This window comes from Bacillus sp. sid0103 (genome assembly GCF_019219025.1).
In genome coordinates, this window is record NZ_JAHUWN010000009.1 from 57,672 (window position 1) to 115,342 (window position 57,671).

The 57,671-nt window shown below is 39.6% G+C and carries 57 protein-coding genes, 1 pseudogene and 2 other annotated features (2 of these 60 cut by a window edge); of the genes and pseudogenes, 8 read left to right on the forward strand and 50 right to left on the reverse strand.

The genetic code is table 11. From position 1 onward, the window contains the following. Positions 1-244: the start of a protein translocase subunit SecDF gene (gene secDF / locus KW850_RS11850; RefSeq protein WP_218347784.1), read on the reverse strand. 2,021 nt of this gene lie to the left of the window's left edge; only the first 244 of its 2,265 coding nucleotides appear in the window; its start codon is at positions 242-244; its stop codon lies beyond the left edge, outside the window. Between the two features lie 144 nt (positions 245-388). Next, a complete protein-coding gene (locus tag KW850_RS11855; RefSeq protein WP_218347785.1) occupies positions 389-685 on the reverse strand; it encodes a post-transcriptional regulator in 297 nt (98 codons plus the stop codon). Positions 686-822: 137 nt separating this feature from the next. Here KW850_RS11855 and spoVB point away from each other — a divergent pair, with 137 nt between their 5' ends. Then, on the forward strand, positions 823-2,370 hold the full coding sequence (gene spoVB / locus KW850_RS11860; RefSeq protein WP_218347786.1) for a stage V sporulation protein B: 1,548 nt from the start codon (positions 823-825) through the stop codon (positions 2,368-2,370). Positions 2,371-2,414: 44 nt separating this feature from the next. Here spoVB and KW850_RS11865 read toward each other — a convergent pair whose 3' ends face one another. After that, positions 2,415-3,074 (reverse strand): DUF421 domain-containing protein, encoded by a 660-nt coding sequence (locus KW850_RS11865; protein WP_218347787.1) that lies wholly within the window; start codon positions 3,072-3,074, stop codon positions 2,415-2,417. A 263-nt stretch (positions 3,075-3,337) separates the two neighbouring features. Here KW850_RS11865 and KW850_RS11870 point away from each other — a divergent pair, with 263 nt between their 5' ends. Further along, positions 3,338-3,700 (forward strand): TIGR04086 family membrane protein, encoded by a 363-nt coding sequence (locus KW850_RS11870; RefSeq protein ID WP_218347920.1) that lies wholly within the window; start codon positions 3,338-3,340, stop codon positions 3,698-3,700. A 50-nt stretch (positions 3,701-3,750) separates the two neighbouring features. On the opposite strand, the gene yajC is transcribed toward KW850_RS11870, so the two are convergent. From yajC to nadB, 12 genes and pseudogenes are all read right to left on the reverse strand, one after another. Continuing rightward, the gene (gene yajC / locus KW850_RS11875) at positions 3,751-4,044 is read right to left on the reverse strand and encodes a preprotein translocase subunit YajC (protein ID WP_218347788.1); all 294 of its coding nucleotides are present in this window, start codon (positions 4,042-4,044) and stop codon (positions 3,751-3,753) included. Between the two features lie 29 nt (positions 4,045-4,073). Further along, on the reverse strand, positions 4,074-5,213 hold the full coding sequence (tgt, locus tag KW850_RS11880) for a tRNA guanosine(34) transglycosylase Tgt (protein ID WP_218347789.1): 1,140 nt from the start codon (positions 5,211-5,213) through the stop codon (positions 4,074-4,076). A 207-nt stretch (positions 5,214-5,420) separates the two neighbouring features. Continuing rightward, a complete protein-coding gene (gene queA, locus KW850_RS11885; RefSeq protein WP_218347790.1) occupies positions 5,421-6,449 on the reverse strand; it encodes a tRNA preQ1(34) S-adenosylmethionine ribosyltransferase-isomerase QueA in 1,029 nt (342 codons plus the stop codon). Between the two features lie 158 nt (positions 6,450-6,607). Next, positions 6,608-7,612, reverse strand: a complete 1,005-nt coding sequence (ruvB, locus tag KW850_RS11890; protein ID WP_218347791.1) for a Holliday junction branch migration DNA helicase RuvB — start codon at positions 7,610-7,612, stop codon at positions 6,608-6,610. A gap of 10 nt (positions 7,613-7,622) precedes the next feature. Continuing rightward, on the reverse strand, positions 7,623-8,234 hold the full coding sequence (ruvA, locus tag KW850_RS11895; protein WP_218347792.1) for a Holliday junction branch migration protein RuvA: 612 nt from the start codon (positions 8,232-8,234) through the stop codon (positions 7,623-7,625). A 336-nt stretch (positions 8,235-8,570) separates the two neighbouring features. After that, the gene (locus KW850_RS11900; RefSeq protein WP_218347793.1) at positions 8,571-9,125 is read right to left on the reverse strand and encodes an intercompartmental signaling factor BofC; all 555 of its coding nucleotides are present in this window, start codon (positions 9,123-9,125) and stop codon (positions 8,571-8,573) included. Positions 9,126-9,294: 169 nt separating this feature from the next. After that, positions 9,295-9,981 (reverse strand): YhcN/YlaJ family sporulation lipoprotein, encoded by a 687-nt coding sequence (locus tag KW850_RS11905; protein ID WP_218347794.1) that lies wholly within the window; start codon positions 9,979-9,981, stop codon positions 9,295-9,297. A gap of 104 nt (positions 9,982-10,085) precedes the next feature. Then, positions 10,086-11,075: a phosphotransferase gene (locus KW850_RS11910; RefSeq protein WP_218347795.1), complete on the reverse strand. Its 990-nt coding sequence runs from the start codon at positions 11,073-11,075 to the stop codon at positions 10,086-10,088. 1,825 nt (positions 11,076-12,900) lie between these two features. Further along, positions 12,901-13,035 (reverse strand): annotated as a pseudogene (gene safA, locus KW850_RS34270) (SafA/ExsA family spore coat assembly protein); the annotation flags it as partial. A 172-nt stretch (positions 13,036-13,207) separates the two neighbouring features. Continuing rightward, entirely contained in the window at positions 13,208-14,305 is a 1,098-nt protein-coding gene (gene nadA, locus KW850_RS11920) for a quinolinate synthase NadA (RefSeq protein WP_218347797.1), read from the reverse strand. Position 14,306: 1 nt separating this feature from the next. After that, positions 14,307-15,155, reverse strand: coding sequence for a carboxylating nicotinate-nucleotide diphosphorylase (gene nadC / locus KW850_RS11925; RefSeq protein ID WP_218347798.1), 849 nt, complete (start codon positions 15,153-15,155; stop codon positions 14,307-14,309). After that, entirely contained in the window at positions 15,124-16,716 is a 1,593-nt protein-coding gene (gene nadB / locus KW850_RS11930) for an L-aspartate oxidase (protein ID WP_218347799.1), read from the reverse strand. The genes nadC and nadB overlap by 32 nt, the downstream gene beginning before the upstream one ends. A 166-nt stretch (positions 16,717-16,882) precedes the next feature. Here nadB and KW850_RS11935 point away from each other — a divergent pair, with 166 nt between their 5' ends. Both KW850_RS11935 and KW850_RS11940 read left to right on the forward strand, forming a co-directional pair. Continuing rightward, entirely contained in the window at positions 16,883-18,028 is a 1,146-nt protein-coding gene (locus KW850_RS11935; RefSeq protein WP_218347800.1) for an IscS subfamily cysteine desulfurase, read from the forward strand. Positions 18,029-18,082: 54 nt separating this feature from the next. Next, positions 18,083-18,622: a transcription repressor NadR gene (locus tag KW850_RS11940; RefSeq protein ID WP_218347801.1), complete on the forward strand. Its 540-nt coding sequence runs from the start codon at positions 18,083-18,085 to the stop codon at positions 18,620-18,622. Positions 18,623-18,776: 154 nt separating this feature from the next. Here the strand turns inward: KW850_RS11940 and pheA are convergent, their stop codons facing one another. The 29 genes from pheA to KW850_RS12085 all read right to left on the reverse strand — a co-directional run bounded on the left by pheA (position 18,777) and on the right by KW850_RS12085 (position 44,263). Next, positions 18,777-19,640: a prephenate dehydratase gene (gene pheA / locus KW850_RS11945; protein ID WP_218347802.1), complete on the reverse strand. Its 864-nt coding sequence runs from the start codon at positions 19,638-19,640 to the stop codon at positions 18,777-18,779. Between the two features lie 56 nt (positions 19,641-19,696). Then, positions 19,697-20,137, reverse strand: coding sequence for an ACT domain-containing protein (locus KW850_RS11950; protein WP_218347803.1), 441 nt, complete (start codon positions 20,135-20,137; stop codon positions 19,697-19,699). 42 nt (positions 20,138-20,179) lie between these two features. Continuing rightward, complete coding sequence (gene obgE, locus KW850_RS11955; RefSeq protein ID WP_218347804.1) at positions 20,180-21,472, reverse strand: GTPase ObgE; 1,293 nt, start codon at positions 21,470-21,472, stop codon at positions 20,180-20,182. Between the two features lie 59 nt (positions 21,473-21,531). Continuing rightward, positions 21,532-22,074, reverse strand: a complete 543-nt coding sequence (locus KW850_RS11960) for a sporulation initiation phosphotransferase B (protein ID WP_218347805.1) — start codon at positions 22,072-22,074, stop codon at positions 21,532-21,534. 210 nt (positions 22,075-22,284) lie between these two features. Further along, the gene (gene rpmA / locus KW850_RS11965; RefSeq protein ID WP_191269736.1) at positions 22,285-22,578 is read right to left on the reverse strand and encodes a 50S ribosomal protein L27; all 294 of its coding nucleotides are present in this window, start codon (positions 22,576-22,578) and stop codon (positions 22,285-22,287) included. After that, the gene (locus KW850_RS11970; RefSeq protein ID WP_218347806.1) at positions 22,579-22,920 is read right to left on the reverse strand and encodes a ribosomal-processing cysteine protease Prp; all 342 of its coding nucleotides are present in this window, start codon (positions 22,918-22,920) and stop codon (positions 22,579-22,581) included. It lies immediately after the preceding gene. A 15-nt stretch (positions 22,921-22,935) separates the two neighbouring features. Beyond that, entirely contained in the window at positions 22,936-23,244 is a 309-nt protein-coding gene (rplU, locus tag KW850_RS11975; RefSeq protein ID WP_026563440.1) for a 50S ribosomal protein L21, read from the reverse strand. A gap of 13 nt (positions 23,245-23,257) precedes the next feature. Then, positions 23,258-23,340 (reverse strand) — a sequence feature (ribosomal protein L21 leader region). A 74-nt stretch (positions 23,341-23,414) separates the two neighbouring features. Then, positions 23,415-24,872, reverse strand: a complete 1,458-nt coding sequence (locus KW850_RS11980; protein ID WP_218347807.1) for an Rne/Rng family ribonuclease — start codon at positions 24,870-24,872, stop codon at positions 23,415-23,417. A gap of 39 nt (positions 24,873-24,911) precedes the next feature. Beyond that, entirely contained in the window at positions 24,912-25,778 is an 867-nt protein-coding gene (locus tag KW850_RS11985; protein ID WP_218347808.1) for a M50 family metallopeptidase, read from the reverse strand. Continuing rightward, positions 25,771-26,556, reverse strand: a complete 786-nt coding sequence (locus KW850_RS11990; protein WP_218347809.1) for a M23 family metallopeptidase — start codon at positions 26,554-26,556, stop codon at positions 25,771-25,773. The genes KW850_RS11985 and KW850_RS11990 overlap by 8 nt, the downstream gene beginning before the upstream one ends. A 35-nt stretch (positions 26,557-26,591) precedes the next feature. After that, positions 26,592-26,816 carry a hypothetical protein gene (locus KW850_RS11995; protein ID WP_218347810.1) on the reverse strand — a complete coding sequence of 75 codons (225 nt, stop codon included), beginning with the start codon at positions 26,814-26,816 and terminating at the stop codon, positions 26,592-26,594. A 56-nt stretch (positions 26,817-26,872) separates the two neighbouring features. Continuing rightward, positions 26,873-27,676, reverse strand: coding sequence for a septum site-determining protein MinD (gene minD, locus KW850_RS12000; RefSeq protein WP_218347811.1), 804 nt, complete (start codon positions 27,674-27,676; stop codon positions 26,873-26,875). A gap of 1 nt (position 27,677) precedes the next feature. After that, on the reverse strand, positions 27,678-28,358 hold the full coding sequence (gene minC, locus KW850_RS12005; protein ID WP_218347812.1) for a septum site-determining protein MinC: 681 nt from the start codon (positions 28,356-28,358) through the stop codon (positions 27,678-27,680). A gap of 163 nt (positions 28,359-28,521) precedes the next feature. Continuing rightward, the gene (gene mreD, locus KW850_RS12010) at positions 28,522-29,040 is read right to left on the reverse strand and encodes a rod shape-determining protein MreD (RefSeq protein ID WP_218347813.1); all 519 of its coding nucleotides are present in this window, start codon (positions 29,038-29,040) and stop codon (positions 28,522-28,524) included. Beyond that, complete coding sequence (gene mreC / locus KW850_RS12015) at positions 29,037-29,918, reverse strand: rod shape-determining protein MreC (protein ID WP_218347814.1); 882 nt, start codon at positions 29,916-29,918, stop codon at positions 29,037-29,039. The genes mreD and mreC overlap by 4 nt, the downstream gene beginning before the upstream one ends. Positions 29,919-29,998: 80 nt before the next feature. Then, positions 29,999-31,021 (reverse strand): rod shape-determining protein, encoded by a 1,023-nt coding sequence (locus KW850_RS12020; RefSeq protein WP_218347815.1) that lies wholly within the window; start codon positions 31,019-31,021, stop codon positions 29,999-30,001. A 160-nt stretch (positions 31,022-31,181) separates the two neighbouring features. Further along, positions 31,182-31,871, reverse strand: coding sequence for a RadC family protein (gene radC / locus KW850_RS12025; protein ID WP_308128790.1), 690 nt, complete (start codon positions 31,869-31,871; stop codon positions 31,182-31,184). Between the two features lie 42 nt (positions 31,872-31,913). Continuing rightward, positions 31,914-32,486 carry a Maf family protein gene (locus KW850_RS12030; protein ID WP_218347816.1) on the reverse strand — a complete coding sequence of 191 codons (573 nt, stop codon included), beginning with the start codon at positions 32,484-32,486 and terminating at the stop codon, positions 31,914-31,916. A gap of 204 nt (positions 32,487-32,690) precedes the next feature. Then, positions 32,691-33,770 (reverse strand): SPOR domain-containing protein, encoded by a 1,080-nt coding sequence (locus KW850_RS34045; protein WP_218347817.1) that lies wholly within the window; start codon positions 33,768-33,770, stop codon positions 32,691-32,693. A 135-nt stretch (positions 33,771-33,905) separates the two neighbouring features. After that, positions 33,906-34,691, reverse strand: a complete 786-nt coding sequence (locus KW850_RS12040) for a pilus assembly protein PilO (RefSeq protein ID WP_218347818.1) — start codon at positions 34,689-34,691, stop codon at positions 33,906-33,908. After that, positions 34,688-35,563 carry a PilN domain-containing protein gene (locus KW850_RS12045; RefSeq protein ID WP_218347819.1) on the reverse strand — a complete coding sequence of 292 codons (876 nt, stop codon included), beginning with the start codon at positions 35,561-35,563 and terminating at the stop codon, positions 34,688-34,690. The genes KW850_RS12040 and KW850_RS12045 overlap by 4 nt, the downstream gene beginning before the upstream one ends. Continuing rightward, entirely contained in the window at positions 35,563-36,558 is a 996-nt protein-coding gene (gene pilM, locus KW850_RS12050) for a type IV pilus biogenesis protein PilM (RefSeq protein WP_218347820.1), read from the reverse strand. The genes KW850_RS12045 and pilM overlap by 1 nt, the downstream gene beginning before the upstream one ends. 24 nt (positions 36,559-36,582) lie before the next feature. After that, positions 36,583-37,329: a prepilin peptidase gene (locus KW850_RS12055; RefSeq protein WP_218347821.1), complete on the reverse strand. Its 747-nt coding sequence runs from the start codon at positions 37,327-37,329 to the stop codon at positions 36,583-36,585. After that, positions 37,329-37,811 carry a type II secretion system protein gene (locus KW850_RS33890; protein WP_305730313.1) on the reverse strand — a complete coding sequence of 161 codons (483 nt, stop codon included), beginning with the start codon at positions 37,809-37,811 and terminating at the stop codon, positions 37,329-37,331. Before KW850_RS33890 ends, KW850_RS12055 begins: the two co-directional genes overlap by 1 nt. A 142-nt stretch (positions 37,812-37,953) precedes the next feature. After that, a complete protein-coding gene (locus tag KW850_RS12065; protein ID WP_218347822.1) occupies positions 37,954-39,159 on the reverse strand; it encodes a type II secretion system F family protein in 1,206 nt (401 codons plus the stop codon). Further along, entirely contained in the window at positions 39,152-40,201 is a 1,050-nt protein-coding gene (locus tag KW850_RS12070) for a type IV pilus twitching motility protein PilT (protein WP_218347823.1), read from the reverse strand. The genes KW850_RS12065 and KW850_RS12070 overlap by 8 nt, the downstream gene beginning before the upstream one ends. Before the next feature lie 12 nt (positions 40,202-40,213). Beyond that, complete coding sequence (locus KW850_RS12075) at positions 40,214-41,905, reverse strand: GspE/PulE family protein (protein ID WP_218347824.1); 1,692 nt, start codon at positions 41,903-41,905, stop codon at positions 40,214-40,216. Continuing rightward, positions 41,889-43,208 carry a G5 domain-containing protein gene (locus KW850_RS12080; RefSeq protein ID WP_218347825.1) on the reverse strand — a complete coding sequence of 440 codons (1,320 nt, stop codon included), beginning with the start codon at positions 43,206-43,208 and terminating at the stop codon, positions 41,889-41,891. Before KW850_RS12080 ends, KW850_RS12075 begins: the two co-directional genes overlap by 17 nt. Positions 43,209-43,231: 23 nt before the next feature. After that, on the reverse strand, positions 43,232-44,263 hold the full coding sequence (locus KW850_RS12085; protein WP_218347826.1) for a hypothetical protein: 1,032 nt from the start codon (positions 44,261-44,263) through the stop codon (positions 43,232-43,234). Positions 44,264-44,523: 260 nt separating this feature from the next. Between KW850_RS12085 and KW850_RS12090 the strand changes: the two genes are divergently transcribed. From KW850_RS12090 to KW850_RS12100, 3 genes are read left to right on the forward strand one after another with little or no spacing between them, the layout of a single operon-like run. Beyond that, complete coding sequence (locus KW850_RS12090) at positions 44,524-44,964, forward strand: type IV pilus modification PilV family protein (RefSeq protein WP_218347827.1); 441 nt, start codon at positions 44,524-44,526, stop codon at positions 44,962-44,964. Positions 44,965-44,969: 5 nt separating this feature from the next. Further along, positions 44,970-45,464 carry a prepilin-type N-terminal cleavage/methylation domain-containing protein gene (locus tag KW850_RS12095; protein ID WP_218347828.1) on the forward strand — a complete coding sequence of 165 codons (495 nt, stop codon included), beginning with the start codon at positions 44,970-44,972 and terminating at the stop codon, positions 45,462-45,464. Then, a complete protein-coding gene (locus KW850_RS12100; protein WP_218347829.1) occupies positions 45,464-46,798 on the forward strand; it encodes a hypothetical protein in 1,335 nt (444 codons plus the stop codon). Before KW850_RS12095 ends, KW850_RS12100 begins: the two co-directional genes overlap by 1 nt. A gap of 130 nt (positions 46,799-46,928) precedes the next feature. Here KW850_RS12100 and KW850_RS12105 read toward each other — a convergent pair whose 3' ends face one another. From KW850_RS12105 to KW850_RS12115, 3 genes are all read right to left on the reverse strand, one after another. Next, entirely contained in the window at positions 46,929-48,650 is a 1,722-nt protein-coding gene (locus KW850_RS12105; protein WP_218347830.1) for a sensor domain-containing diguanylate cyclase, read from the reverse strand. A 60-nt stretch (positions 48,651-48,710) separates the two neighbouring features. After that, the gene (locus tag KW850_RS12110; RefSeq protein ID WP_218347831.1) at positions 48,711-50,033 is read right to left on the reverse strand and encodes a bifunctional folylpolyglutamate synthase/dihydrofolate synthase; all 1,323 of its coding nucleotides are present in this window, start codon (positions 50,031-50,033) and stop codon (positions 48,711-48,713) included. Between the two features lie 233 nt (positions 50,034-50,266). After that, positions 50,267-52,909: a valine--tRNA ligase gene (locus KW850_RS12115; RefSeq protein ID WP_218347832.1), complete on the reverse strand. Its 2,643-nt coding sequence runs from the start codon at positions 52,907-52,909 to the stop codon at positions 50,267-50,269. Positions 52,910-53,111: 202 nt separating this feature from the next. Then, positions 53,112-53,349, reverse strand: a binding site (T-box leader). A gap of 151 nt (positions 53,350-53,500) precedes the next feature. On the opposite strand from KW850_RS12115, the gene KW850_RS12120 reads away from it, so the two are divergent. Beyond that, positions 53,501-53,692 (forward strand): hypothetical protein, encoded by a 192-nt coding sequence (locus tag KW850_RS12120; RefSeq protein ID WP_218347833.1) that lies wholly within the window; start codon positions 53,501-53,503, stop codon positions 53,690-53,692. Positions 53,693-53,710: 18 nt separating this feature from the next. On the opposite strand, the gene ysxE is transcribed toward KW850_RS12120, so the two are convergent. The 3 genes from ysxE to hemL all read right to left on the reverse strand — a co-directional run. Then, a complete protein-coding gene (gene ysxE, locus KW850_RS12125) occupies positions 53,711-54,745 on the reverse strand; it encodes a spore coat protein YsxE (RefSeq protein WP_218347834.1) in 1,035 nt (344 codons plus the stop codon). Between the two features lie 103 nt (positions 54,746-54,848). Beyond that, entirely contained in the window at positions 54,849-56,177 is a 1,329-nt protein-coding gene (spoVID, locus tag KW850_RS12130) for a stage VI sporulation protein D (RefSeq protein WP_308128791.1), read from the reverse strand. Positions 56,178-56,520: 343 nt separating this feature from the next. Further along, on the reverse strand, positions 56,521-57,671 hold the 3' portion of the coding sequence (hemL, locus tag KW850_RS12135) for a glutamate-1-semialdehyde 2,1-aminomutase (RefSeq protein ID WP_218347836.1). The gene runs 136 nt beyond the window's last position; the window shows 1,151 of its 1,287 coding nt (coding positions 137-1,287); its start codon lies off the right edge, out of view; it ends in the stop codon at positions 56,521-56,523.

Sequence of the window (57,671 nt, forward strand, 5' to 3'; positions counted from 1 at the left end):
TCGGCTCACTTACACCAAGGACATTTATACGCTTATCAAGCGCCTCGGCTGTGCTTGCCAATACCTCTTTGTCAATTATTTGACCTTTCTTAGCAGGCTTAACATCGTACAAAACCTCAAATCCACCCTGCAGGTCTAACCCTAGTTTAATATTGTTTAAAATATTCTTGGTTGTTGCTCCCATTGTGCTTCCAATTATTAGAACCACAAGAAGGAAAGCAACGATTCTACTGCGCTTTACCATTATGTAATGTTCCTCCTTAATGCATGTGCAATCGCACTGTTCCGTCTAATCCTTATATATGAATAAGAAAAAAGTCACTTCCTTCATTATGAAAGAAGTTGGATTGCCTGTCAATTTACAATAATTATGAATATAAATAGTATTCTATTTTAAAAGCTCTTTCAATTCATCTTCATCTTCCAAGGAGAATTCGGAAGTTTTATATGCCTCAATTGTCGCAAAGTGGATATAATCACTAGCTTTAACAGATAGTATTTCTTGGATCATTTCGTACAGTTTCATTTCTTCTTTCATTTTTCTCCATTTTTTCTTAATTAAAAAATCCCAAAATTCCTGCTCCGATACAGAATCAAGCCCTAGCAGCTGAAACTCCATAAGTTTACTTGCTACGGCTGGTTGGACCTGGGTGCGTAAATGTTCGAATCTGTGACTATCATCCATTATGATTGCCTCCTTGGAAAATCTCCCCTTGAATTGATCCTTGCAAAAAGCTATTACTACTTGTCATGCTTTGTCCACCCTTGTGCATATAGTTAATTGTATATGAATTCTTCTTATTTGAGAAGGTGGGAATCAGTATGTCGAAGTTTTTAAAAGGGACTTTTATCCTATTAATTGCAGGCCTGGTCACAAGAGTCCTGGGTTTCATTAATCGGATTGTTATAGCTCGCAGTATCGGGGAAGAAGGCGTCGGCTTATACATGATGGCGTTTCCTACATTTATCCTTGTAGTAACGTTAACTCAGATGGGGCTGCCAGTAGCTATTTCAAAAAATGTGGCAGAGGCAGAAGCCAAAGGAAATTTCGCAGAGATTAAAAAAATCCTTGTCGTCTCCCTTGCGACAACGATTTCACTGTCCCTAATTTTTACCCCGGCACTACTTTTACTTGCACCACTGCTTTCAAAAACATTGTTTACTGACCCACGGACCTTTTATCCCTTAATTGCAATAGCTCCAGTTGTTCCCGTGATTGCGATTTCTTCGGTGCTAAGAGGTTACTTTCAAGGAAGACAACAGATGCGTCCTTCCGCAATCTCACAGATTTTAGAACAATTTGTTCGGATTTCACTGATTGCTGTCATGACAAAAGCGTTCCTGCCTTATGGAATCGAATATGCAGCGGCAGCGGCCATGGTGTCTTCTGTAATCGGCGAACTTGTATCACTAGTTTACTTAATGACTACCTTTAAATTAAAAAAACGATTTAAATTGCGGAAAAATTTCTTTCAATTTGTTAACAGTGGAAAACAAACATTCAAGGACCTCATGGATATTGCCTTACCAACCATGGGAAGCCGGATGATAGGATCGGTGGCATGGTTTTTTGAACCCATTGTGGTTGTCCATAGCTTAGCCCTTGCAGGTGTTGTTGCCGTCGAAGCCACAAAACAATACGGTGCGTTAACTGGTTTTGCCATGCCGCTGTTGATGTTACCATCTTTCATCACCTTTTCTTTAGCTACTTCACTCGTCCCAGCGATTAGTGAAGCCAATACCCAAAACAACAAAAAGTTAATTGAATACCGATTACAGCAAGCACTGAGGTTTGCGTTTTTATCCGGTGGATTGGCTGTCGTTGTTCTCTATGTGTTAGCTGACCCGTTAATGCAGCTTATGTATGGATCAGCAAAGGGCTCTTATTTCATTCGGTTGATGGCTCCTTTCTTCATCTTCTATTACTATCAAGGACCTTTGCAAGCAGTATTACAGGCATTAAATCTTGCTCGAGCGGCGATGATTAACAGCCTTATCGGCGCTATCGTTAAAACAGCAGTGATCTTTTTACTGGCATCGCAAGCGACATTTGGGATAAATGGGGTTGCATTAGGGATAATCGTTGGCTTTGTCTTAGTTACCGTTCTTCATTTTGCTACCGTATTAAAAAAGATTTCCTTTTCCTTCTATGTCCGCGATTATGTAAAAGGATTTTTGGTTATGGGTGGCACTGCCTGGCTTGGCTATTGGGTATTTGCACATCTTTTCCTTCAAGAACCGTTGTCGATTAGGGTTTTAGTTTCATTACTAGCCATGACCGTTTCCTATATCATTATGGTTCTTTTGTTAGGTTTGATTAAAAGGGATGAGCTAAAACGGATTCCTTGGGTCGGAAACATATTTGCTTAAAACCTGACCATAAAAATAAGACACGCTCTCGCGTGTCTTTTAGTTTATTCATCCTTTAAGTCGATAAAGAATTTTCCATTTTCGAAACTACAAAAAGAAATCTTCTTAACATCTCGATAGCCCTGTTTTTTTAGCTCCTGCCGAAGCCAGAGATTTGTTTTATTAATTCTTTTCAAATTTTCTTCTTCAATATTTCCATCCATTATTAATGGGATCGTAATATCACCTTGCTTAGAGTCTTTGTCATTATTCTTTAATTTTTCAATCACCGACAAACTACCTGATGATTCTAGAATCGCAAACTCTACGTCGGCAATACTACGAATGTCCTTCTCACGGAGCTGGGTCATTAAATCATCAAAATTATATCGCTGTTTCCGCATTGCTGTCTCATCTATTTTCCCCCTATTAATAATGATGCTTGGCTGCCCGTCAATAAGATTACGAAATTTTTTATTTTTCAAAGAAATAAATGCAGACAATATTTGAATTACCATCAATAACACCATAGGGATTATGGTATGGAAAAGTGGTGTTTTTGGTTTTTCAATTGCTACTACGGCCATCTCGCCAATCATTATGAAAACCACAAGATCTAAAATACTTAATTCACCAATTTCCCTTTTCCCCATCACACGAAAAATGATTAAGATTAAGCAATAGAATACTAGCGTTCGTAACATTATCGTTACATAATCCTCCACAACCGTCGCCCCTTTAGTTACATTCAATGATAGTGTTTGCATTTTGGGATAAATAATGAGCGGAATAAACTGCCAAAAACTTCTTCATCGTGAAAAGGAATGATATTTTGATTCTACTTTTCCCCTTCCACGAATACGCTTGTACTAGGAAGAAACTTATCTAGGTTTTGGCAGTACAGAATTTAATCAATAAAAATGCCGACCTAAAGGGTAATTGAAGGGGGAGAGTTAAAATCGAATCGAAAAGCTTAGGTACTTCCATTCTGTACGGATTAATTTTTATCCTTGTTTTTGCTGTAATTAGCAGTATAATATTTGCCTTTATACTTAGGTTTACGTCTACACGTGAAGTATCATTACAATACGTAATTACTGCATTATCCTTTATCGGGCTATTCGGAGGCGGTTTTCTATCTGGTGGAAAAAGAAAAGAAAAGGGCTGGCTAATTGGTGGGTTAACGGGATTAATCTACTCGCTCATTGTCTTTTTGTTCCAATACTTAGGATATGATCGCTTGTTTAACGCCGAACAAGTAATTTATCATACTTGCTACACATTAATTGCGATGATGGGTGGCATTTTAGGGGTAAACATTTCGACAAACAATTCTCGGAGATCTGCTTAATATAATAATAAAAGGAAGCCATGCATTCATGGCCTCCTTTTTTGTTGTTACTATTTTGTTAAGCTAACGCTGCTTTCGCCTGCATCAGCTGTGACTTCACGAATAGCATTACGATCAAATGTAAGACGGCTTCCGTCACCACATTTAATTACGGCTTTATTATCATCAATTGAATCTATAAAACCATGCAGTCCACCAATCGTGACGATTTTATCACCCTTTTTTAAATCGTTTTGCATTTTCTGAACAGCTTTTTGACGCTTTTGCTGCGGGCGAATTAAAAGGAAATAAAATAACACAAACATTAATATTAATGGAATGATTGTACCAATTCCTCCAGACATCCTGTTTCCCTCCTTTCAATAAACATCTATTAGAAATTTTTCGCGTTCGGTTTGTTAAAACCATAACGTTCAAAAAATTCTTCTCTAAAATCACCAAGCCGGTCTTCCATGATGGCTTGTCTGACCTTCTCCATTAATCTTAACAGAAAATAGAGATTATGGTAAGACGTTAAGCGAATTCCAAACGTTTCATCACATTTTATTAAGTGACGAATGTATGCACGGCTGTAATTTCGGCATGTGTAGCAATCACAATCTTCATCTAAAGGACCAAAATCTCGCGCATATTGTGCATTTTTTACAACAAGGCGGCCTGTACTGGTCATCAATGTACCATTTCTAGCAATCCTTGTTGGTAAAACACAGTCAAACATATCAATTCCACGAATGGAGCCGTCGATTAACGAGTCTGGTGAACCCACTCCCATTAAATAGCGTGGCTTATTAGTTGGTAAAAGTGGTGTCGTAAACTCAAGGACACGATTCATGATATCTTTTGGTTCACCTACTGACAACCCGCCTACAGCATAACCTGGGAAATCTAAGGAAACAAGGTCTCGCGCACTTTGTTTGCGAAGTTCCTCATACTCCCCTCCTTGGACAATCCCAAACAAGCCTTGGTCATTTGGACGGCTATGGGCAGTTAAACAACGCTCCGCCCAGCGTGATGTTCGCTCAACAGATTTTTGCATATACTCATAAGTGGCAGGATAAGGCGGACACTCATCAAAAGCCATCATAATATCCGAACCAAGGGCATTTTGAATTTCCATTGCCTTTTCTGGTGATAAAAACAATTTTTCACCACTCATATGGTTACGGAAATGGACACCTTCTTCTTCAATTTTACGGAATTCACTTAAACTAAAAACTTGGAACCCACCTGAATCTGTTAGGATTGCTCGATCCCAATTCATAAATTTATGTAATCCGCCAGCTTCCTTGATAATTTCGTGTCCAGGTCTGAGCCATAAATGATAGGTGTTACTTAGAATGATCCCAGCACCCATTTCCTTTAAATCTTCGGGTGACATTGTTTTAACCGTTGCCAGTGTACCTACAGGCATAAATGCAGGGGTGTCAAACGATCCGTGCGGGGTATGTACTTTGCCTAGCCGGGCCCCTGTTTGTTTACATGTCTTAATTAATTCATAACGAATTGCAGTCAATATTTTTTCTCCTTCCTAATGTATAACCTATATAGTGTGTTTCACGACACCATTTACAATGGAGATTTATTCAGAAAACCATCCTTGCCAATAAAGGCGGTGCGAGCAGAGCTATGCCTCACTACATTCGAGTCGCAAAATGTATATTTTTCACTACAATTGGATATATTAATACACTTTTGCGGCGCTCCGCCCCTTTTCCAAACCTTAGATGATCAACATCGCGTCACCAAAACTAAAGAAACGGTACCGCTCAGTAACAGCAGTTTGATAGGCATGTAAAACATGCTCTCTGCCTGCTAACGCACTAACTAGCATAATTAAGGTTGATTTTGGCAAATGAAAGTTGGTAATCATCCCATCAATCGCTTTAAATTCGTACCCTGGATAAATAAAAATATTCGTCCAGCCACTGCCTTCAACAAAATGTCCATCATTTGCTGAAGCAATGGTTTCAAGGGTTCGTGTGGAGGTAGTCCCAACTGAAATAATTCTGCCCCCATTACTCCGTACTTCGTTAAGCAGCCGTGCTGTCCCCTCTGTAACCATATAAAATTCGGAGTGCATATCGTGCTCTAATACATCATCGACACTTACAGGCCGGAAAGTCCCAAGTCCTACATGAAGGGTAATAAAGGCGATATGTACTCCTTTTTCTTTTATTTCTTCTAATAAGCTGTCTGTAAAATGAAGACCCGCGGTAGGCGCTGCAGCTGATCCAGGTTCACGTGCATATACAGTCTGATACCGATCTCTGTCTTCAAGCTGCTCTTTAATATAAGGCGGCAGCGGCATTTCTCCTAATTGGTCAAGGACCTCATAAAAAATGCCCTCATATTTAAATTCTAGAACTCGCCCACCATGGTCCGAAGTTCCTGTGCAAATGGCTGAAAGCAGGCCATCACCGAAATCAATTTCTGTTCCTTCTTTTACTCGTTTGGCCGGCTTGACAAGGGTCTCCCAACGGTCACCTTCCAGTTGCTTTAAGAGTAAAACCTCTATCTTGGCACCTGTATCTTTTTTGACACCAAAAAGACGTGCAGGAAGTACCTTTGTATCATTTAGAACAAGGCAATCTCCTTCACGCAAATATTCAATCACATTTTTAAATACTTCATGTTTGATTTCGCCTGATTGTTTATCAAGGACCATTAATCGGCTGTCAGTCCGATTATGAAGCGGAACTTGTGCAATTAATTCCTCAGGCAAATGAAAATCAAATAAATCTACCTTCATATTATGACACCCTAATCTATTTTTTAATAAGAATGCTGTATTAAACTAGCATGTTGATTTCCGCTCCAGTCGCTTGCGGGTTCGCGGGCGGCTTTAACAGAGCCAATAAGAAAAAGCGAAATCCTATACTTGTTGGAATTTCAGCAGCGTTAGCTACTTTAGTTGTAAGGAGGTACTTCCATCCCAAAATGGTGATAGACCAATGGAGTTACTACCCTGCCGCGCGGGGTTCTTTGTAAAAAACCAATTTGCAGTAAATATGGTTCGTACACATCCTCAATAGTTTCAGATTCTTCCCCAATTGAAGCGGCAATGGTATCAAGGCCAACTGGTCCACCGCGAAATCTTTCAATAATGCCTTTTAACAGTTTATGGTCGATATGGTCTAACCCAAGTTTATCGACTTGGAGGAGTTCTAGAGCTTCTCGTGCAAGGGTAAGATCAATCGTCCCATTCCCTCTTACTTGAGCAAAATCTCTCACCCGGCGAAGGAGACGATTGGCAATTCTCGGGGTCCCCCGCGATCTCCTTGCTATTTCTGCTGCTGAGAGGTCATCGATTTCGGTACCGAACACTTCTGCAGTCCGAAGCACAATATTTTTCAATTGGTCTTCCTTATAATACTCGAGACGGCATAAAACTCCAAACCGGTCGCGCAATGGGGCCGATAATGAACCAGCCCTCGTTGTCGCGCCCACAAGTGTAAACGGTGGGAGGTCAAGGCGTACAGACCTCGCACTTGGTCCTTTCCCTATAACAATATCAAGACAAAAATCCTCCATCGCTGGATATAGTACTTCTTCAATGGTCCGTTGCAAGCGGTGGATTTCATCAATAAATAAAACATCTCCAGGCTCGAGCGCAGTAAGAATCGCTGCTAAATCACCAGGCCGTTCAATTGCAGGTCCCGAAGTGGTGCGAATGTTTACTCCCATTTCATTAGCAATAATCACGGCAAGGGTCGTTTTCCCCAATCCAGGCGGACCATAAAGAAGTACATGGTCTAATGTTTCATTCCGCATTTTTGCCGCCTTTATATAGATATCAAGATTTTCCTTTACCTGATCCTGTCCAATATATTGACCTAGAACTTGCGGCCTAAGGCTTTGTTCTATGCTCATCTCGCTCTCATTGACGTTACTAGAAACAATCCGATCTTCCATGAATTATCACCTATTTTAAAAGCCGCTGAAGGGCTTTTTTAATGTATTGGTCCGTAGACATTTGTTCTTTTCTTAATTCAGGAGTAATCTTTTTGATTTCTTTCTCGGAATAACCCAATGCTTTCAAGGCAAGAATCGCTTCTTCTAAGTTCGAGTTACCAGATTGTGTTTGTAGTTGAAGTTGGTCGCTATTAAATAAATTAGGGAAATAATCTGGAACGATATCCTGTAATTTTCCTTTTAGGTCCAGGATCATTTGACGGGCAGTCTTTTTGCCAACCCCAGGGAATTTAACGAGGAAGCTTTCATCTTCATTTTCAACAGCCGTCACTACTTGCTGGACTTCGCCTGAAGCAAGAATGGCAAGGGCACCTTTTGGACCAATTCCGGAGACATTTAATAATTTCGTAAACAGCTTTTTTTCTTCTCTTGTTTCAAATCCGTAAAGGGCGATTATATCTTCACGAACATAATGATATGTATACACTGTTACCATTGTTTCCATTTTACCTGCATAGATAAACGGATTAGGCGTTGCGATTTGATAGCCGATTCCGTTGTTCTCAATCACAATATATTCTGGTCCGACAAATTCGACGGTCCCTTTAATAAATTCGTACACATGAATTCTCTCCCCTAATTTTACACTGAATTTCATTCTACCATACAATTTTATGATAGTTGTAGAAAATAGCAGTTTAGAGAAACATCAAACTATTCAAGAAATTTGGAATTCGCCGATTGAACCTCGGAATTCGCTGAATGCATCTATAAATTCGCTGATTGAACTTTGAAATTCGCTGATTGAACTAGGGGATCGCCGATTGAACCTCTGAATTCGCCCATTAAACCTTGAAATTCGCTCATTGGGTTGTTTCATCATTTTTTTTACTCCCAACGACGAGAATTCAAAAAAAATCAGGCTGAAATGATGGCATCAGTCTGATTCGTTGAATTTCTATTCTTTTTTTAAAGAGTAAGGCTTAAATGTTTCTAAAACTTCCACATAGCGGTCCTTATTTTTGATTGGAATGCCTTGTATCAATTCTTCTTGCTTTGCACTTTCCAACTTCTTAATATCTATTTGAAAAAATGATTGAATGATTCTTAATTGGTCAGGTCTTCCATTGAAAATGCTCAAGACACCATCTTCTGTAAGTCCAAAAAAGCCATTTGCTTTTAGCAAAGGGGATATATCGTTGACTTGCTTTCGAAATACAAATGTCGAGTCGGCAATGTTTATAAGCTGCCATTGATCATACTTTGCCCAAAAATTCTCCAAGGACCAGCATGTCTCATGGACCACTTCTTGACTTATTTCCCCGTCCAAATAGACCCGTTCCAAAATAACATCCATTTTAATTGGTCCGTTTTTTTCCTCATTCTGATGGTTTTCCATTGGGGAGGCTGAGCCAATTATGGTCGTTCCCTTAGCATTCAATATAAACATGAAGAGAAGAACAGCGAATCCGGCGAAAATATACCGATACCATGCCATCCAATGATACCTCATGCGACTCACCTCTTATTGTTAAAAATTAAACATTCTATACAGTACTAGTTTAGCCTTATTTTGCCTTTTTATCCTTCAGGCCATTTTAAAAAGGGTAAAGCCCAAATAGCTTTACCCTTTAGACATGGTAGAAGGCAAAGTTTAAAAACTTTGCCTTCTTTAGAACAAATTACCTTCCGCCTTGTTCCCGCTGACTGTCATTGTAGATGTTTTTGTCGCGGCCAATCGTTCCTTCATCGAATATGACCTTGACCGATCTTCCATTTGCGTAAGGCTTGACTGCTTTCCTAATCGCACTTTTAGTAGCAGAAACATTGTCATTATCATTTAAATTCACAGAAACAATAATCGTGTTTCCGTAAGCGACGGATCTTACGGACTGTACTTTTGGAACCGCAGAAACCGCGTTTTTGATTTTATTGGTAACGTTATCCTGAAAGTCTGGGTCGGTAGTCATCCCAGTATTTCTCGTATTTACATTCAGATGACCGTGATAATTCATATCACTTGTACTAAATCGATTATCACGTTGGAAGAAATTACGGTCTTTGGAAGCTAAAGGTTTTGTCGGATTTTTTGGATTCCCATTTTCATCCCTGGTTTGAAACTGTCTTCTTCTGTTTTCGTAAGTAGCTTGATCCTCGTCCCCAAGGGTATGATCCATCATTTCCGTAAATGCCCCGTCATCATCTCTAAAGAGATCATTATTAGAGTTGGGGTGGTTTTCATTGGAGTAATATCCGACAGGTCTTAATGAATTATTATTGTTACCTGCACGATCATTATTACTTGCACATCCAGCCAGCCCTAACATTAATGTGGCTGAAAGAGGAATCATCCACTGTTTCCTATTCAAGCGAAAAAACCCCCTCCATTAACATCCTGAGCATGTTAGCTATGCTCTTTATTAGGGTGTTATTTTTGAGGGGATTTCATTCAGACGGATACTTCCAACTAAATTCAATCTAATAACGCCTTTAAATGTTTAATAAATTTTTTCCTTGCATAAAATTGACTGGTTGTTAGATCCATTACTTGTTTATATTTTATTTGATCAGTGTAAGATTTTTCACGAATCATTCGATTCCATTCCCGAAAAATATCAGCCGGATAAGCTAAGGCATATAAAAAAGCCGCTTCGTGTAAATATTTGTTTATTTGTTTAAGGCTAGAAAGTCTTTCGAATGACCAATCAATATAAGGTAATATCCTGTTGGAATATTGTAAATAATCAAATGAAGCCGGGCCGATACTAATTAAATCAAAATCAATTAGATTCAACTGCCCCTCTCTATCCCTTAAAAAATTATGATGCGCTACGTCTCCATGGAGAATAAGAGTGGGTTCTTTTTGAAAGAAACTTCGATTAGTTTCCATCCCTTCTAATGACCAGTTTGCCCAAGAAAGCATATCTGCAATATATGGCTCATTGATAAAATACCCCAAATGGGGAAGATTATTTGAAAATACATTTAATCTTTCCGTCCATTTTTCGATGAGGTGACCTTTTGGAAGTAACGTGCGATAGCGTGCCTCGAACGAAGCTGTGGTTTGGTGAAATTTTTCTAATAACTCGATCCCTTCTTGGCGATTCTTATGAGAGTGGAAAGAAAATACGGATTTATTTGGAGGTATGTACTCCATACATCCAAAGTAAGTTCCTTCAAAAAAAAGCTGTTCTCTCACAGGGGGTGTTAAAAATAAATAGGTCTTTGTAAATCCTTCTTTTTTTAAAGTGGTGGTAAATGCTTCTTGGAGTCTAAGTCTACTGTTGGTATGATACCCTTTAATGACATAAGTATTTTTCTCCGTCCTTAAATAAATAACAGATTTTCGAATCGGTACCATTTTTATGATTCTTTCATAGAACTGTGTTTGAAAATAAGAGAGGAGACGATCAAAATAATCATCGTCTCCCTTTTGTTGATTTCTCGTATTATAGACTCTCATCTTGGTAACCCGGCATACCATAAGGATTTGACCCGATCGGACCCATACCATATGGATTCATATAAGGAGGCTGTGCAGCATTAACAGGTCCTGTATATGGTGCACTGTAAATTGGCGGAGTTGGCGGTACAAAGTCCGTTGGCATTTGTGCTTGTTGTCGCATGGTAGTTGGTGCAGGCATTCCCGCTGGTGCTCCACAGCCACAATCGCCCATTGCACCAGTTCCAACAGGTAATCCTTGAGCTGGCTGCATGAATGAACCCGGTCCAGTCATTTCTGGAGATCCAAAATTAGCTGGTACTCCCATTGGACCACTCATTTGCGGGTAGCCAAAAGGCGTTTGTCCATATGGTGCTCCCATACCATACGGATTTCCCATACCTGAATTTTCTGCAGTTTCAAATCCAGAAGGGCTTTCCATTGGATATCCAGTTGGCATTTGGCCGTAATCTAATGACATCTGTTCAAGACCGGTTGGCATTTGCTGACCATAGCCTTGTGGTATTTGTTCGAAACCAGTTGGCATTTGGCCGTAATCTACCGACATCTGTTCAAGACCGGCTGGCATTTGCTGACCATAGCCTTGTGGTATTTGTTCGAAACCAGCTGGCATTTGCTGACCATAGCCTTGTGGCATTTGGCCGAAACCAGTTGGCATTTGCTGACCATAACCTTGTGGCATCTGGCCGTAGCCCGCTGGCATTTGCTGGCCATAACCTTGTGGCATTTGGCCGTAGCCCGCTGGCATTTGCTGACCAGGGCCTTGTGGCATTTGGCCGTAGCCCGCTGGCATTTGCTGACCAGGGCCTTGTGGCATTTGGCCGTAGCCCGTTGGCATTTGCTGGCCATAGCCTTGTGGCATTTGACCATATCCTACTGGCATTTGCTGACCGTAACCTTGTGGCATTTGACCATATCCTGCTGGCATTTGCTGGCCATAACCTTGTGGCATTTGACCATAGGCTGCAGGGTCCATGTAAGGGTAACCCATTGGTTGCTGCGGTGATGGCGCCCCCATTACAGCCCCCGGATTATAAGCTGGGTTCATAACAGGCAATTGCGGCATAAAGGATGATGATTCATCATCAAAGTGTGGCGCAACAAACGATGTACCTGCCCCTGGAGTACCTGCAAACCCACTAGGCATTACAGGCGGCATTGGTACTCCCGCACCTTGCACTTGCGGGTAAGGCATGAATGGGTGCATTGGGAACCCGCCAAATGGTGGACAGAATCCAGGTCCTGGCATAATTGGTGTAACTGGGACACAATAATCCTGTTGCGGGGCTACCGCTTCTGGTGCTTGCATTACTGGTGGTGGTGCTGGAATGACAGGTGTCTCTTTGATTGGTGCTTCTTTGATGGGCATTTCTTTGATTGGCATTTCTTTGATTGGCACTTCTTTCTTCGGTACTTCTTTCTTCGGTACTTCTTTAATCTCAGGAAGGATATTGGCAGGTTTAGGCGGTAGTTGTGGCTGTACCATCATATTTTGCATGTTCATCATGTAATAATTATTAATATCTATTTCTGGGACGATTTGTAGAGGCATTTTTGGAGTATAAGGTGCTTTTGGTGCTTCTTTGATTATTGGAGCTTCTTTTATTGGGGCCTCCTTAATTGGTACTTCCTTGATTGGTGCTGCTTTAATAGGCGCTTCCTTAATCGGTGCTTCTTTTATCGGTGCTTTGGTTATGGGTTTCTCTTTGACTAACGGTTGCTCAGCAAGCGGCTTTTCCTTCTTAACTCCTAAGTTGATTGTAGTACCCTGTTTAGTTCCCATTGGGGCTTCTTTTTTTATTGTTCCACCTGAAGTTGGGACCTTTACTTTCATACCGGGCATAATCATATCAGGGTTGCTGAGCTGTGAATTCATCTTTTTCAGCTCTTCAAAATTCACGCCGTACTTCTTGGCAATCTTCCAAAGAGTATCCCCTTTCTGTACGATATGGATCTTCACTCTGATTTCCCCTCCTATGGCATAAGTCCATATAGTCTATGTGAAAATGGGCAAAGTGCTATCCTTCTTCACAAAAACTTATGCTTTTTTTAAAAAGAATATGAATCCCCCTGAAGAATTCATTAAATATAAAAAGATGCAATTCGGATAAATTGCATCTTTTCAACGATAATTATGAATTTTTTAACATCCGCTGAAGAGCCAATTTTGCATTTTCAGCAATTTCAGGACTTACTTTAATACTATTATTTGTCTCCTCAAGTGTATCGAGGCTCCAGACTAAATGTGGCAGGTCTATCCTGTTCATCGTTAGACATGGACACATATGCGGATTTAACGAGATGATTTTTTTATCAGGATGATTTTGAATCAAGCGATTGACAAGATTCATTTCTGTCCCGATGGCCCAAGCCGTGCCAGGCTCCGCCTTTTCAATCGCTTTAATAATATAACTGGTTGACCCTGCCATATCGGCTAATTCCACTACTTCGCGGCGGCATTCCGGATGAACGATGATTTTCATTTTCGGATATTTATAGCGTGTATCAATCACATTTTGAACCGTGAAATTTTCATGAACCGAGCAATGCCCTTTCCAGAGGATGACTTTAATTTGTGAAAAATCACCTTCGAATTCGAGTTCATTTGTTATCGGGTTCCATATAGCCATTTCGTCTAAACCAACACCTAGTTCAAAGGCTGTATTTCTGCCTAAATGCTGATCGGGTAAGAATAAAATTCGTTCTTTCATCTCAAATGCCCACTTAACCATCGTCTCTGCATTAGAAGAGGTTACTGTTGCCCCTCCATGTGCACCCACAAACGATTTAATTGCTGCGGTTGAATTAACATAGGTTAATGGAAGAATCGTATCTCCAAAACGTTCCTGAAGCTTTTCCCATGCTCTTTCGGTTTGCGGAAGATCGGCCATATCAGCCATCGAACAGCCTGCGCGCATATCAGGCAAGATGACCTTTTGATGATCATTCGTTAAAATATCTGCTGTCTCTGCCATAAAATGAACACCACAGAAAACAATATATTCTGCTTCTGTATTTTCAGCTGATAATTGTGCTAGTTGTAAAGAGTCACCTGTAGCATCAGCAAATTGAACGACCTCGTCTTTTTGGTAATGATGACAAGGAATATACAGACGAGAACCAAGTTCCTTCTTCACCTTAATTACCCGGATTTCGAGTTCCTCTCTCGACATTTGTTTGTATTTTTCAGGGATCATCATATTTTTTTGTAACGACGCCAAGATATTCATATTACTCATCTCCTTTATTCCATTGCACTTTTACACTGATATCGAGTGCTTTATACGAATGAGTTAAGTACCCGAGGGAAATATAATCTACACCCGTTTCGCGATAATCAGCAATATTAGCCAATTGGATTCCGCCTGAGGCCTCCGTGATAATTGTCGAGGGAACCATTTTAATGAGTTCTTTAATTTCAGCAGGAGTACGATTATCAAACATAATAATATCTGCCCCTGCATTTACCGCTTCTATGACCTGTGCTTCCGATTCAACTTCCACTTCAACCTTCACCATGTGGCCAGCCTTTTTTCGCACAGCTTCCACTGCCTTGGAAATGGAACCCGCAAATGAAATATGGTTATCTTTAATCATGACTCCATCATATAAACCGTAGCGGTGATTATATCCGCCTCCACAGCGAACAGCATACTTTTCAAGCATGCGGAGTCCAGGTGTTGTCTTCCGCGTATCACAAATTTTTGTATGGCCGCTATCAAGCATATCCACCGTTTTCCGGGTTAGAGTGGCAATCCCGCTCATCCGTTGAACAAGATTTAGAATAACTCTCTCCCCTTTTAATAAATCAGCTATTTTCCCAGAAACTATGGCTAAGTGGTCGCCATAGTTGATTACTTGGCCATCCTTCACAAAAACACGCGTCGAAATCTCGTTATTCAGCAACTGGAACCCAGTCTTAATAATTTCTTCTCCACAAAAAATCCCTTCATCTTTTGCAAGAAAAACAATTTCTCCTTTTGTTTCATCCGAAAAAATTAAATCGGTGGTGATATCTTGTTCGCCGATATCTTCGATAAAAAACTTCTCAAGTTGCGAGCGCAGTTTCAATATGTTCATTGGACTTCTTCACTCCCTGTTTATAATTCTGAATAATTGATTTCCTTAACCAATGGTGATCATCTTCTTTTGGATAATCACTTCGAAAATGACCGCCCCTGCTTTCTGTCCGTTTCAACGCCGCATCTGTAATGAGCTTAGCAATGGTCAGCATAAACACCTTTGTTAAGTCGTGAGTTGAACATGTATCTAAATCGATATTATCAGCCAAATATTGATTTAACCAGCCTTGCTGCTTTTTCAAATTCACTTCATTTCGAACAATCCCAACTCGTTCCATCATGAAATCCTTAATTTGTTGGACATCCGGTAATTGAACTACTTCTGCTCCCTCATTATTTGAATGAAGGTAATAATGGTTCGCTTCTACTTCTTTAGGCTCTTTCCATGTTTCATTTATCCACTTCGATAAATGTTCCCCTTGAAATAATCCTTCTAATAAGGAATTACTTGCTAAACGATTGGCACCGTGGAGTCCTGTGCAGGAGGCTTCACCGATCGCATATAACCCATCAATGGAAGTACGTCCAATTAAATCGGTTTTAATTCCACCCATTAAAAAATGACTTCCAGGAGCAACAGGAATTTTTCCCTCCGCTATTTGGATACCATTTTCCTTACATATCAATGTGATTGAAGGAAATCTTTTACTAAAGTTATCAATGGTGCTTATATCTAAATAAACCTGTTTTCCTTTTTTTAAGTATTCATAGATTCTTTGTGAAACTACATGCCTCGGTCCGAGATCTTTTAAGGGGTGTACTCCCTCCATGATGCGAGTCCCGTCATCTGTAACGAGAATGGCCCCTTCTCCCCTGACTGCTTCAGAAATTAATCCTTTGGTTTCACCGTTTATATATAAAAGTGTTGGATGAAATTGATTAAATTCCATATCGACGATGTCCGCACCGGCTAAATAAGCCATCGCAATACCATCCCCGCTGACGGTTTGTGCATTGGATGTATAAGTATATAACTGACCACAACCCCCGGTTGCGATAATTACATGCCTGCCAAAAAAGCTCTGAATCGATCCATTGGTTGTTTTCGCTTTAACGCCGATACATCGATTTTGTTTGACATTTAGAAGTAATTCATAAGCGAAGGCATTTTCTTCGACAGTGATATTAGGCCTTTCTTTAAGTACACTAATCAAATACTCCATGACGTTCTTACCAGTGGCATCACCGCCGCCATGAACGATTCGTTTCTCACTGTGTGCCCCTTCCATCCCAAGAAACAATTCACCCTTTTGATTTTTATCAAAAATATCACCTTGAACTGCCAAATTCTTGATCAGTTCGGGTGCCGCCGAAATGACTTCTTGAACAACATCATGATTGTTGTGAAATCTTCCCGCTTCAAGCGTATCAACAATATGCTTTGATGGGTGGTCGTTTACACCCAGTGCTGCCGCAATTCCTCCTTGGGCTAGATAAGAATTGGCCGTCCTTAATTTTTCTTTTGTGAGTATCCTCACATTCACATCGTTAGTTAACTGAACAGCCAGCTGTAAAGCCGCTATTCCACTTCCAATGATTAATACATCATTATTTGTCATGTATTGACCCTCCTGACATAACAGGTGTCTTGACATATATATTTACATAGAATTAAACTAAAAACAAGTATTTTTATAGAAAAGTAGAAATGCCATTTATCGAACTTGACTGTTACTAAGTTTAGGTTGATTCCATATCCTAAAAAATAAGAATGGGAGAACAATCATGAAATATTTTGATTTTGCAGCGACTACTCCACTAGACCAAGATGCAGCAGAGGTATATTTGAAAGTTGCAACGGAATACTTTGGTAACGCAAGCAGTCTCCACGATTTTGGCGGCCAATCAGCTGCCTTACTTGAGAATTGCCGCGAAGAATTGGCCAGTCTTTTAGGAATTGATAAAAATGGCCTGTTCTTTACAAGTGGTGGTACTGAGGGGAATTTTTTAGCCATAGAAGCTTTATTATCCACGCCCAAAAAAGAGGGAAAACATATTATTGCAGGAATCGCGGAGCATTCATCCATCCATGGAATCCTTACTCGACTACAGGGATCCGGATATGAAATCACACTGCTGCCGTTTAACTCAAAAGGCCTGATTGATCAAGACCAGCTCATCCATTCAATTAAACCAGAAACGATTCTTATAGTACTTCAGCATGTGAACTCTGAAATCGGCACCATCCAGCCAATCGATGAAATCGCAAGGATTTCCAGGGCTCATGATATCCATCTTCACAGTGATTTTGTTCAATCTTTTGGAAAAATCGATGTTAAAAGGATTGCACCACTTGTCAGCAGTTTTTCTTTTTCAGGTCATAAAATATATGGCCCAAAAGGGATTGGGGGAGTATACGTTGATCCTCATCTTAAATGGAAGCCTTTTTTTCTAGGAAGCACTCATGAAAGTGGATTTCGCCCAGGCACCTTAAATGTTCCAGCCATTGCTGCGATGACAGTCGCCGCACAAAAAATAACCGGAAAATTGCAAGAAGATACTACTAAATATCATTTGTTGCGGAGAACCTTTATTGATGCGCTTGAACCGATTAAAGAAAGAGTGGAAATATTTCAAGCTGACGATGGCTCGCAGCTCGCTCATATTATAGGGCTTCGGATTTCTGGAATTGAGGGCCAATGGATGATGTTAGAATGCAATCGGCTTGGCTTTGCCATTTCAACAGGAAGTGCCTGTCAAATTGGCATGCAATCCCCTGCAAAAGTGAGCCAGGCATTAGGATTAACCGCTGCCGAAGCAAAGGAATTTATCCGTATTTCGTTTGGCCAGTCCAATTCCTTAGAAGATGTCATGAAGCTTGGGGAAAGTATCGTTCAAATCGTTCATGCATTCAAGGCTGCCGTTATATAAAAAAAATAAACTGTGCTAAAATAGTAAAACAGCAATAACAATAGGGGGAATTTTATGGCAGAGCAAAAAAAAATATTGGGAGAGGAAAGGAGGTCATTTATTTTACAACTGCTTAAAGACAGTCCTGTCCCGTTGACAGGAAGTGAACTTGCCAATCGAACCAATGTTAGCAGACAGGTGATTGTCGGGGATGTCACCCTTCTTAAAGCAAAGAATGAACCAATTATTGCCACAAGCCAAGGTTATATTTATTTAAAGCAAAATGCCAGCAATTATTCTTTTGAAAGAACGATTGCATGCAGGCATTCACCTGATGACACCGAAAAAGAACTGAATTTGCTCGTTGACCATGGGGTATTAGTGAAGGATGTCAAAATAGAACATCCCGTGTACGGTAAATTAACGACTCAGATCATGGTTTCAAACCGCCAGGAAGTAAAGCAATTCTTACAAAGGTTAAAAACAACCAATGCCAGCTTACTATCAGAGTTAACTGGAGGTGCTCATTTACATACAATAGCTGCCTCCAGTGAACAGGCTCTCGAAAAAGCAGAATTAGCACTTTTGGCAGAAGGAATACTAATAAATTCTTGATATGCAACAGCGAAAGTAGTGGATTTAACATCTACTGCTTTTTTTGTACTCCATTGGGCCTTTATAGTGGAGGACATTACTTGGTAAAAAAAAGTAATATCCGTTAAAACAAAAAAAGCTTCCTATCATAAGGATAGGACAGCTTCAATGTTTATTAATTATATATTTCATTTTTAACGGAAAGTGATGGATAGGAACCGAGGATTCGGACACCACAGCCTAATGCCTCGATTTCCGCGATTGCTCCTGGAATTAACACCTCATCCATTTTCATTTCAAGATCAATAATGAAAAAGTAATTGCCAATTCCTGTTTTCATCGGTCTTGATTCAATCTTAGATAAGTTTAATTTTCTCCAGGCAAATGCAGATAGCACCTGATGAAGAGCCCCCGCTTGATCGGATGGAAGGGTAACCATCAGCGTTGTTTTATAATGAGTTGAACCGCTGATGGACTGAAAATCAAGGTCTTTCTCAGAAAGAACAACAAAGCGGGTATGATTATAATCAAAATCGTGGACATCCCTTTTCACAATCGATAACCCATACTCCTGTGCAGCAAGCTCATTGGCAATCGCAGCAATTTGCAAGTCAGGGTTTTCCATTACCATCATTGCGGCGGCAGCAGTGGAAGATACACTTTCAAATGGAACACCTTTGAAATGGTTATGTAAAAATTTATGGCATTGGGCAATGGCATGTGAGTGGCTATACACTTTGCTGACACCCTGCCAATTTTCCTTATTATTTGGATGAACCATCAAATGCTGCTTGATTGGTAAAGTGATTTCCCCAATAATTGGTATTTGGACAACTTGTGTTAAATAATCTAGTGTAATATTTACTGAGCCTTCCAATGCATTTTCGATTGGAACGACAGCTAGTTCTACTTCTTTATCTACAATAGCATCCATACTTGCAGGAATTGTTTGATAGGGCTCAAGTTCAAATCCCTGAAAAACTTTTTTCACGGCTAATTCTGTGAATGTAGCTTTTGGTCCTAAGTACCCAACTTTCACTGTTTCCCCACTCCTTATTTTTTAAAAAGAAAGCTGAGAGCCAGTGGTAGTTATTTCTACACACCTGTTCCCAGCACTTCTACCTTTTCTACAAATTCGAGTTTTCTTAGTTCTTTTAGCAACTCTTCAATTTCCATGATAATGTTTGAAGTGTTTAATGAGAGTGTCACATTTGCCCTGCTTTGCAACGGAATCGTTTGGTGAAGGGTAACCACATTACAGCCTGAGTTTGCAACAACACTGAGCAATTTAGACAGCGTTCCTGAGCGATCTTCCAAATGAAAGAAAAGCGAGACAATCTTTTCCTTCTTAATGGTAGAGAAAGGAAATACAGTATCTCTGTATTTATAAAAGGCACTTCGGCTTAAATCTGCTTTTTGGACAGCATCCGCAACGGATTCGGCCTTACCTCTTTCCAGCATTTCTTTCACATCAAGTGTCTTTTTCATCGCTTCTGGCAAAACATCTTCACGCACTAAGTAAAATTTTTTATCCATTTTTATCACTCTACCTTACTTTCTTCTGGACAGAGACCCTTTTTACTCAATAAACTCAAATTCAAACTCTAATATTTTCACAATATCCCCGTCTTTTGCTCCTCTTTGTCTTAACGCATCATCCACACCTAGACCACGAAGTTGACGTGCAAAACGGCGAACGGATTCTTCTCTTGAAAAGTCTGTCATTTTAAAGAGTTTATCTGTTTTTTCACCAGAGACGACAAATGTGCCATTCGGTTCTCTTGTAATTTTAAATGCTTCCGGTTCTGCCTCGTGCTTATAAAGAACACGATGCACACCTGTTGTTTCTTCTTCCTCATGCTCAAGCGGAAATTCAGGTGTTTCCTCAATCTTATCGGCAACAGCATACAATAGTTCACGCAGCCCTTTTCTTGTGACCGCAGAAATCGGGAAGATCGGATAATCCTCTTCAAGCTGCTCTTTAAACTTTTTCAAATTTTCCTCTGCTTCAGGCATATCCATTTTATTGGCGACAATGATTTGCGGACGCTCCGTTAAACGTAAATTATATTCACTTAATTCACGATTAATGGTCTGGTAGTCCTCATATGGGTCTCTGCCTTCCATCGCAGCCATATCAATGACATGGACAATAACCCTTGTCCGTTCAATATGCCGTAAGAATTGATGACCAAGGCCTACCCCTTCACTCGCCCCTTCAATCAATCCCGGAAGGTCTGCCATAACAAAGCTTCTGCCATCTTCTGTTTCTACCATCCCAAGATTCGGAACAATGGTTGTAAAATGGTATTCAGCGATTTTTGGCCTTGCCGAAGAAACTACTGATAATAGTGTCGATTTTCCAACACTTGGAAATCCAACTAGACCGACATCAGCAAGCAGCTTTAATTCAAGGATTACTTCACGTTCTTGACCTGGTTCTCCATTTTCAGAGAGTTCTGGTGCAGGATTTGCTGGTGTAGCAAATCGTGAATTTCCGCGCCCGCCACGGCCTCCTCTTGCAATAATTGCTTGTTGTTCATTTTCGACTAAATCAGCAATAACTTCTTTCGTATTGGCATCAATCACCACTGTTCCAGGCGGTACCTTAACAATCATATCCTTTGCGCCGGCACCGTGCTGGTTTTTGGACATGCCATGCTCGCCACGCGGTGCTTTAAAATGACGCTGATAACGGAAATCCATTAACGTACGTAACCCTTCATTTACTTCAAATACCACATTGGCACCTTTGCCGCCGTCCCCGCCAGCTGGACCGCCTTTTGGTATATATTTTTCCTTACGGAACGCGACCATACCATTACCGCCGTCTCCGCCTTTTACATAAATCTTCGTTTGATCAACAAACATCTTATTCCTCCAGTCTGCATTTCGAATCAACAAATGTCACGAAAAGTGTCTTAACTTTCCTATTTTTTTTGATAAGGTATATAAACTTCTAATGCGAGTTCGTTTTCTGAGAAGTCCTTGACCACTATATCGAGTAGACAATTGGGTTCTGCAAGGAATTCTTCTATTACATCACTTTTTATTATTATCCCGCTAAAATCAAAAAAGAAACGAAGCCCCTTTGATTGCTGATCAATTGTTATGGATAAATGATTTTCTTGGAAGGCTTCAATCGCCTCGTTTAAACAATTAAAAAAAAGGCCAGTCCACTCTGTTATCATTTCCTCATTAATTTGGAAAGATTTTGTATCTTGAAACACTTCATATTCCAGCTTAAAGGATGGATTCTCCCAATTTGATTTTAACAGCAGAGAGGCAAACATAGGCATTTTCAAATTGGAAAGCTTTGACTCGTGCTGTGCTTCTATGATAATTTCATCGATGACCGCTCTAGCCCTGTCGATTCGATTTAAATCTAAGTTCCCCTTTATTAATTGAAGCCTATTTAACCAATCATGTCGAGAATGACGCAGCACCTCAACAATATCCCATACTTTCTCCATAGGTACACTCCCACATTAAGTGTCTCAACACCATTTTGCTGATAGTATATCAAAAAATTAACTATGAGTAAGCTTATTTTTGTGATGAAAGATTATTTGAGGCAAAAAAGAAGCATCTACGAAGCGTTTTCCCGAAGTATATTATGGAAGGAAAAATTCGTTAGCAAAAAGAAAACTCTAACCAAACAGGTTAGAGTTTTCGCTAGTTCCTTAAGCTTCTTGAGCTACTGGATAAACGCTCACTTTTTTGCGATCACGACCGAAACGTTCAAATTTCACAACGCCGTCAACTTTTGCAAAAAGTGTATCGTCGCCTCCACGGCCAACGTTTTCACCTGGGTAAATCTTTGTACCGCGTTGACGGTAAAGGATTGAACCACCAGTTACGAATTGACCATCTGCACGCTTAGCGCCAAGACGCTTTGCGATAGAGTCACGTCCGTTTTTTGTAGAACCTACACCCTTTTTAGATGCAAACAACTGAAGATCTAATTTTAATAACATTTATTCCACCTCCTGCTTTTTGAAGGTAATCTTTATGTGCTTTCCGTATTCTTCTTCAATCGTACGCAATGAAACAGTCATACCTTCTAGAAGAAGTTGTACTCTCTCATGAATGTCTCCCGGAAGATTTTCCGGTACAACACAGCGGAGAAAGCCGCTTTCATGCTCAATCTCGGGCGTAACACCTGTTAGAGCGTGCACAGCGTTGATTGATCCAATGGATACTGAAGATACGCCTGCACAGACGATATCCTTGCCTCGATTGGCGAAAAATGCATGACCACTTATTTCGAATGATTGAATAAATCCGGACTCAGTACGATTAATCGTAATTTGAATCATCTATAAGTCAACACCTTACGCGTTGATTTTTTCGATGACTACTTTAGTGTAAGGTTGACGATGACCTTGCTTCTTACGGTTGTTTTTCTTCGCCTTGTACTTGAAAACAATGATTTTCTTTTGACGGCCTTGTTTTTCAACTTTAGCTGTAACTGTAGCACCTGCAACAACAGGAGAACCTACTTTTACATTTTCACCGCCAACGAAAAGAACCTTGTCAAAAGTAACTGTTTCACCAGCCTCAACATCTAATTTCTCAATGTAGATAGCTTGGCCTTCTTCGACTTTCAATTGCTTACCGCCAGTTTCGATAATTGCGTACATGAACTGCACCTCCTTATAAACTCAGACTCGCCATAGACAGGCGCTTTAAGCAAAAGCTTAAGACTTAGTACCTGTTCTGTGCGGTTGTAGCACGGGTGCTACAAACATAACATTAAAATCCTAACATATTCTAGGCAAAAGTGTCAATAGAATTTTAGAAAGATCATGTTTCAATCCAATCCTTTTTGGGCAATCTCGTTTACATCGCCGAACTGCTTTAAAACATAGTAATGGCGGTTAGACGGCTGAATCAAAAAATAGAACTTTAAATGTAAGAGTTCTTCTAATGCTTCTCGATGGGCTTCATTAGGTCCTAGAAACTGCTCTTTCACCTCAGCAGTCGTTTCGACTAAGACGGCTTCAAATTCGGAATAGCGATGCTCTAGCAGTTCACGCTCAAGCCTAAAGCCGACCGTTTCTGGACTTAGAATCCGCCCCGTCCCATCACAAACAGGACACTTCACCTCGAGTGCCTCTGAAAGAGTAACCTTCGTTTTCTTGCGTGTCAGTTGAAGAATCCCTAGAGGGGTAAATCCTATCATCTTAGTTCTTTTTTGATCTTTGGTTAACTCCATTTCCATCAGAGTCAGAATGGCTTGCTTGTCCTTTTCGCGTCTCATATCAATGAAATCAATGAGGACAATTCCGCCGATATCGCGCAGACGCAGCTGCCTGACTATTTCCTTTGCAGCCAACAAATTCGTTTTTAACACCGTTTCCTGATAATCGGACTTTCCGGAAAATTTACCCGTGTTCACATCAATTATCGTTAACGCTTCGGTTTCGTCAAAAATCAGATAGGCGCCGTGATCAAGCCAGACTATACGCTTGAGGGCTTTATCAATTTCATGCTCCACATTATGTACAGAAAAGATATTTTCTTTCCCATTGTAATAAATATGTTTGACCCTGTCATTTTGCTCCTCGGCTAGCTTTTTTACTGATAAGTCATCGACGATTACTTCTCCATCAGTCATCCTAGCCACTTTATCCAAGATCAATTCGATGATAGTATCTTTTTGAAAAATAATTCCCGGCTTTTTGAGGGAAGCAGTTTTCAGGATGAGATGTTGATGCTGCTCGCGCAATTTCTCTAGTTCCGTTTGGATTTCCTCTTCCGTACTAGATAGAGAAGAGGTCCGGAATATGATTCCTTCTTCGTCTGTCTTTAAACGGCTGCCGATTCGACGCAGGGCGGCTTGTTGTTTATCATCCGCAATTTTTTTTGAAACGGCTACATATCGACCCTTTGGCATGTAAATCAAATTAGGACCCGCGATTTCAATAATCCCTGTTACTCGGGCACCTTTCGTACCGGTTGCATCCTTGTCGACCTGAACGAGCATTTTTTCACCCTGATGGACGAAAGTGCTAACGTTTTTTTCTTTTTCAGCCGATAAGAGATATGAAGGAAGGACATCCCGGTGTAAATAAGCATTTTTCTCCTCGCCTATATCAATGAACACTGCATTCATCCCAGGCAATACTTTCGTCACAGTCCCAAAATAAAGATTACCGACCAGCGATCGATGTTCTGGCCGGTCAAATAGGATGGTTTCAACACGGTTGTCATTCAAATAAGCAAATCGCTTTTCACGTGAATTGTAATTAATTATTAATCTTTCCAAACAAGCGACCTCACTTTTTTCTTTTTATTATACTCTTTTTTAGTATGAAAAAAGAAGGTCGCTGATTTTATCGGTTAAGCGTTTTTCGGTAAAATAGGCATGTAGAAGTTCATTTTCGTCTAGCATCCCTTTTTCCTTGCCATCTGCTTCAACGATGATTGGATGTTTGCAGCCGCGTTGAAACTTTTCTAAAACGTGGATCAGTAACTCCTCTTCATTGGCCTCAATCGGTTTCAAGGTTTGAAGACTTGATTTCTTTCCGTAATACCGCTCTAATAAAAACCTCATAAAGATAAAGCGCCTCTGTTTCCATTCATGATAAAGCGAGAAATAAAGGAAGGCGATGATGATCCAGACATTGATATGGGTTGGGGCAACTATCAAGATAATCAGTGAAAAGAATGATAAGCTAATCAATGAAAGGATGAGCGTTAGTCGATGGGCAGTTGGAAAGGAACGTTTTAGTGAAAGCAGCAAGAATACCAGCTTCCCCCCATCAAGCGGCCAAACTGGAAAAAGATTGAATATAAAAATCATCAGATTATAGCTCAAAAAAAGCTGAAACAGCTCCCCAGACATCAGGTTGAAACTAACTAACCCATAGGCTAGGGCTACCATCCACACATGCTGGAGCGGCCCTGCAAGGATAACTATGGTCTCTTCTTTTAACGGTCGATTGCCATGCTCATCCATCTCGGCCACCCCGCCAAACGGCAACAGGGTGATTTTTTTGATGCGCCATGAAAAAAAAGAAGCCGCAGCAGCATGCCCCAGTTCATGGATGAAAATGATTCCCAGCAGTAAGCAAACCTCTAGGAAATGAGCTGTGGCAACTGAAAGTGCAATGATAATCCATAACAAAGGATGAATAGTAATCAGTCGCAGTAAATTTATGGCTCTATTCAAAGCGAATCACCTGAATCGGATCGATAAATGCATCATCTTTTTTAATGGCAAAATAATACTTGCCTTTGGATTTATCATCACTAGTAGAGTCAGATACAGTGCCAACCACTGTTCGTTTTTCAACATACTCATATAATTTAACCTTGATTTCGTCTAAATTACCGTACCATGTTTCCGTTTTATCGGCATGCTGAATGATGACTGTTTTTCCAAGACCGTCTTTAACACCTGCAAACATAACGAAACCATCATTAATCGTTTGTACGGGCGCTCCTTTTCCGGTTTCTATCATAATGCCCTGCCCGTTTTTCTCAAAGTTTTCAAGGATTTTCCCCATCGCTGGGACGGAAAACTCAGTTTCAGCAACCTCTTTTTTCCCAACTTCATCTTTATCTGAAAAAGGCAGCAGGGCCAAAGGCTTTCCAAACTTGCTTTCGTACCAGTTTGATACTGTTGCAAACTTGAAATCCTTGTCCATTGTTTTCGTAACCACATCTCTTGCCGGATCAAAGGCAGCGGAATGGTTCCGAAATAATATGGCAACCACTAAAAACAAGAGGACAGAGGACAATATCTTGAAAAAGAAGACTTCCTTCTTAAATAATGGATGCCCGTCATCGCCATTACTACCCCCTGAAGTAGTAAACTGGTCAAAGCCATATTTTTCATCGTCACTAGGCCAGGTAATCTGGGGGTCGGGACTTTTTACACTTGTGCCTTTTTCATTTTTTCGCTTGGCGATTCGTCGCCGAATTTCTTCCGGTGTAGACCGCGCCATTTTCATCCACCCTTTTCACACTAATTTGTACAAGTCTATGAAGGGGGATTGAAGAGTATGTCTGTAAAATAAAAGACTCTGTTAAACTTGCCTGTTGATTTCCGCTCCAGGCGCTGCGCTTTCCGCGGGCGGTCCGGGGAGCCTCCTCGTCGCTGCGCTCCTGAGGGGTCTCCCCTGCCCCGTCCTCCCGCAGGAGTCTTCGCGCCTTCCGCTCCAATCAACAGGGTGCCAAAATCACCAATAAGCTTTAACATAGACAAAAAAAACAACCTGTCCGATTGTAACTGGACAGGCTGTTGAAAGGCGGTGCATTTTTTTATCTAACACCGAAGAATTTTTTTAATTTCGTAAACATACCCTTTTCTGCATTTTCGAGTGACTGCAGCGGAATAGATTCACCTAGAATTCTTCTCGCAATATTTCGGTAGGCAATGGATGCTTTATTGTTAGGATTAAGGGCAATCGGTTCACCATGGTTAGAAGCTTTAATAACTTCATCATCATCAGCAACAATACCTATGAGTTCAATGGAAAGATGTTGAGTAACCTCATCAATCTCAAGCATATCCCCATTCTTCACCATATGATTTCGAATCCGGTTGATGACTAATTTAGGCGACTCCATATTCGGTTGTTTTTCCAATAGACCAATGATGCGGTCAGCATCACGAACGGCAGAGGCCTCTGGTGTTGTCACAACAATCGCCTTGTCTGCTCCGGCGATGGCGTTTTGGAATCCCTGTTCAATACCCGCAGGGCAATCAATAATGATATAATCGTAATCTTGTTTTAATTCTATGATCAGTTCTTTCATCTGCTCTGGCTTCACGGCTGATTTGTCAACGGTTTGCGCCGCAGGCAATAAGTATAATAACCCATCAAAACGCTTATCCTTAACAAGGGCTTGATGGATTTTGCATCTTTTTTCGACGACATCAACAAGGTCATAAATAATTCTGTTTTCAAGTCCCATAACGACATCCAAGTTACGAAGACCGATATCAGTATCTACTAAACATACTTTTTTTCCTTGAAGGGCTAATGATGTGCCGATATTAGCAGAAGTTGTTGTTTTTCCTACTCCACCCTTACCGGATGTAATTACGATTGCTTCTCCCACTTTAATGTCCCCCTTCTAATCTCGTTAAATTAGGTCTTAATTGGATTAAAACTTGTAATCTATCAACAATGATTTGACGGTTATCATCGATGTATGCGCATTCCATTTCCCGCTTCTCATTGCTTTGCAGGCTGTCTGGTCCCCTATTTAAACAATCACTAATACGAAGCTGAGATGGTTTCATACTAGATGCAGCAATGACCGCTTCATCATTGCCATAACAGCCAGCATGAGCCACACCCTTTAAGGTTCCCATAATGAATATGTTACCTCCAGCCATTACCGTTCCACCTGGGTTGACATCGCCAATTAACAGGAGGTCACCAGGTACCTCGAGGACTTGTCCGGAACGAATAATTCTAGAAACAGTCATGACCTCTGTTTCGGCCATTAACTGCTCAGCTTCATCTTTTGTGATTACATTAGATTCAATTTCATCAACTTCAAAATTTTTCTTCTGGCGAATTAAGTTTTTTAATTCTTCCCGCTGTGGCTCGGTTAAATAGCGGTTACCGATTTCCACTTTAACAGAGGTTAAATGACGCTCATCCTGTGTCCTTGAGTTTGCTGAAAGTTTATGATCAAGTTCCCTTTTGAGTTCTTCGTAGGAACAGCTATCATCAAGATGAAGGACAAGACCTTCCTTCGTTCCTTTTATTGTAACATTTTGCCGTTTTTTCATGGAGAATTTTTCACCTCATAATAAGAAAGCAATTTCAAAACAAGCCCATTTTGGATGTTTCAAGAGGGATTGGAAATCCCTCTTGCCTATTCCGAATCAATAGTCATACTATCCTAATAAAATTTCGACACGATGCGCCCATTCTCCTCTTTTTTCAAAAAAATCATTCAGCCCTTAATGCTTCCGAATGTTTTTCAAAAAGCCACTTTAATGGAAAGGCAGCAATGAGCGTCACCACTGCATTTAAGATAATGGTAGGGTAAAAACGCAAGTTCAAAAAGCCGATAAAATCAAGGTCTGTTACATGGATTAAATAATTCATTTCATAAACACCAATCTCTAATAACGAGACCCCTAGAATGGCAGCCAAAAAGGCCGTAATTATATTGGATTGCAAAACCTGCAAAAGTTTATAAATGAGATACGAGATAAACGGATAAAGGAATAAGTAAATGCCGATAATTTCGACATACACAATATCAAATAAAAGTCCAAAAATGGCTGCATAAATAATTCCATGTTTTTTTCCGACAAAAATCGTTAAAAACAAAATGGCAATAAAAAGAAAGTGTGGAACGAAAATTCGCTCAAACCCAAACACCTTTTCTGGTAAATACTCCACAAAAAGGCTTTCTATAATAAAAAGTAACAGAAATAAAAGAGGAAGAAGGACTTTTCTCACAAATCCTCCCCCTTCCCATCTGATGTTTCCATATTAACTGGCTGTGTCATTAATCTTTTTATGACAATGACATTTTCAATATCATAAAAGTTCGCACCAGGTTGTACTAAGGCCGTTTGATTTAACCCATACTGATCCGGGTTAACCTCAACCACTTTTCCAATCATCAGCCCTTTTGGAAAAATACCACCTAGGCCCGAAGTAATCACTTTTTGCCCTTTTTCAATTTTTTCACCGGATGGAATGGCTTTAACTAATAATAGTTTTCGCTTGTCATCAAATCCCTGTACAAATCCATAAACATCCTTCTTGCCTTGAATAACAGCAGAAATACGATTTTTTGGATCCATTGCACTTAACAATTGAACGGTTGAACTAAATTGTGTTACATTTTTTACTTTTCCAATCAAACCGGTAGCTGTAACAACAGCCATATTTTTTTCAATGCCGTTTAGTTTGCCTTTGTCGATAATAATCATTTCATGCCAACGATCAGGGTTTCTGCCAATTACGGTAGCTGGTAATGGTTTGAAGTCTCTCAGGGTTCTTTTTTCACCGAGAATGTCACGTAATTCTTCATTGTCTTGTTTAAGATCTTGCACTTGCGCTTCAAGATTGACAAGATTTTCGACCCGCGATTTTAATTCCTTATTCTCATCGTATGTATTTTGTAAATCCTGGAGATTTTCAAAAAAGCCTGTCACAAAATGAGTAGGCTTTGAAACCAGGGATTGAACCCAGCCGGTGGTATCTTTTAGAAATTGCTCCGGCCAAGATAGTTTGCTTCTCTCCCTTAAAGAAAACCCAATCAATGCCACGAGAACAATGATGCTGACAAGCAAAATAATCAGACGTTTATTCAGAAAGAACTGTGGCATGATTATACACCTCTATTTTTCTAGATAAAAATTATAGTTTTTAAACTTAGCCTGTGCTTATTGTTTGGAACCAACTAAGATTATCGAGAATCTCTTGCTTTATTTTTGAATAAATGAATATGATCCAGTGCTTTTCCTGTTCCAATAGCCACGCAATCAAGCGGGTTTTCAGCAATCAGCACGGGCATTTTGGTTTCTTCACTAATAACCCTGTCCAAATTGCGAAGGAGCGCACCTCCACCAGTTAGAACAATCCCGCGATCCATAATATCAGCAGCAAGTTCTGGAGGTGTTTTTTCCAATGTATTCTTGACTGCTTCTACAATGGCGGAAACCGTATCTCTTAATGCTCCGGCAATTTCTTTGGCAGTTATTTCAATTGTCTTTGGCAGACCTGTTAATAAATCCCTGCCGCGAATTTCCATATTGTCAATGCCATCAGGGTTACCAGCCGAACCTATTTCCACTTTAATGGCTTCCGCTGTGCGGTCCCCAATCATCAAGTTATAGTTTTTTCTAATATAAGTAATAATCGAATCGTCCATTTCATCGCCGGCAACGCGGATCGAAATGCTTGTAACGATTCCACCTAAAGAAATGATGGCCACTTCTGTGGTTCCCCCACCAATATCAACCACCATGCTGCCCGTAGGCTCCCACACAGGCAAATTGGCTCCAATCGCTGCAGCGAAAGGCTCTTCAATCGTATATGCATCCTTTGCCCCTGCTTGTCTGGTCGCATCGATGACAGCTCGTTCCTCAACGGCCGTTATCCCTGATGGAACACAAACCATGACATAAGGATTACCTGAAAATACATTTTTAGTTTTCTGTGCTTGACGAATATGGTATTTCATCATGGCTGCTGTTGTTTCAAAATCTGCGATAACTCCATCCTTCATCGGTCTTAGCGCGACAATATTCCCCGGTGTCCGCCCAATCATATTTTTCGCGTCGTTACCAACCGCGACAATGTTTTTTGTATCAGTTTGCATCGCCACCACCGATGGCTCACGCAGAACAATTCCTTTTCCTTTTACATATACAAGGGTATTTGCAGTCCCTAAGTCAATCCCAAGATCTCTTGCTCTAATTCCAAACATAGTTTTGTATCTCCCTTTCTGAACCTAATGCAAAAACTCCAATAAATAGGTAATTACTTTAATATCATGTCTTTTTTCTCAATATTTATCTAGTTATATCTTAAGTAGTCCTAAAAAACCATAACCAATATTATAACTCAACGTTAAATAAAATCATAGTTTATAAATAACCTTTTTCCTTAAGACTCACAAACTTATTCTCCCCGATGATCAAATGATCGAGTAAATCGATGCCAATGATCTTACCGCATTCGACGAGTCGCTTGGTGACTTCAATGTCCTCGCGGCTTGGAGCGGGGTCTCCGCTGGGATGATTATGTGCGGCAATAATAGAAGCAGCTGACCGCTTTAAAGCCTCGCGGAATACCTCCCTGGGGTGGACAATCGAGGCATTTAAGCTGCCAATAAAAATGGTTTGTTTATGAATGACTTGGTTCTTTGTGTTTAGGTACATACAAACAAAATGCTCTTGTGATAAAAAGCGCATATCATTCATGACATACTTTGCTCCGTCTTCCGGTGAGCGGATCACATAACGGTCCTTATAATCCAGGTTGGCAATTCTTCTACCAATTTCGACAGCAGCGAGGATTTGAATGGCCTTGGCTGAACCAATCCCTTTTATCTCGGTCATTTCTTCCAGGGTAGCAGCTTTTAAAAGTCGTAACCCTTCAAAATGGGTCAATAGTCGATTCGATAATTGCAAAACCGATTCATCTTTTGTCCCGGTTCGCAACAAAATGGCGATCAGTTCATGATTCGATAAGCTTTGTGGTCCATGTTGAATAAACCGTTCTCTGGGCCTTTCATCTTGAGGGAAATCACGGATCATTAATGTATTGGTGGACACTTTTTTTCCTCCCTTATTAAGGGAGTTAAGGAACAAAAAAGTTTAATACGGCAACTGGTAGCCTGCCTTTTTCAATTCTCTTACCGTTCGTGAAACAGGCAGTCCGACAACCGCAAAATAGTCTCCATTTATTTTTTTGACAAGCATACTTCCGAGCTGTTGAATGCCATATGCACCTGCTTTATCAAGCGGTTCACCACTTTTTACATACGCCCGTATTGAGTCGTCCGTTAACTCCCAAAACCAAACTTCTGTTCTTTCATAAAACTTAGTCGTACCTGTTGGAGACACAATCGAAACTCCTGTAAAAACTTCATGCTGACGACCTGACAAGCTTTTTAACATGGCAAAAGCTTCTGCTTCATCTGCGGGCTTTCCTAAGATTTGATTATTCGCAACAACAATTGTGTCCGAGCCGATCACATAGGCGTCCTGGTTTTCTTTAAAAACGGCTTGTGCCTTACGTTCGGCTAACTCCATCACAACTTCTTTAGGAGAGAGAGCTGGGTCAAAACTTTCATCAACTTCACTACTTGAGATCGCGAATGTTAAACGGAGAGTTTCTAGAAGTTCTTTTCGCCGTGGAGAAGAAGAGGCTAAAATGAGGTTCTGCATTTGATCACCTTACCTTTGGTACGTATTAGGGAGATACAATTCAATCGTATCAGAAATTGTACTAGCAAACAATTTTTATATCATTAAATTTTGATGGAATTTGTAAAATTATGCAAAATATTTCTTGTTATGGTAAATAAAAAAGCCTATCAATTATTTGATAGGCCATATTTCCCGGAAAATATCGATAGATGTCGATATTCATTACTTAGAAAAATAGAGCGACAGGAAGTTCAATAAATGCTGTTGTGCGTCAGTTAGATTTTTTTCGTCTTTTGACTCTTGATAAGACTTTACTTTATCGTTTGCACTTACCAATTCTGCTTTTAGATCTTTTATCTTTGCATTTTTTACACTAGTTTTTAATGGTGCTTCAATCTCGGAAAGGACTTTACTTTCGTCCTCAGACAGATCCTTGGTGACGAGCGCATTTGAAGTGGTAAGAGATAGCGTTTCATAAATGGCAGGTACTGCTTTTAAAAAGGACTTTTCTTTATCAGTGCTAGTAGAAAACTTCTTTTCCTCTAATAACAATGGCTTGGCAAATACATCTTCAATTCCATCTTCCTTATATTGAGCCCCTAATGCTTTAGCTTCTTCAATCGAATCGGCCACCCCTAGAAATAAATAATACTTGCCATCCATTTCCACTGATTGAGATGGCACGCTTTTCGAAGTTAGATTAGCAGCTGTTTCTTCGGCACCAGCTTCTGATGAAAATACCCCGCCTTGAATGATATACGTAGTTAACTGAGGTATGGCAACAATTGACGTATTCTTTCCCTCCGTCGTTTTCGTCTCGGTACTGACAGGCTTGTCCGTGACTACTGCCGGTTCCGTTGTTACCGTCTTGTTAGATGGAGTTGTTATCACCAATTTAAGCATAACCACACCGATTGTCGATCCAATCAGGATGGCGAATACTGCTGAAATTAAGATGGATCCTAACGGCCGTCCTGTTTTCTTTTTAGAATTGGTCGAAAAGGATGTTATTTTGGGAAGGGCTGTTTTTTTGCTAGTTTGACTTGGGATAATTTTCAATTCCTCAATGTCTTGATCAGAGGACTCAGGGATAATCCAGTCAAAACTTTCTTCAACCGATTCTTGTGCAGCCGCCGTCTCACTAAACACATCCGCTTCTGAATGCTCTGAATTTATTTTTATCACTTTAGGAATGGGGTCGATGTTAGCTTCAACCTCTTTTTTTGGAGGAACTTCCTGATGGGGCGTGTTTTCTCCATTTAATTTTATCTTGATTGTATTGCCTTTGTTAGGCTTGTCCACGAAACCGTACTCCTCTCTCTTCCGAAGGGTCATTGGGTTCATCCTATCATAAAGACAAAAAAAAATAACAAGACTTTTGTCGTCTTGTTATCGTAGTCTTTCGCCAAATTATTTACAAGGTTGGCATGGTGGTGATTATGGCTGTGTTTGTGCAGTTGCTGGGAACTGGCTTAATGGATTATCTTTACCAGCTGGTGCAGGTGCATCGATTTTTGGTAATTCAGCAGCTAAGTCAGATAAATTTGGCATATAGAATGCAGATATTGTCAGACTGTAGGTTAAAGGCTGATCTTCTTGGTCTAAACTGGTTATCTCTTGACCGCCTGAATAACTTATCGATTCAACCACGATAATCCGTTTTAATGATTCAAGAGTTTCAATAAACTTCTCTAATTCCTTATAACTTGGTGATTCAACGCTCAACGAAACAGTTATCTTCTTCATACCCACAGCTTCAGTCGATACCGATTGTTGTGCCGCCGGATCTTGATTGGCAGTGGCTTGAGTAGTGTCAGTTTGATTCGTTGTGGTTTGTTGACCATTAGTATTTTCGGCATTTGTTTGGTCAGCAGCAGTAGTAGTTACTTCCACATCTTTTGAAAAACTCATTGAACTAATCTTACTATTTGAGATGTTTTCCGCTTTTTCTAAATCTAAAATTAGCTGTCCTTGCAACGGCTTTACAGGTAACTTCTTCTGTAATTCACTAGTATCTTCTGCCGTTTTCTTCGTATCTTCAACCTTTTTCTGACTTACGATTTCTAATAATTTTTGTTCAGACTCAAGTGACTGCTGCTTGATATCTAAATCTGATTTTAAAGGATCTAGTTTAAAGAATTGAGCATAAACAATGAATAATAAGACTAAAAGAGCGACCCCACCAATTATTAGGCTTTGTCTCTTTGAGAAACGGAGCCTCATGAACCAGTCACTCCTTCCTCATTTTTCTTGCTCTTTTTAATATTTTCCTTAACTACTTCTTTATTAAGCTTTATCTCAAATTGACCAGTATAGCGAGGAAGGATTTTATCGCTTACTTTCTTACTCTTTGTACTGCTAGATGCAGTAGTTGATTTATTGGTCGCTTTTTTATTTGTTTTCGAGGTAGTGTTACTTGTTTGCTCACCGGTTGTTCCTGAAGTTCCATTCGTTTGACTACTAGTATTGGTAGTTGAATTCTGATTTGCACCACTTTGATTCGAAGCTGCTTGATTCGTTAGGTTTGTTGTCTGAGTGGTAGAATCATTTGAAGAATTCGTTGTATTTGATTGACCTGTTGTTCCAGCTGTAGAGTTATCAGTCGTTGATTCTGCAGTGGCTGCAGCTGATAATGAGCTCAAGCTTGCTTCTTCGAACCATTTTGATTCATTAAGATTATCTAAAAAGTACGCAGCTTCTCTAGCACTATCAAATTGCACCGTTAACGAAACCGTCCCTGCTTCTGTATAAACAAAGCTATGGATAAAACCACGCTCAGGCAATAATGATGTCAAATGGCGCATGACAGGAATCGTCTGAATGGGATATTCGTTTGCCCACTCAATTGCACTTTTCAATTGACTAACAGAGCTAGTAGCTTCAACTGTTTCTGTACTTTTATTTTCTTTTTCAGCAATCTTCTTTATCATCGAGATTTGTCTTTCTAAGGAAGCGATATTACTTTTGAAAGAATTGGTTTGCCATAGGTAATAAGCACCACCAATTAGCAGTAAAGCAACCAAACAAGACAAAGTGATGATAAAGCCGATTTTTTTCGGTTCCTTTTGGGGAAGCAGATTAATTTCTACTAACATTATTGCACCCCTTTTAAAGCGAGACCTAAGGGCAGTAAAAGATTTGTTGGAATACTCTCTCGCTTGCTCTTTACTTCAATGTCAATATTGATTAACTCAACAGGAATTTCAAATCTATCTTTCATTTCATCATAAATGGCCATAAGCATCGGATGATCCCCATTTAATAAAAACTTTGTCACATCGTGTTTTTCATTATTTAGGGAATACCTATAAAAATCAAATAATTTATTAATTTCTCTGAAAATATCCTCAAACTGTAAAACAATTTCGTTTGTGTCACCAATATATTTACAAGCCATCAATCCTAACGAATCTCGATTAATTTCCCATTGATCGAGATTAAACGGCAATGAAAAATGACGCATGACTAATGGTACCGTTTCATTAAAGATACATAAATTGACACTTGTCATATCAAATTGGACCGTGAAAAGTACCTCATCCTCGCTAGCTTGATTTTGATGATAATATAAACGATATAATGAAAGCGGGGAAATATCTGCTGCGACAGGATTTAGCTTTAAACTAGCAAGTAGATCCACATACTCCATGACATTCTGCTCCGGTGCTGCAAATAAGAGTAAATCCTTCGTCTTTCCATTATCCGGAAGTGTGTAGTAATCAAATACAGGCTCTTCAAAAGGTAAATGAATACTCGAGCCAAGCTCTAAATAAAGATAGCCCTTTATCTCATCATCCTGAACATCTGATGGTATCGACACCTTCCGAATAATGACTAGTGGGTCAGGAACATTAAATCGGATAGAACGTCTGCGTATCTTCCATTCATCAATACATTCCTCGAGAATGTTTGACAGAGAATCGATATCGACAATTTTTCCGTCAGTAATAATTCCTGGCGGCAAAAAGCGTTCATTCCATCTTTGTGGAGTTGGGGGATTCACTTGTTTTAATTCTAAAAACCGAATCGAGTGGTCATTTATTACTAGGTTGATTATTCGGTTTTTTGTTGAAAAGAGGGAAAATGCCATATAATGAACCCCTTAATAAAATCCTTAATTAAGAATTTGTAAGTATAAATCAATAAGTTCCGAACCCCAAAAATAGGCTGTCAATGTACCAGTTGCAATAAATGGGCCAAATGGAATAGGTTCTCGTTTTTTTACAATTCTAAAAAGAAGAGCTAATCCACCTATAACAGCACCAAACAAAGTAGACAGAAAGAATGATAATAATACAAGTTTAAATCCTAAAACGAAACCCAGTAAGGCATACAGTTTCACGTCACCAAAGCCCATCCCGCCTTTACTAACAATGGCAATGATGAGCAGGAGAATAAAACCAGTTACTGCACCTAGGATACAATTCCACCATGGGTCTAAAGGCATAATAATTCGTTCCAATAAAAAAATCCCTGCAAACCAAATTAAAATTTTATCAGGGATGATCATATAATGAATATCTGATACGATGATAATCATAAACATAGAAATTAACGTTAAGGAAACGACTAATTCTCCAGACCATCCAACAAAGTATGGTGCTGCTGCAAACATGGCACCAGTTAACAATTCAAATATTGGATAAATCGGAGAAATCCGCGACTGACAGCCGCGGCATTTCCCCTTTTGAAGCATATATGATAAAACCGGAATGAGTTCAAATGGTGTCAACTGATGCCCACAAGTAGGGCATGCAGATCTTGGTGTCACAATCGATTTCTTTAATGGAACTCGAAGGCCGACTACGTTGAAGAAGGATCCTAGGAGAAGACCATAGATAAAAAGTATTACTATAATCATTAGTTAGTATATTCTATTAATTCTTGTTCAGTAGCTTCCCCGTCTTCATTACCTTTAGCAGGTGCCGTTTTACTATCAGCTATAGCTACAGCTGCATGCGTTTTTAAAACATAGGTGTATTTTCCACTAGTTGAATTATGTGTTACAGTAACTACAAAAGTATTATCTTTAACATGATCTAAGTAGTCCTTTAAGGCTACGTTACCGCCACTAACAGTTCCATCACTAGCCAAAACACCAGCACCATTATTATCTAATGTAATACTCTTAGCTTGAGGATGGTCAGCAACATACATCTTTGCTGCATTAATGATTTGTAACCCTTCTTGAACTGTAGCTTTTTGATCTGATTTTTTAATTACATTCCCAATTGCAGGAATTGCAATCGCAGCGATAATCCCTAAAATTACAATAACAGCTAGTAATTCAATTAAGGTAAAACCTTTTTGTTCCTTCATTTTTAATTTCAAACTATGTACCATTTCAACACTCCTTCTGGTTCTATGAACCTAGTAATATTTCTCTATGAGTATACAATAAATAACAGCATTGTAAAAGGTGTTTTTTATCATTTTTTGTCTTAAAAGTTATATTTTTGTAATATTACGTAAAAACATTCATTTCTTAGCTCATTTGGTCGAACATCGAGAACATTGGCATCATTATTGAGAGGACAATGACACCTACAATCCCTGCTAAAAACACAATCATTATCGGTTCTATTAAAGATTTTAGTCTGTCCGTACCTGCCTCTACCTCTTTTTCATAAAACTCTGCTATTTTAGACAGCATCGCATCTAAAGCCCCAGTTCCCTCGCCGATTGAAATCATCTGCGTAACAAGAGGAGGAAAGGCCCAGTGTGCATTCATCGGCTCGGTCATTGATCGCCCTTTTTCAAGCGAGTCACGGGATTCACGAATAACTTTTGAAATCACTTCATTTTCAACGACCTTTTCGACAATCGACATCGCTTGAAGAATCGGTACAGAGCTTGAGAATAGAGTGCTTAGTGTTCTCATCATCCTTGCTAATTGACCTTTTTGAATCATTTTTCCAAATATCGGCATTCTCAAGAGAGCAAAATCCAAATAATATTTTGTCTGCTTATTTTTTTTCATAAACATAAAAAATAAATAAATAGCAACGAACACAAGCGCTACGAGCCACCAAAAAGATTGCATAAATTCACTGGCTGCCAAGACAAACTTTGTAATGCCTGGTAGTTCAGCTCCCATATCTGAGAACATCGTAACAAATCTTGGAACTACTCCGACTAGTAAAAAGATCACAGCTAAAATAGCAATAATTCCTATGACTAAAGGATAGGTAAGAGCCGAAACTATTTTTTGTCTTGTGTGATGCTGTTTTTCAAAATCTTCAGCAAGACGTTCTAGAGTCCCGTCGATATTTCCGCTAACCTCTCCCGCCTTTACCATGTTGACAAACATTGAATTAAATATTTTAGGATGCTTTGAAACTGAGTCGGAAAATGGATTTCCTTCTCGTAGTTCCTGTTCCACATCCAATAGAGCCCTTTTCAGCCCTTTACTTTCTGTCTGGGCAGCAAGAACAGCGGTTGCTTCAACGATTGTTACCCCTGCTTTCAGCAAAGTAGCAAATTGGCGCAGGTAAATAACAAAGTCCTGCATTTTTACTGGATTCCCAAACGATAGTTCCATTGTCATAAGGGTTTCCGGGACTTCCTTCATTTCAACAACTCTTACGCCCTCATCCTTCAGCTTGACCATTGCCTCCCGCCTTGAAGCCGCACTAACCACGCCCTGCTTTTTGCCCTGACGGTCCCGTCCAGAATATTTAAATCTAGGCATCCATCATCATCTTTTCTTGTAAATATCTATTCGCCGCTTCTATCTGAATCAGATTGCGGTCAAGCAGGTCTCTTATGCTCATTTCAAGCGTGTGCATGCCCTGGGCGCGGGAGGTTTGCATCGTGCTTTGGATTTGATGAATTTTTTCATTTCGGATTAGGTTAGCAATTGCTGGGTTGTTAACCAGGATTTCTGTTGCCGCTTTCCGGCCTTTTTTATCAACAGTAGGAAACAACCGCTGTGAAATGACGCCAACCAAAACAGAGGCAAGTTGGACACGGATTTGCGGCTGCTGCGCTGGTGGAAAAACGTCGATGATCCGGTTGATTGTTGCCGGGGCACTTGATGTATGAAGGGTTCCAAACACAAGGTGACCTGTTTCTGCTGCAGTAATCGCAATACCAATCGTTTCTAGATCCCGCATTTCTCCTACAAGAATAACATCAGGATCTTGGCGAAGCGCTGCTTTTAAGCCACTGGCGTAATTTTTTGTATCAAACCCTACTTCTCGCTGATCAATAATTGAATTTCCATGTTTATGAAGAAATTCAATTGGGTCTTCAAGTGTGATAATATGTTTCCGCATCGTTCGGTTCATATAATCAATCATCGAAGCAAGTGTTGTTGACTTACCACTACCTGTAGGCCCTGTTACAAGGATAAGGCCTTGAGGCTTTTCTACTAGTTTTGAAATGATTTCCGGTAAGTCTAAATCTTCCATGGTTGGGGTTTTCGAAGCTACGACCCTTAGTGCAAGTGAAACACTTTTCCGCTGATGGTAGGCATTGACACGGAAACGTGACGCGCCTGGAATCCCATAGGAGAAATCGAGCTCCCCTTTTTCTTTAAATTGATTATAAAGATTTTCGGGAATAATCTGTTTGGCGATTTCCTCTGTATCCGCTGGAAGCAGCATATCTTTTCCATAACGCTTAATATCCCCATTTATCCGAAAAACAGGTGGAACACCAACCGTCAGATGGATATCAGAGGCTTTAAATTCTAATGCTGCCCGAAGAATATTATCAATTCTTTCTTTCATATGTTCATACTCCTACTCCAAAATGGCTACACGCAATACTTCTTCTGTTGTTGTTAAGCCTTGTTTCACTTTTAATAAGCCATCATCAATTAAAAAGATGGTTTTATTTTTAATCGCATGTTCTTTTAACTTTTGAAAGGAATTATCATTCATTATGATTCTTCGCATGTCATCGTTAATGACAAGTACCTCATGAAGTGCAATCCTTCCTTTATAACCAGTCATATTACAAGAAGCACAGCCTTTCCCTCTTGTTATCTTATCAATCTTAAGGCCACGTCTTGCAAAAATTTCTTTTTCTCGCAGTGAAGGTTCTTGTCCTTCAGCACAATCCCGGCATACCTTTCGTACCAACCGCTGTGCAACTATGCCGCTTACTGACGAGGCAATCATAAACGGTTCGACACCCATATCATTAAGGCGTGTGATTGTTCCTAAAGAATCATTTGTGTGCAGCGTGCTTAATACTAAATGCCCAGTCAACGACGCACGAATAGCAATCTCAGCTGTCTCTTTATCACGAATTTCTCCGACCATGATTATATTTGGATCCTGGCGTAGAATGGAGCGAAGACCTGCTGCAAAAGTCATCCCAACATTTGCGTTTACCTGAATTTGATTGATCCCTTCTAATTGGTATTCAACAGGATCCTCAATGGTGATAATATTGACTTGTTCACTGTTCAATTTATTAAGTGCCGCATAAAGGGTCGATGATTTACCCGATCCAGTCGGTCCTGTTATAAGGACAATCCCTGTTGGCTGCTCAATTAATTGGCTAAACCTCTTATAATTTAGTGCATTAAAGCCAATTTTATTTAAATCATTTAAAGCCGCACCCATATCCAAAAGGCGCATTACGATTTTTTCCCCGTAAACGGTTGGCAAAGTAGAAACACGAAGATCGATCGGATAAAAATCAAGATGTATCTTGATTCGTCCATCTTGAGGAATCCGATGTTCAGTGATATCAAGATTCGACATTATTTTAATTCTTGCAGTCAATACGCTCTGCATATGGCGCGGTAAAATACGTTCCACTCTTAGTACACCATCCACTCTATAACGAACAACTATCTTCGTTTCTTGTGGATCAATATGAATATCACTTGCCTTTTGTATCACAGCATTCGTCAGGAGCTGATTAACCAGACGAACAATTGGAGAATCCTGATTGGTTACATCTTCATCTCGCCCCCGCTCACTTGCAGGTAGGTCATCAAACAGCTCCTCTAAACCCTCGTCATCGTCATAGTATTTATTAATGGTTCGTAGTATCTCGTCCTTTGTTGCAATCCCTGCTTCGATTTGGAAGCCCGTAGATAAACGCAAGTCATCAATTATTATAAAATCCATGGGATTAACCATGGCAACAAATAGCTTGTTCGCCTCTTTTTTAAGCGGGACAATCAAATTCCTTTTTGCCGTTTCCTTAGAAATCAGGGAAAAAAGGCTTGAATCAAAGGGATACTGGGCAAGATTTACATGCGGAATACCAAGCTGTACCTCTAATACTTCAGCCAATTGCTGATCGGTAATATATCCTCTTTGTAATAAGACATCACCAATCTTTTGATTCGAACCTTTTTCGTCTAAAGCAGATTGCAGCTGCTCAGTAGTAATCATTCCTTCTTCAATTAACAAATCCCCAAGGCGTTTTCGGCTTTGTTTCTTATTGCTTTCACCACTATTTAGGCTGTTCATTTGGCTTCCCCCAAAGGTTATCAACATCAGAATCTTGTTGTGATGTATCAGATTGTGAAGTAGTTTGACTACCAGCAGGATTGGTTTCTGTTGAAGGATTCGTTACAATGTCAGTTTGACTTGCGGCAGTCGCCGCTGTTCCCTGTTGTGTTCCAGTTAAGGCATGAATCTCGATGCGATAAACAGGAGGATAATAATCCTCAGAAATCAATTCAGTCTTTAGCAGTTGCTCTCCTTGGTACATCTCCCGGTAAACTTTTACGAATGTCCCGTCGGCTCCTTTAGCTTTGACCATCGTTTTACCAGGTTTAAGAATTGGACTATATTGGACTATCGTTTTAGGCTTTAATTGCTGTTCATCTTTTTTACTAATCTTATAATTGTAAAGAAACTTTTTACCCTTAAGGCGCACTTTTAAGAGATTGTTCTCTAGTACTAGCTCTATAGTATAGCTTGATTTATTTGGATTAGTAATAATTAAATCTGTATTTTTAGCAGGGCTGACCCTAGCTTCAAATCCTAACCTAGCGTACTCAGGAAGTACATTGCTTATATTTCTATCGACAACTGAAAAATTCGTTGGTAATATCGCTTGATAAATCCCTGTTCCGATAAAACTTAGTGCAGTTGCTTTCTCAAATTTCTGATTCTTAGCAAACTCCAAGAGTGAAAACGTAGCTCCCTCAGCAATTTTAATTTCCGAATTTTTCTCCACTATTGTCTGAAGGTCATATGGAATTTCTTTTAATTTAAGTACTGCTTCGCTTATAACCATGTCCTTTTTACTTGCACTTGCCAGTAAGAAATCATTCGTCAGGTTAAACGGATATGAACCATTTTCTAACCCGGATGCTGTCGATTCTAAATTAGCTTTCAGTTTAGTAAAGTCTACTTCATTACTATTTAGCTCTGGGAAAAGGATACTAACTTGCTCTTCCACTTGCATAAGATCAATGGAAATAAAAACCTGGTTTTTTTGTCCGTCCTTTATTGATTTTATCGTTGTTTCTGAATCAAGATTAAAAAGGTTTAAATCAAAGGGAACACTTTTCTCACTATATTGAAATGAAAATTTTGTATTTTTCAGCCAGTCAAGGTACTCCTTTTCAAGCATACTAGCCGCTTCACTATCCGTTTTTCCGGAAATGTCTAAATTCCCAACTGTAGTTCCCTCTGAATATTTCCCATCAGCGATTGCTAATTTTTCAAATGCTTTTGCTCCAAAATGAGAGAAACTAAAGATAAATGCTGTACTGAAAAAAAGTACAACAAATAATTTTAAAAATGGCAGATTTTTCTCCATAGCCTTGCCCCCTTTCTATCAAACTACTTTTGCAAGTTAACTTCTTTCTTCAAATTGCTATCTAATAGATTCGCTTCATATCCTGCAGCAGTTTCCTTTACAGCAAGGAATAATTCATCTAACTGGTTATCTTCTAACGCGTTAGTACCAGTTTCTTCCTCTCCTATTGGTGTTAGGTCATTAAGCTTCTCAAGCCATCCTTCATCTTCTAGTTCGATATTTTCTTCAGATTCCTCTTGAAGTAAACTTTCGATATCTGATAAATAACCTGCTTCAATTTCGTTATCATCAAGTTCATATAGATTCGCATCATCCCCTGCTGCAGTTTCCTTAACGGCAAGGAATATTTCATCTAGCTCGGTAACGTCTGTTGCAATACTAACCGTTTCTTCCTCTACATTTCCTAGCGTTAGATGATTAAACTCCTCAAGCCACCCTTCATCCTCTGACTCGGTCTTTTCATTAGATTCAGCTAACAGTAAACTTTCGATATCAGATAAATTGCCTGCTTCTGAATCGGTATCGACCATATTTTTTTCATTCTTTTCCTTTATTTCATCTTCTATCAAATCATCAAAAAATGAAATGTCTTCTATCTCTATTCCATAAGTTTGCTCATTTTCATCTACATTTTGAGGTTGTACTTGTATCGAAATAACCTCATTTGCGTTTAAATTCATTAAAGACTGCGAAGCGGTTTCTCCCTGGTCTAAATCCAACAAATCTAACTCCATTGATTTTTCTATCCTATTATCCGGAACAAAAGTTTTTGATTCCTCGTCAAACTCTATATCAAATGAATCTAGTACTTTATTGTACATGACAGCTCCAAAACGGCTGTCCATTATGTAGGCTGCAACCAAAACAAGCAAAAGCACTATTAACGATGTCTGCCACAATGGGAAAAAAGGAACGGCTGCAAGTCCTCCAAGGGCCAACACAAAACCTGCCGAAACAACGAAAAATTTCCCTCTAAAAGTGAAACCAATAGGTAAAAAGGCTATGATTAATATTAATACCAACATAGCCCCAAATGCCCATATGAGTGTTTGCATTTGATGACTTCCTTTCTTCTCTTGATACTATTATCTTATTAAACAACAATTTATATCAAAATTACTAAGAATTTTTACTTTTATTCTAAAATTAGACAAAATTGCCTACTAGATATTGTATAATACTTTTAATTAGTTTAAAAGAAGATGAAAAACTTTTATAGGCAATACTTACTGATTTTTGTTATTTATTGTCTATTAAATTTATTAAACTATATCTTTGAACATGAAACTTTATCCCCAGAAGGGAAATGATTAACATGGAATTATTGAAAGAGGAAAAAGGGGTAACCTTATTAGAAGTGCTTTTATCAATAGTCATATTGTCTATGATCCTCTTAACAACTATGAGTTTTTTTCCCCAAATGGGGCTTATAAATAATCAAAACAACCTAAAAACACAGGGAATAAACACTGTAAAAGATGTCCTTCTTAAATGGCAAAATGATAGTAGATTGGATGCCTTTTTTACTAACCCTGATGCAGGAGTAATACCGGAATACAAGCCAATTACAGGGGCAGATTATTATAATTTTGAAACAGTTGAAGGTGGATATATCGTTAACATTCAAATTAAGGTAAATCCAAGTAAGGAATCAAAAATTTATAATGCGCATCAAATTGATATAAAACTATACAAAATGAATAATAGAGATATCGCCGTAAGTAATACTTATGGGTATGTAAAAGTTAGGAGATGAAGTAGTTGAAACAAGACGAACGTGGCTTAACACTTGTTGAAGTCTTAGCTACTTTAACAATAATCTCAATTGTCAGTATAATAATTTGGAGTGTTTTCTTCCAAGGGTTAAATTTTTCAAAAAAGGCCACCTCAAAAAACTTAATGCTTCAAGAAATGAACCTTCTCATTACCAATTTAACAAAAATTCATCAAACTTCTAGTGAGTATGAAATAACAAGCTCTGGCACTAATAATTGTGACATTACTGTAACTTCTAAAAAAAAGGATAAAGTTCTAAATAAAGATGTTATACAACCAGTCCGAATATTCTCCCATTCACAAATATGCTTTGGATTTGTCCTTGATATTAAGAATAAACGAAGTGGTTCGGACCCAAACAAAATAGAACCTAATGAAAACGATGTTTCTATTACACTTAATGCTCGTGACAAAACGAATCCTGAAAATAAAGTAACTATGAAGTCCTATCTTTATCGAATGAAGGGAGTTGGATACTAATGGATAGTGTTAAGCATGAACAGGGTTATGCACTTGTAGTAGTATTGGTAATATTGACTGTTTTTTCAGTTTTGTTCCTTGCCTTCATGGGCCAAGCCTTTAACAGTGTAAAACAAAATCAAGTAGTTGAGAAATCTTCACAATCCGTAGCATTAGCTGAAATGGGGGTATCTTATTACGATGTTGCAGTTCAAGATATCTTTGAAAAATTAAAAGATGAGATTAAGGTTAAAGTTGAGAATAACCAATTAACCACACAATCAGCTGTTATTGATTATCTGAAATCTCAATTAAAAAGTAATATTATAAATATTCCCACCCCACCAGCCGTTGATGATAAAGCGTCCTTCACCATTAATAAAAGCAATAATAAAATTAATGTTACTTCTGGAGGAAATTTACTAAAAATCAATTTAACAGTTGTAGGTACTAAACAAGATGATAGCACTGAACTTAATGTGGAAATGGCCATTAACAACCTGTCAAGTATCAATATAGTTACTACAACCGCAAGTAATACTCCTGAAATTATTTTTGATAAGGTTACGAAACCTGATATTGTCGATGTTAATTGTAATAACCCCGTAGATTTGGAACTTAGCAAAGATAAAGGTAACAATGGTAATGGCAAAAATGGTAATAGCAATATAAACGTTATTTGTTCAGACGTAATAATTGATACTGCTAATAATTCCAATGGAACTAGAACATACACAGGTAATAATAATGTGGATGTCTCAAAAATCTACTCCACTGTTGGTCTAGATTTTACAGGGAATTTAAACAATAGAGACTCTCTACAGATTTATGCACCATCGCTTCATATGGCAAGTAATTTTAATAATCCAACTTCTGTAACTGTTGAAACTAAAGGAAATTTCTCAATTGGCAGTAATGTTCAGAATACCAATCATGTAAATTTTTACGTGGGAGGGCTACTTGCTATCAATGGGCATCTTGACCTAAGCAATAGTTCAAATGTATTTATAAGAGGATCAAGAACACAAAACGAAATTGCGAATAATACAATCTCTACCGTTGATAACCATCTAAAGATTGATTCCACTTCTAAAATGTGTATTAACGGTAATATCAAAGTTTCAGGATTAACTATTGATGCGAAAGATCATTTAATCATTAATGGCAAAGTGCTGGACTTCTCTGGTAATCAAATCAATAATAGTAATATAAAATATGTGGTAGACACCACAGATAAAAACTGGCTACAAACGCAATGTGGAAACACTTTTGATACCCCAACACCGACTACAACTAATACTATTGAATGGGGAAATATAACCAATTCAATGATTAATGATGTTGTTTATCCTTAGTAATACACATGTTAATCTAACAGAAAAAAAGGTAAGATAATTTAGTGGTTTAAACACTTAATTATCTCACCTTTTTTTAATCTACATCTATATATTACAAAACAAACATAATTGATTGCAGCTGATTCCTTTAACATGACGAATACTCCGCTACCCTATTCCTGCCTGCCCTTTTCGCCCCAACGTAAAGCGCTCTGTCCGCATGACGAATCAATGCCAAGGAATCCTCCGCATCCTCAGGTGCAGTCGCCACCCCAATCGAGGCAGTAATCATTACCTTTTGATGCTTCTTGTCTAAATCCAATGACTGTTTAATGGTAAATGGCCAATTGGATATCATTTGTCTAATTTGTTCGGCCATATGGTAGGCCTCTTCTTTAGATGTATCAGGTAAAAGAACGACGAATTCTTCCCCTCCAAATCGAGCGACGGTTCCGCGCGAGAGTCCCATTAACTTGCTTAGTCTGCTGGCAAGTTCAACCAGAACTTCATTTCCGCTTTGGTGACCATACGTATCATTTACTTGCTTAAAATGGTCAATATCAAGAATAATCAACGATAACGCCCTGCGCTCGAACCGGGTTAATTTATCAAATTCTTCGGTTAGCAGGTTTTCAAAATAGCGATAATTATACAGTTTTGTTAACGAACAGTGTTCACTTTGCATTTTTGTCAGTTCATAATGCTTGCCATTTTCGATGGCAACGGCAAAGTGGGAACAAAGGATATCGATGATCATCAGCTGAAATTTTTCAAATGCATGCTTTTTCTTCGAAGCAAGTAATAACACGCCTATTACTTTTTTGCTTCTCATGATCGGTACACCCAGGATACTTTCGGCATCATCCGGTAAATGTCCATTTGAATATTTCTGCCATTCTTTCCTTGCTGTATATAAGAAAGTCTTTTGCTCACCCCATACCATCCCGCTAATTCCTTGGTTTCTCTTTACAGGCGGTAAGCTATTCGGCATGCCCCCTTCGATCCCTCGAACCAATTCGAGTTCATCATTCTTTGTTACCTCAAGGATATATGCAAAATCAACCGGAAGCATTTCACTAACTTTTTGAATTAACAGATCGACCACATCATCGACCTTTAAGCGCTCTGCCATCTGATGACCAATCTCTGCCGCTTTTTGTAAATATTCATTGATTTTTTCACTAGAATAATAGAGTTTAAAAATCAATGATAAACTAACAAAAGGGATTCCAACAAACAACAGGGCTAAACTTCCGACCTGATTATAAAGGATATACAACACAAACCCAATCGGGAAGGTGATGAAAGTCGTAATGGTCTCAACCATGAAATCTTTTCCAAAATAGGATTCTTTGCTTTTATAGATAAAATAAAGGTTGAAGGAGAAAATGATTTGATTCATCGAATAACTTACCACTGCATATAAGAAGGCCTGCCATAAGTAATTATGGTTTTCAGCAAAGCTGGGGCGTGTCTCTCCACCAAGCCAGTGGTAGACCAATCCGCTCGTCAAGGAAACGAGAAAGATCATTATCAGATTAAGCGGCAATCGGAATAATTCACCTTTTCGGAGAATCCGTAACTTTAAAAGTAAAACAATAACGGCTATTTGTGCAAAAATGATTTCAACAAATAATCCAAACCTTAAAAAGGTAGCAAGCGCCACCCATTGGATTAAGAAAATAAACATATTATTAATAACAATTGGCATGGTTGCAACCACACAGGTTAACAGCAAAAATGCTAAGACATCTAACCAACGCCCGGAGATATGAGGAGGATAAGCCTTATAGGTGAGCCACGTTCCGGCGGGAACTAATAAAAACCAGGTAAGGAAAATACAGTTCTTGATAAACGGTTTAACTCCCATGCTTATCCTCCCCTCTGTTCTATAAAGATAAAATTATTTTACCATTAGAAAAATAACTTGTCATAGAGAAATTATCTTATTTTTCAAATATTGAGCCAAAAATGGTTTTACCTCTGAAATAAAATATAGTGAACCGGTTATCACTAATACGCTATTGTTTTCAAGGGTTTTTATCTCCTCTAGAAGAAACGAACCCCAGTCATCGACGGCCAGTTTATTTGCTGACTGGCTAATCTTTAGTAAATCCTCTGCTGACGCTGCACGTGGAAAATCAAAGCTGACAAAAGTAATTTGAGAAGCGATTTTATCTAGTTTGGCAATCATCTTGTCCAGTTTTTTATCCGATAATGCCGCAAACACGACGTGAAGATTGCGATTTGGATATCTCGTTACTAATTCGTGAGTGAGCGCTGAAATCCCTTCCTCATTATGGGCACCATCAATGATAATAAGTGGGTTTTCAGACAGCATTTCAAACCTACCTGGCCAATACGCCTTTTTTAATCCTGCTCGAATTGCTTGCTCGTTCAGGATAAACTGGACCTTTTGATGTAAAAATTGGGCCGTGATAACCGCAAGGGCTGCATTCTCCGTTTGATGCTGGCCCATCATGCTGATTTCTAGATCGTCGAGTGCTTGAATTTGCGTCAAAACGTTAAACGCTTCACCCTTTGCTAAGGTTTTATGGCCGCTAATCGAAAATTCATGATCGAGGCGATAAAGCGGCGCCGCTTTCTTTTGAGCCTGTTCCTCAATGACCTTTAACGCACCTGGGTGTTTGACAGCCGTAAAAAGTGCGGTGTTGTTTTTTATTATCCCTGCTTTTTCAAAGGCTATTTCTTCATAAGTATGACCAAGGATATTAATGTGATCTAATCCAATATTAGTAATAATAGAAACTAACGGTTGAATAATGTTCGTTGAATCAAATCGACCGCCTAAACCGACTTCAAAAATAACGATGTCAACCTTGTTCATCTCTGCGAAATAGTGAAACGCCATTGCGGTAATGACTTCAAATTCCGTTGGTCCGCCTAGTTCGGTTTCTTCTAATTCGTCTGCCAACGGTCGAATGATGTTTGCTAACTGGAGCAGTTCCGCATCGGTGATGGCTTTCCCATTAACACTAATTCGTTCGTTAAACTGTTCAATATAGGGCGAGGTAAAAGTACCAACCGTATACCCGCCTGCTTCAAGAATAGAACGAAGAAAGGTGACAGTGGAACCTTTCCCATTTGTACCGCCAATATGAACGGTCTTCATTTTTGTTTCTGGATGACTGAGTCTTTCCATCATCCATTCCATCCGCTTTAAACCTGGTTTGATCCCCAGTCTTAACCGTGCATGAATCCATTCAAGGGCTTCTTTATATGTAGTAAACATCCGTAACACCCCATCTTTTTTTTCTTATAGTTTTAAATAACTATTGTTTAATTCGCTGATAAAGTGGAATTTCCGCTGATAAACTAGACGGAATCGCCGAATATTACTGAAAACCGCTTATAAAAGTAATATTTAGCATTATCGCTTCGATTAAACTTGATTTGATCAATTTTACCTTGTTAGTAATAAGGCGAGACGAATCCTTTAGAGAATTCGCCTCGCCAAACTAATTATTACCCTCTTAATTCTTTAATTCGCGCTTCAACAATCGCTCTTTTCTCGAGATAATCATTTTCTTTTGCCCGCTCTTCCGATACAACACTTTCAGGGGCTTTTTTCATGAAACCTTCATTGCTTAGTTTCTTCTGAACTCTTTCTACTTCTTTATTTAAGCGGTCAAATTCTTTTTCAAGACGAGCAATTTCTTCGTCAATGTTGATCAAGCCTTCAAGTGGCAGGATGATTTCTAAGCCAGTAATGACGGCCGTCATTGCCTTTTCAGGCGTATCAAGCTCGATGCCCATTTGTAATTCTTCTGGATTACAGAATCGTTCAATATAGCTGCGATTATGTTCAATCGCTTTAAGGACGGTTTCATCCTTTGCTTTCACAAGCATTTTGATTTTCTTGCTCATCGGCGTGTTAACTTCAGCACGAATATTACGTACGGAACGAATCATTTCCATGAGCAGTTTCATTTCTTGTGCTGCTTGATCATCAGAAAGCGCAGGATTTACTTCAGGCCACTTTGCTGTTGTAATGGATTCTCCTTGGTGAGGAAGGTTTTGCCAAATTTCCTCGGTGATAAATGGCATGAATGGGTGTAACAAACGCATCGTTTGGTCTAATACATGAGCTAGAATCGAACGAGTGGTTTTCTTAGCCGCTTCATCTTCCCCATATAACGGCAATTTCGCCATCTCAATATACCAATCACAGAAGTCATCCCAGATGAAGTTGTATAGTGCACGGCCAACTTCACCAAACTCATAGCGCTCAGAAAGCCTTGTCACATGTTCAATTGTTTCATTTAGGCGTGTTAAAATCCACTTGTCGGCAACCGATTTTTCGCCGCTAAAGTCAATTTCATCATAGGTCATGCCGTCCATATTCATTAATGCAAATCGAGAAGCATTCCAAATTTTATTGGCAAAGTTCCAAGTCGACTCGACCTTTTCAAAGCTAAAGCGTAAATCTTGACCTGGTGAACTTCCTGTTGAAAGGAAATATCTTAAGGCATCTGCACCGTATTTTTCGATTACATCCATTGGATCAACGCCGTTACCAAGTGATTTACTCATTTTGCGTCCTTGCTCATCACGAACGAGACCATGGATGAGAACATCTTTAAATGGACGCTCACCTGTAAACTCGATGCTTTGGAAAATCATTCTGGATACCCAGAAGAAGATAATATCATAGCCTGTTACTAATACATCGGTTGGGAAGTAACGCTTGAAATCGGATGCTTCTGTATCAGGCCAGCCCATCGTCGAAAATGGCCATAATGCGGAGCTGAACCATGTATCGAGTACGTCTTTATCCTGTTCCCAGTTCTCAGCATCTGCAGGTGCTTCTAGACCAACGTATACTTCACCCGTTTGTTTGTGGTACCAAGCCGGAATACGGTGACCCCACCAAAGCTGTCTCGAAATACACCAGTCACGGATATTTTCCATCCAACGTAAGTACGTTTTTTCAAATCGGTCTGGGACAAAGTTTGCTTTTTCTTCTTTGGTTTGCAGGGCAATTGCTTCATCCGCGAGTGGCTGCATTTTAACAAACCACTGTGTAGAAAGATAAGGTTCTACAACAGCACCGCTTCGTTCAGAGTGGCCTACGGAATGTGGATGCTCTTCAATTTTGAAAAGAACACCTTGTTCCTGCAAGTCTTTCACGATTTGCTTACGGCATTCGAATCGGTCTTGGCCTTTATACTTGCCGGCTTTATCATTCATGGAGCCGTCTTCGTTCATAACAAGAATTCGTTCAAGATTATGACGATTGCCAAGTTCAAAGTCGTTCGGGTCATGGGCTGGTGTAATTTTAACCGCTCCAGATCCGAATTCCATATCAACATAATCATCAGCAACAATTGGAATTTCGCGGCCAACGATTGGCAGAATCACGTTTTTACCAATGAGATGCTTGTAACGGTCATCTTCTGGATGAACGGCAACCGCAGTATCACCAAGCATTGTTTCCGGACGAGTTGTAGCTACCTCAATATGCCCAGAACCATCAGCAAGCGGATAGCTCATATGATAAAATGCACCTTGAACATCTTTATAGATTACTTCGATGTCTGATAGAGCTGTTTTAGTGGACGGATCCCAGTTAATTATATATTCCCCGCGGTAAATGAGGCCTTTTTTATAAAGGGTAACAAACACTTCTTTAACGGCATCGGATAAGCCTTCGTCAAGAGTGAATCGCTCGCGGCTGTAATCTAAGCCTAAGCCTAGTTTTGCCCATTGCTGACGGATATGGGAAGCATATTCTTCCTTCCACTTCCATGTTTCCTCCACGAATTTTTCTCTGCCTAAGTCATAGCGGCTTTTGCCTTCGCTGCGAAGTTTTTCTTCAACCTTCGCTTGGGTAGCAATCCCAGCATGATCCATACCAGGTAACCAAAGAACGTCATAACCCTGCATCCGCTTCATGCGCGTAACGATGTCTTGAAGGGTGGTATCCCAAGCATGACCTAAATGAAGTTTCCCCGTTACGTTTGGAGGTGGGATTACAACCGTATACGGCTCTTTGCCCTCATCATTTTTTGCTTCGAAAAACTTACCTTGTAACCACCATTCATATCGACCTTTTTCAATCGTTTGTGGGTCGTATTTCGTAGGCATTGTTAGTTCCTTTGTTTCCATGTAAAATTCCTCCTTGTAATCAACTAATCGTGAAAATGGAAATCATATGAGCAGCACACCAACCAACATAACAAAGGCGGTGTGAGCAGAGTCAGGCTTCGCTTAATTCGTGTGTAAAATGTATTTTCCACAAAGGTTGGATATCCTGATTCGTTCTTGCGCCGTTCCGCCCCTTTTCCATATAAAAAAACCCCAATCGTCATAAAAGGACGAATGGAGTTTGCTTCGCGGTACCACCTTTTTTCCAATCAAAAAAAACTGATTGGCACTTATATAGATAACGGATCTAATCCGTCTTCAACTAATAGGATTCTAAAGATCCGTTCGCAGAAGAAGCTCGTGGGCGACCTTCCGACTTTCTGCTTAGGAAATCTTCCAGCTAATGATTTCCCTCTCTTGAAGCAGGTTTGCATCGTACTCTTCCCTGTCGTTGCTTATGTAATTAAATTATACTGTTATACTACCGAAAAAAAGGGTTTGACGTCAATAATGATAACCACTTTTTTTATTTTTTATACTATATGCTTATTTTTTGGAGAATTCTCCGCACTTGTGGAATATACATAAATAAAATAAAAAGGGGGGTTGTTGGTGAAGAGAAATTTCCAAAAATTTAAATACCAACCCTGGTTTCGGACTTGTCGGAGAGTTTGCGCGCAGTTAATTGTTCCGTTTGTGATCTTCCAATTTATTCGAACACTGATCATTCCAACATTCTTTGATATTTTATTATTAACACTTTTTGTGGCCATTGCCGTGTCGCTCTATTTTGATTTCGTTTAAGGAGCCCTTGTAGCAAGATTACTGCTGCTGGGCTCCTTCTTTTGCTGCTGCCTGCGCATCAATCTCGGTCATTCTCATGACGACATACTCGGAATTTTTCAAATGCCAGTAGCGGTGCTGCAGCTGGCGTACATATTTCAACTCATTTTTTGGACGCTGCTTCCGATAATAGCTTTCTGCCACTTGGATAATGGGAATCGGGAGCGCTAAATAGCTGAAGAATAATAATTTTTCATCGGCTTTGAATGGAAAGTACTTAAAGTAATGATACACCCAATCTACGGCTGTATCGCTCCGCTTTGGATTGGTATTTAAGGCTCTTGATAAATACGGCAGAAGATCATGGATTGGTGAGCCATAACGAGCATTCTCAAAATTTATAAAAAAGCCATACCCTTTATCATCATATAAAAAATGCTCGGGTGATAATTTCCCGTGCGTAATGACCATTCGGGCCTTTTCGTTGTCTTTCGTTTTATCATACCATTCTTCAAATTTAGTTTTTGAGAATCGCAGCGCTTGGCTGATTTCATTGTAATAAAGGCAATATAACAATTCGAATGGCGACATGTAAGTCTTTTTTTCACATTCATCGATGAAGCCATCAAGGAATTCCTGTTGTTTTTCATGCTGTTGAATCGTCTTTTCATAGTGCTCGGTTCGCTCTTCTTTGTTCATTTCTATTTCTTTCGCGGATAGCGTATGAAGGCGTGCAAGTTCACGAAACAGCTGATGATTTTTGTGCTCACGGTCTTCCTTCTGTTCGTTTGACATCCACGGCATTAAGTAATAAAGATTATTTTCATGCAGGACAGCATACCTGCCATCCATGGTAGGGTAAATGGGAACAATGCGGTTAAACCCTCTTTGGTAGAGAAGATGAACATGGCGAATGAAGTCGGTCCCGGTCGTGGGGTCGATTTTTTTTAATGCAAAGGTCCCTTTATTTGAATACACTTTTAGAACACTGCCAAAATTCTCTACATAATAAGGCTCGATCAGGTAATTTGTTAAAACAGGAGCAAGTATATCTGTATAACGGGAGTTATTCATGAGAACTCAACTCTCTTTCAATAAGAAAAGCGTAATCGCCCTGGGACAAAATTGTGATGAAAAGAAGGTGAGCAGGTCATAAGAACCCGCTCATCTCTTTCAGTTATTTTTTTACAGGGCTGCTAGGAATATATAATACTTGGCCTTCGAATACATCTTGATTAATTTCGAGATTGTTGACGCGAAGGAGGTTTTGTACTGATACATCATATCGACCGGCCACGGTGTCCACAGTATCTCCCTTTTGGACGATGCAGATCTTAACTCTGGCTTGCTCAGAACTTTCATCTTTCCGAGCAAAAAACTCGGTTAACGTCATGCTTTTCTTTTTGGCAGGTTTTTTCTTTTTCACATTCTTTGGTGGTGCTTCTTCAGATGATGAAGAACTTTCTTCCACCTGGCTTCCTTCCACATGAGCTGTTGGGGCTGGCTTCACCTTAGAAACTATTTCTTCCGCGGTCTCTTGCTCAGGGTGGCTAGACTCACTCCTTGCTTCTTGGAACTCCCAAGCAGGTTGGTTTTCTGCACTTTTTACTTCTTCTAACTCCCATGTAGGTTGGCTCTCTTCACTTTTTACTTCTTGGAAATTCCATGCTGGTTGAGTCTCTTCACTATTTACTTCTTGGTGATACCATGGTGGCTGGTTCTCTGCGTTTCTGGCTTCTTGTAACTCCCATGATGGTTGACTCTCTTCACTTCTAGCTGCATGTACTTCCCATGCAGGTTCATTATCCTCATCTACTATTTCTTCCTGCGGCTGATAATTGAAGGTCGGAAATTTTGGTAAAACTTCTACGCTCTCTTCTTCTTGCGGCTTTCTAGCCTCTGCTTCAAATAAGAAGCTATCTTTGTAACTGCTCTGAACGGCTTCCAGTTCAACTTCTACTTCTTCCACATCTTCTTCGATTTCATTAGGCTGCGTACGATGAACAACCTCAATTTCCTCGACTTCTTCCTGCGGTTGTTGCTGCTGTTCAGTTCCATATAGACCGCTAATGGTTAGTTCTGCTGCCAGTTTCAGGCAACTGCGTTCAGGAATTGAGTAGTCAAACGATTCAACGAGAACATCGATGTCATAGATACTTTGAATCCGATTATTAGGGATGGTGATGTCGACTGGGAATCGATGTGAAAATTCACAGGTTCCTTCCTCGCGTGTATCGACCCTCTCCACAAACTTTTGTGATATTACACCTTCATCTTCGTTTTCATGGTTAGTTTCGTAACTTTTATATTCGCCGGTGAGTTCGAGCGAACCTCTTATGGTTACGTACTGATCGTTTTCCTGAATGGTAATGTCAGGGTCTAAAGAAATGGAAACAAGCTCCTCGACTTCCTGTCCTTTTCTAAACCACAAAGACTCCTCCAAGGAAAAGCGTAGGCACGATTGGTTCTCTTGGGACAAAGCGACTCCTCCTTTCGTTTCCTTCACGCAAAATCACTATGTCACTTACACTCTATGAGCCTTGGGCTATATTTATGATAATTTTGAGTAGAAAAGAATCGTAGTTTTTGGGGATGGAGATTTTTTTGTTTGTTAGAGGGTTGGATTCCGCCATGTTGAGTAGGAATTCCGCCGATTGACTCATTTATTCCGCCAAACTTGAACTTTATTCCGCCAACATTGATCGTCATTCCGCCAAAACCCAGGATTATTCCGCCAACCACTTTTTTTTAGCCGCCCGAAAGCCAGTCCACAGACTGGCCAAACTAATTAAGTTTCTAACCATACAAAAAAAAACACCCACCAAAACCGGTGGGTGTCTAGAAAGATATTATTTAAGCTTAGAGAATGCAATCTCTGCTGCACGGATGGTTTTTTCGATATCCTCATCTGAGTGTTCAGTGGATAAGAACAATCCTTCAAATTGTGATGGCGGCAAGAAGATGCCTTGAAGTGCCATCTCACGATAATAAGCCGCGAAGAATTCCAAATTAGATGATCTTGCCACTTCATAATTAATGACATCTTCATTGGTAAAGAAGAAGCCTATCATGGAACCAGCACGGTTAAATGTTATTGGAACATCATACTTCTCAGCAGCTGCCTTAAAGCCTTTTTCGAGTATATCACCCTTGCGGATAAATTCCTGGTAATGCTCTGGAGTTAATTGGCTTAGGGTTTCGAAACCTGCAGTCATCGCAAGTGGGTTACCAGACAAAGTTCCTGCCTGATATATTGGACCACTTGGGGCAATCTGCTTCATGATTTCGGCTTTCCCGCCATATGCTCCAACTGGCAGCCCGCCACCGATTACTTTACCAAGACAGGTAATGTCCGGAGTAATATTGAAATAGCCTTGTGCACAGTTATAGCCAACACGGAAGCCCGTCATTACTTCATCAAAAACTAACAACGCACCGTGATCGGAAGTAATCTCACGAAGTCCTTCCAAGAACCCTGGAAGTGGTGGTACTAGACCCATGTTTCCAGCAACAGGTTCAACGATAATACAAGCAATATCATCACCATATTGTTCAAATGCAAACTTTATACTTTCCAGGTCATTGTAAGGGACTGTAATCGTGTTTTTGGCGACCCCTTCAGGCACACCAGGGCTGTCAGGTAAACCAAGGGTTGCCACACCTGAACCGGCCTTAATTAATAGGGAATCCCCATGACCATGGTAACAGCCTTCAAATTTTAAAATCTTGTTACGGCCTGTATAGCCTCTCGCTAACCGGAGCGCACTCATTGTCGCTTCAGTACCTGAAGATACCATCCGAACCACTTCGATGGATGGTACACGTTCAATCACAAGCTTAGCTAATTTATTTTCCATTAATGTCGGTGCACCGAAACTTGTCCCAAGTTCAGCAACCTTTTTTAAGCCTTCAACCACACGGTCATTGGTATGCCCAAGGATAAGGGGGCCCCATGAAAGGACATAGTCAATGTATTCATTGCCATCAATATCATAGATTT

Bases quoted from the DNA above. Each gene is read 5' to 3' on its own strand.
- ysxE (WP_218347834.1), bottom strand. From the start codon at position 54,745: ATGAATAACTCCCGTTATACAGATATACTTGCTCCTGTTTTAACAAAT.
- KW850_RS12090 (WP_218347827.1), top strand. From the start codon at position 44,524: ATGGAATTATTGAAAGAGGAAAAAGGGGTAACCTTATTAGAAGTGCTT.
- KW850_RS11990 (WP_218347809.1), bottom strand. From the start codon at position 26,556: ATGGCGCGGTCTACACCGGAAGAAATTCGGCGACGAATCGCCAAGCGA.
- rpmA (WP_191269736.1), bottom strand. From the start codon at position 22,578: ATGTTATTAAAATTAGATCTTCAGTTGTTTGCATCTAAAAAGGGTGTA.
- KW850_RS12100 (WP_218347829.1), top strand. From the start codon at position 45,464: ATGGATAGTGTTAAGCATGAACAGGGTTATGCACTTGTAGTAGTATTG.
- KW850_RS12115 (WP_218347832.1), bottom strand. From the start codon at position 52,909: ATGGAAACAAAGGAACTAACAATGCCTACGAAATACGACCCACAAACG.
- ruvB (WP_218347791.1), bottom strand. From the start codon at position 7,612: ATGGAAGATCGGATTGTTTCTAGTAACGTCAATGAGAGCGAGATGAGC.
- nadB (WP_218347799.1), bottom strand. From the start codon at position 16,716: ATGACAAATAATGATGTATTAATCATTGGAAGTGGAATAGCGGCTTTA.
- nadA (WP_218347797.1), bottom strand. From the start codon at position 14,305: ATGAATATCTTGGCGTCGTTACAAAAAAATATGATGATCCCTGAAAAA.
- KW850_RS11950 (WP_218347803.1), bottom strand. From the start codon at position 20,137: ATGGATAAAAAATTTTACTTAGTGCGTGAAGATGTTTTGCCAGAAGCG.
- KW850_RS11970 (WP_218347806.1), bottom strand. From the start codon at position 22,920: ATGATTCAAATTACGATTAATCGTACTGAGTCCGGATTTATTCAATCA.
- KW850_RS12075 (WP_218347824.1), bottom strand. From the start codon at position 41,905: ATGAACAGCCTAAATAGTGGTGAAAGCAATAAGAAACAAAGCCGAAAA.
- KW850_RS12055 (WP_218347821.1), bottom strand. From the start codon at position 37,329: ATGATTATAGTAATACTTTTTATCTATGGTCTTCTCCTAGGATCCTTC.
- KW850_RS11910 (WP_218347795.1), bottom strand. From the start codon at position 11,075: ATGAGAGTCTATAATACGAGAAATCAACAAAAGGGAGACGATGATTAT.
- minC (WP_218347812.1), bottom strand. From the start codon at position 28,358: ATGAAAAAACGGCAAAATGTTACAATAAAAGGAACGAAGGAAGGTCTT.
- KW850_RS33890 (WP_305730313.1), bottom strand. From the start codon at position 37,811: ATGGTACATAGTTTGAAATTAAAAATGAAGGAACAAAAAGGTTTTACC.
- KW850_RS12105 (WP_218347830.1), bottom strand. From the start codon at position 48,650: ATGGGAGTTAAACCGTTTATCAAGAACTGTATTTTCCTTACCTGGTTT.
- KW850_RS11855 (WP_218347785.1), bottom strand. From the start codon at position 685: ATGGATGATAGTCACAGATTCGAACATTTACGCACCCAGGTCCAACCA.
- KW850_RS12110 (WP_218347831.1), bottom strand. From the start codon at position 50,033: ATGTTTACTACATATAAAGAAGCCCTTGAATGGATTCATGCACGGTTA.
- rplU (WP_026563440.1), bottom strand. From the start codon at position 23,244: ATGTACGCAATTATCGAAACTGGCGGTAAGCAATTGAAAGTCGAAGAA.
- KW850_RS11900 (WP_218347793.1), bottom strand. From the start codon at position 9,125: ATGAGGTATCATTGGATGGCATGGTATCGGTATATTTTCGCCGGATTC.
- KW850_RS11960 (WP_218347805.1), bottom strand. From the start codon at position 22,074: ATGGAGAAAGTATGGGATATTGTTGAGGTGCTGCGTCATTCTCGACAT.
- KW850_RS12030 (WP_218347816.1), bottom strand. From the start codon at position 32,486: ATGCAGAACCTCATTTTAGCCTCTTCTTCTCCACGGCGAAAAGAACTT.
- KW850_RS12065 (WP_218347822.1), bottom strand. From the start codon at position 39,159: ATGCCTAGATTTAAATATTCTGGACGGGACCGTCAGGGCAAAAAGCAG.
- yajC (WP_218347788.1), bottom strand. From the start codon at position 4,044: ATGTCTGGAGGAATTGGTACAATCATTCCATTAATATTAATGTTTGTG.
- queA (WP_218347790.1), bottom strand. From the start codon at position 6,449: ATGAAGGTAGATTTATTTGATTTTCATTTGCCTGAGGAATTAATTGCA.
- KW850_RS12085 (WP_218347826.1), bottom strand. From the start codon at position 44,263: ATGCAAACACTCATATGGGCATTTGGGGCTATGTTGGTATTAATATTA.
- obgE (WP_218347804.1), bottom strand. From the start codon at position 21,472: ATGTTTGTTGATCAAACGAAGATTTATGTAAAAGGCGGAGACGGCGGT.
- KW850_RS12040 (WP_218347818.1), bottom strand. From the start codon at position 34,691: ATGAGGCTCCGTTTCTCAAAGAGACAAAGCCTAATAATTGGTGGGGTC.
- KW850_RS12080 (WP_218347825.1), bottom strand. From the start codon at position 43,208: ATGGAGAAAAATCTGCCATTTTTAAAATTATTTGTTGTACTTTTTTTC.
- KW850_RS11935 (WP_218347800.1), top strand. From the start codon at position 16,883: ATGAAATATTTTGATTTTGCAGCGACTACTCCACTAGACCAAGATGCA.
- KW850_RS11940 (WP_218347801.1), top strand. From the start codon at position 18,083: ATGGCAGAGCAAAAAAAAATATTGGGAGAGGAAAGGAGGTCATTTATT.
- pilM (WP_218347820.1), bottom strand. From the start codon at position 36,558: ATGGCATTTTCCCTCTTTTCAACAAAAAACCGAATAATCAACCTAGTA.
- KW850_RS12070 (WP_218347823.1), bottom strand. From the start codon at position 40,201: ATGAAAGAAAGAATTGATAATATTCTTCGGGCAGCATTAGAATTTAAA.
- mreC (WP_218347814.1), bottom strand. From the start codon at position 29,918: ATGCCACAGTTCTTTCTGAATAAACGTCTGATTATTTTGCTTGTCAGC.
- nadC (WP_218347798.1), bottom strand. From the start codon at position 15,155: ATGAACATATTGAAACTGCGCTCGCAACTTGAGAAGTTTTTTATCGAA.
- spoVB (WP_218347786.1), top strand. From the start codon at position 823: ATGTCGAAGTTTTTAAAAGGGACTTTTATCCTATTAATTGCAGGCCTG.
- KW850_RS12020 (WP_218347815.1), bottom strand. From the start codon at position 31,021: ATGTTTGGAATTAGAGCAAGAGATCTTGGGATTGACTTAGGGACTGCA.
- KW850_RS12045 (WP_218347819.1), bottom strand. From the start codon at position 35,563: ATGTTAGTAGAAATTAATCTGCTTCCCCAAAAGGAACCGAAAAAAATC.